Raw genomic sequence first — 55,707 nt, forward strand, 5'->3', positions numbered from 1 at the left:
ATCGTGGGCGAACCCGCACGCCACGACGAACGTGTACTCGATGAGCCGCAGGATCGGCACCACGAGCCAGTCGAACCTGCCGTCGTGCGGATGCGTGCTGCCCGGCCCGGCCAGCAGCAGCGTCACGGCGGGCGCGAACACCGCGAGCCCGTCGGACCCGGCCACGCCGATCACCAGCAGCACCCCGGTCACGAACGCGCCCGCGACCACCGGCGGTAGCGGCGGCAGCTGGCCCGCCACGAGCAGGCCCATGGCGCGCGAGAGGGGGCCGTCGTCGCGGTAGGCCACGACGGTGCTGTTGGGCACGGGTGCCATGTGGACCGATGTCATCTTGCCGACCTCGCGATCCGCCCGGCGAGCTGGTAGAGCGCCGCCACCCCGCCCCAGCAGAGCAGGGACAGGAATGTCACCCTGGCGTCCCAGATCGCCGCGGTGACGGCGATGAGGGCCGTGCGCTCGCCGATGGGCAGCACGATGATCTTCTTGAGCCAGCGCGCGACCGTGTCACGCTCGATGCGCTGGGCGAGCCCGATGACGCCGGGGGCGCGGCCGGCGTCCTCCGACTCCATGAGCGAGCGCGCCGGGCGGCCCCAGGGTGCTCCGACGCGGGCGGCGTCGGCGACGGCCCCGGTGTACGCGTACTGGAGGGTGTGCCGTACGACCTGGAGGATCATCGCGGCCACCGCCAGGTACCAGATGCCGGAGCCGCCGAAGCCCACGGCGAGGCCGACGTAGACGGCATATTCCTTGAACCGGTCGGATAGCCCGTCCGCCCAGGCGCCCAGCGGGGAGAACGTACGGGTGTAGCGGGCGAGCTGGCCGTCGAGGCAGTCGAGCGCGAAGGACAGGTAGAGCAGCATGGCCCCGGCCAGCCGCCCGCCCTGGCCGCCCGCGGAGAACCAGACGGCCGCCAGCAGCGCGAGGCTCAGGGAGATGCCGGTGACGGCGTTGGGGGTGAGCCTGAGCAGGGCGACCGGCCTGACCAGGTGGCGCGTCCAGGTGGAGACGAGGAAGGTGGCGAAGAAGCCGTCGTCCTCCTTGACGGAGGTTTCCAGCCGGACCCTGCCCTCGTCCACCTCGGCCAGCCCGGCCACGGCGGTGTCGGCGGCGTCCTGGCCGCTCACCCGGTCGGCGCGCAGCGGCCCGAGACCGGCCGCCCGCACGGCCACCCCCGACCTGACCAGCCCGACCAGCAGCAGGTCCACCGCCTCGACCGGGGTGACGGGGCCCAGCTTGCCGGCGTCGACCAGCTCGGCCAGCTCCTCCGCGACGTCCGCGAGTGCGCGCAGGTCGCCCTCGCCCGCCTGCAGCACGCCCCGGAAGGCGGCGTTCGCCGCGGGCACGAGGTGAAACGAGCTGCCCGCGGTGATGATCTTGCCGCCTTCGACGCGTACGGGGGGCCGCAGCGGACCCGCGATCGTGTCGTGCGAGACCAGCGCGGCGGTGTCGCGGGCGGGGTGCTCCAGCAGCAGCGCGAGCGCCTCGGTGTGGGCCACGAGGTCGGCGGGCAGCACGACCACGGCGCCGGGGGCGGCCCTGACGATCTTGGCGACGTTCCGGAGGTCCGCGCCGAGGCCGTCGCCCGCGCTCACCACCTGAACGTCGAGCACGGACAGCGCGCCGAGCTGGCCGCTGATCCGGTCGAGCAGCGTGCCCTCGGCGCAGACGAGCGCGCAGGCGGGAGTCGTCGCGAGCAGCACGACCGACGTGGTCGTGCTCGCGCGGGTCAGCGGGTCGGGCAAAGCGCAGGTCTCCTACCGGTCGGGCGGGAGTGCGTGGACTTGGGGGTGCGTAGCCACAGCGTAGCGACAGGCCGGCGCGATATCACGGAACAGGACCGTTACGCTGCCGGTATGGATTCACGGCTGCGGTCGATCGGGGTGCTGCTCGCGGGCGGCGTGGGGCAGCGGGCCGGGCTCGGCAGGCCCAAACAACTCGCCGAGGTGGCGGGCCGGACGATCATCGAGCACTCGCTGGCGGTGTTCGAGGCCGCGCCGGAGATCGACGAGATCGTGGTGCTGATGACCCCGGGCTACGCCGACCAGATCAGGGAGATCGTGGAGCGCGGCGGCTACCGCAAGGTCAGCAAGATCGTGGACGGCGGCGCGAGCCGTACGGAGAGCACCTGGCGGGCGTTGCGGGCGCTGGGTGACGAGGAGTGCGACGTGCTGCTGCACGACGCCGTGCGACCGCTGCTGGAGCCGCGGATCATCACCGAGTGTGTACGCGCGCTGGAGACTCACCAGGCCGTCAACGTGGCGATCCCGAGCTCCGACACGGTCCTGGTGGCGGAGCCGGTGCCGGACGGCGAGGTGATCGGCGAGGTGCTGGACCGGTCGCGGCTGCGGCGCAGCCAGACGCCGCAGTGCTTCCGGCTGTCGGTCATCAGGGAGGCCTACGAGCGGGCGTTCGCCGACCCCGAGTTCGGCCGCCGGCCGGCCACCGATGACTGCGGCGTGGTGCTGCGCTACCTGCCGGACGTGCCGATCCACCTGGTGCCGGGCAGCGAGCACAACATCAAGGTCACCCACCCGGCCGACCTGCACATCGCCGAGCTGCTCTTCGAGCTGCCCAAGGCGGTGCCGGCCGGCGACCGGAGGGCGCTCGCCGGCCAGAGTGTGGTGGTGCTGGGCGACACGGAGACCGCGGAGCTGGCCGCCGCCCAGGGCGCCCGGGTGCACGCCTTCTCCAGGGCCGACGGCGTGCGCGTGGAGGACTTCGACTCGGTGGCCAAGGCGCTGGACGGCGTGGGCGGCGTCGACCACGTGGTCAGCGCGCCGGTCGCCGCCCATCTGGACGGGCTCGCCGACGAGGCGGCCGGCGTCGACCACCTGGGCGCGCTCAACGTGGCCCGCGCCGCCCGCCCGCACCTGCGCGGCAGCCTGCTGCTGCAGGTCCCGCGGGGCTCCGGCGCGCTGCACGCCTCCACCGCGGCCGCGCTGACCGGGCTGACCCGGGCACTGGCCCGCGAATGGGCCGCCGACGGCATCCGGGTCAACTGCGTCAATACCGCCGCGTCTCCGCTCCTCGTCGCGCAGACCTCACTGGACATCCTCATCTCCGACCTATCAGGGCAGGTCATAGACGTTCGCGTGGACGGCGCTTGACCTGATCGTTGTTACCGTGCGTTCACATGAGGAGACTCATCGTGATCGCGGCGCTGTTCTGCTGCTACCCCGTGCTGCTGGTGTCGGCGCTCTGGCCGGCGCCGGCGGTGTTCGGGGCGGTCGCCGTGCTCTCCTACGCCGTCGAGTACGCCGCCCCGCACCTCGCCAGGCCCCTGCCCGAGTTGCTGGGCAAGGTGCACCTCGGGATCACGGTGCGCTTCGCGGCCAGGGAGACCATGGCACTGCTGCTGGTGGCCCGGACCGCGGGACCGGAGTCGTGGTGGTTCGTGGGGCTGGCGGCCGGCATGTTCGCGATCCACGTGGCGCGGGCCGGGCACACGGGGCTGGCCATGCGGCTCCGGCAGATGCTCAGCAAGATGCCGGTGACCACCCGCAACATCGACGTCTCAGCGCTGCGCATCCCGCGGATGCCGCCTCGCCACCTGCGTGACGCCCGCAGCGTGCCCTTCCTCTACCTGGACGCGCTGCCGGTGGTCGGCGCCGCCGCCGGCGTGGTCCCGGCCGCGCTCGGCGCCGGGCTGGCGTTCCTGCTGGGCAGCGCGGGGGCGCTCGCGCTCATCCCGTACGTGCGCCGCGCCACCCCCCTCACCGACGCGGCCAGGGTCCTGGAGGTCGTGGGCAGGCAGGTCGAGGACTATCGCCCCGAGGTCATCCTGTACTTCTCCGGCGCCACCGCCGCCGCCTACCAGGCCAGGATGTGGCTCCCCGTCCTGGAGCGCATCGACCGGCGGGCCGTCGTCGTGCTGCGCGAGCGCGGCATGGCCACGCACCTGGAGTCCACCACGCTGCCGATGTTGTGCATCCCGTCCTCGGCCGACCTGATGAGCTTCCGCGCCCTGTCGAGCGCGAAACTCTGCCTGTACGTGGCCAACGTCGGCAGGAACGTCCACATGCTGCGCATCCCGGGCCTGCGCAGCGTGTTCCTCAACCACGGGGACAGCGACAAGGAGGCGTCGTTCAACCCGTTCTCGCGCGTGTACGACGAGGTGTGGGTGGCCGGTCCCGCGGGCCGGGACCGCTACCGGCGGGCCAGGGTGGGCGTCAGGGACGAGTGCGTTCACGAGGTCGGCAGGCCGCAGCTCGAAGGCATCTCGACGGCGGGGCCCGGGCTGCCGTACCGGACCGTGCTCTACGCGCCGACCTGGGAAGGCTGGAACGACGACCTGTTCCACACCTCGCTGCTCACCATGGGCCCGCGCATCGTACGGGCGCTGCTCGACCACCGGCCGGCGGTACGCGTGATCTACAAGCCGCACCCGCTCACCGGGCACCGCGACAAGCGGGCCACCCGCGCGCACCGGAAGATCGTGGCCATGATCGAGGCGCGCGAGCTGGCCAAGTCGAAGGCCAGGCACCCGTCGAGCGCGCCGGGGGAGACGTCCGAGATCAGGCACCTGGTCGTCACCGACCAGGAGTCGCACCTCTACGACTGCTTCAACGAGTGCGACCTGCTGATCAGCGACATCTCCAGCGTCGTGAGCGACTTCCTGGCCAGCGACAAGCCGTACGCGGTCACCAACGTGGCCGGGCTGCCCGAACGGGCCTTCCTGGAGCGCTATCCCAGCGCCGAGGCGGGCGTGCTGCTCGGGCCGGACCTGGCCGGGCTCGCGAACCTCCTCGACGGGGAGGACACGCTGGCCCGGGCCAGGGCCAAGCTCAAGAGCCATCTGCTCGGGCCGGAGTATCCGGACGCGCTCACCCGGTTCAACGCGGCGATCGAGCGGGTCTTCGCGAGCACATGACGATCACACCGATGGGGTCCTCGCGGCTCGTCAACGCGGTGTCCTGGCCAGCTTCCTTGGGCTGGTGAGGAAGCCCCAGCCCCAGGAGCAGTGCATGGTCGCGTAGACGACCGGCAGTCGCAGCTTGGCCGCCGGCGGGAGCCCGCTGCCCGTCACCAGCGAGCCCACCACGACGGCCGCGACGTAGCCGCCGGGGACGATCAGCGTGAGCGGCAGGAACGGCGCGACGACCAGCCCGAGCAGCATGGCCAGCACGGCGGCAGGCGGCGCCAGGTAGCGCAGGTTGATCGTGCCCTCGTGGGTGCGCGAGACCACCCGCCGCCAGCGGCCGTAGTGGAAGTATTGCCTGGCCAGCGCCTTGACGTTGGGCCGGGGCCGGTAGGAGACGCGCATCCGGGGCTGGAACCAGACCAGGCCGCCGCTCTGGCGGATCCGGTGGTTCATCTCCCAGTCCTGGGCCCGCTGGAAGTGCTCGTCGTAGCCGCCCACCCGGTTGAGCGCCGAGCGGCGGAAGACGCCGAGATAGACCGTGTCGGCGGGACCCGCGGTGCCTCCCACGTGGAAGGCGGCCGCCCCCACACCGATCTTGGAGGTCATGGCGCAGGCGACGGCCTGCTCGAAGGGCGTGATGCCCTCGGCCGCCATGACGCCGCCCACGTTGTCGGCGCCGGTCTCCGCCAGCGTCTCGACCGCGACGCGCAGGTAGTCGGGGGGCAGCATGGCGTGCCCGTCGACCCTGGCGACGATGTCGTTACGGGAGGCGGCGATGGCGGCGTTGAGGGCGTTGGGAGTGCGACCGGTCGGGTTGGGCACCACGGTCACCCGGCGATCGGCAGCCGCGATGGCGTCGGCGACCTCCTGGGTGCGGTCATGGGAGGGACCCACGGCGAGGACGACCTCGATCTCGCCGGGGTAGCTCTGGGCGAGGACCTGATCGACGGCCTCGCGTAGGTGCCGCTCCTCGTTGAGGACCGGCATGATGACGGAGATGGGGGGCCAGCCGCGCGTCTCCGCCGGCGCGTGCGGCGAGTCGGGGAACTGCTTCATGGCGGGGCTCACGCTACTGTACGACCACGGCAGGAGGGCAATCGAAAGGCCGATCCTCCACGGTGACACTAGGGGGACTGCATGCGAGACCCGGGCGAGGAGGACGCCGGTGTGCTCGTGGGCGGCGATGCCTACGGCGGTGTCAAGCTCCCCAGCCGCCCTCGCAGACCGCTCAGGAGCGCCAGGGCCCGCCGTCGCAACGTGATCATCGCCGGCCTGATGTCCACCGGCGTTCTGATCACCACCGGCGTGGTGTGGGCGACCCCGCGCCAGATCGGCACCGTGGACGCCGGCGTGACCGCCCCCTCCCGCGGCGCCGAGAACATCCTGCTGGTCGGCATCGACAAGCGCGACGACCTGACGCGCCGCCAGCAGAACCAGCTCAAGCTGGGCCGCGAGGCGGGTCAGCGCACCGACACCATGATGGTGATCCACCTGTCGGAGGACCACCGCCGGGTGACCGTGGTGAGCCTGCCGCGCGACACCTGGACGACGATCCCCGGCAAGGGCGACCACAAGATCAATTCGGCATACCAGTTCGGCGGGCCCAAGCTCACCAAGCAGACCGTCGAGGCCGCCACGGGGCTGCAGATCAACCGCTACATCGAGGTCAACATCCTCGGCTTCATCGACGTCGTCGACTCGCTGGGCGGGGTGACCATCTGCACGCCCGTACCGATCAACGATCCCAAGACCGGGCTCGACCTGCGCGCGGGCACCCACCAGCTGCGCGGAGTGCAGGCGCTCGGCTACGCCCGCACGCGGGCCACCGCGCGTTCCGACCTCGACCGCATCGACCGGCAGCAGCAGGTCATCTCGGCGCTGCTCAACCGGGCGCTGAGCGCCGACACGCTGGCCAACCCGGGCAAGCTCGCCTCGTTCGTCAACTCGACGCTGAGCACGGTCAAGGTCGATCCCGACGACGGGCTGATCGGGCTGGCCACCCAGCTCAGGGACGTCTCGCTGGGCGACGTGAAGTTCGCCGAGGTGCCGCTGTCGGACGTCGACTTCAAGGCGCCCACCGGCGAGTCGGCGGTGCTGTGGGACCAGCAGGCGGCCCGCGACCTGTTCACCCGGATCAACGCCGACCAGGACCCGGCCGCCGAGCCCACCCCGAGCGTCACCCCCTCGAAGAAGCCGACCGCACCCCCGCTCACGCCGGAGCGGATCACGATCGAGGTCACGAACGGCACCGTCATCACCGGTCTCGGCGCCCGCACGAAGGAAGCCCTGGTCGCGTACGGCTTCAAGGTCCCCGACAAGGCCGGCAACGCCGCCGAACCGGACTACGAGAAGACCGTCGTCCGCTACGGCGAGGGCGACGAGGCGGCGGCGAAGCTGGTGGCCTCCGCCATTCCGGGCGCCGAGCTCCGCAAGGCCGACGTCAAGGACATCGAGGTCATCGTCGGCCGCGATCAGCCGAAGATCCGGAAACGGCAGGCGACCGCCACCCCGTCCGCCAAGCCGAGTGTTACAGCGACCACCAAAACGGCAATGGAGAATATATGTAAGAAATAGATATAACGTTGGGCCAGCTCGGACAGGTGAGGCCATGGTGGTCAGGCACTGGCGAGAGGATCTTTGCACGGTCATCCAGGTCACGGGCGACCTCGATGTGGCCGGCGCCCCCCGCCTGCGAGCCGAGCTGGAGCAGGCGACCACCGTCTCAGGCCCGCTCAACCTGATCCTGGACTTCACCGAGGTCCCGTTCTGCGACTCCGTCGGGCTCGGCGTGCTGGTAGGCCTGCACAACCAGGTCAAGCGCCGGAAAGGCCGCATGATCGTCGTTCTCGCGCCCGGCATGATCCGCCATCTGCTCACGATCACCAACCTCGACCGCCACTTCGAGACCAGCGAATCCCTCGCGGAGGCACGTGCGGCCATGGGCAGCGCGGCCTGACGAACCAGGCACCGTTTGAGATCATGGTCTTTGTCATCACGGGCACACCCTCGCCACGGCCCCATGGTCCATGCTGTCGCGAGAGCCCCCACAGATGCGGAGGCTTTCACGTTGTTCGACCTGTTCCCCGAGCCCGCGCGCTCCCAGCTCGTCGCCGCGTTCGACGAGGGCAGGAGCCGGCCTGAGTGGTGCTTCGCGGAGGGCCAGGCCCGGCTGTCGTTCTGGGCTCCCTTCGCCGGCGCGGAGCCGGTGATCATCTGGCCGTTCGACCCGGGACCGGACCCCGCCACCGCCGCCGGGCTGCTGCGCCGCAGCCTGCACGCGATGGGGCTGAAGAAGATGATTCACGACATCTCCCTCCGGCCCGGACTCCACCCGGTCGTCGACCGTGCCGTCGAACACGAGGCCCTGACCCTGGCCGGGTTCGCCATGGAGGTGGAGCGGCTGTCGCTCGAATGGGTGGCGGGCAGCGACCTCCCGGCGGACCCCGGCCGGCTGACCTACCGCCCCGCGCTCCGCATGGAGCCCGGCGAGGTGCTCGACCTCCTCGTACGCATCTCGCAGGGCTCGCTCGACCACGACACGCGGGTCGAGGTCGCCACGGCGGGCGCGGCGCACGAGGCCCGATGGATGTACGACGACCTGGTCAACCGCAAGGCCAAGCCGAGCTGGTTCGTCATCGGCTACCTGGGCGACTCCCCCGTCGGCCTGGTGGCGCCCGACGACCACTCCATCGCCTACATCGGCGTCGTGCCCGAGCACCGCGGCCACGGCTACGTCGACGACCTGCTGGCCAGGGGCACCCGTACGCTGGCGGAGGCCGGCCTGCAACGCATCGTCGCGGCCACCGACGTGGCCAACGTGCCCACGGCGAACGCGTTCCTGCGTGCGGGATACTCGGAGGTCGGCCGGGTGTTCCGCTACTACTGGAGGTCATCGTGAGGCTCGGGGTCATGTACGACCGGGATCTGCCGCCGGAGGGGCTCATCCCGTTCGCCAGGGCGCTCGACGAGACCACGGTGCACGACCTGTGGGTGGTGGAGGACCTGGGCTGGACGGGCGGCGTCTCCTCGGCCGCCACCGCGCTGGCCGTGACCTCCCGGCTGCGCGTGGGCATAGGCATCACCCCGGCGCCGCTGCGCAACCCGATGCTGCTGGCGATGGAGCTGGCCAACCTGGCCCGCCTGCACCCCGGGCGGCTGGCGGCCGGGATCGGGCACGGCGTGCCCGGCTGGATGCGCCAGGTGGGCGCCGCCGTGCCGTCGCCGCTGGCGCTGCTGGAGGAGACGATCACGTCCGTACGCGCTTTGCTGCGCGGCGAGACGGTCACCCTGCACGGCCGGGCGGTCCACCTGGACGGGGTGTCGCTGGTCCACCCGCCCGCCGAGCCGCCGCCGGTGCTGAGCGGGGTGAAGGGACCGCGCTCGCTGGCGCTGTCGGGCCGGGTCGCGCAGGGCACGATCGTGCCCGAGGGCACCGGGCCCGCGCAGTTGCCCGGCATCCGGGACCGGATCGGGGCCTCGGACGATCACGAGCTGGCCGTCTTCACCTACCTCCACACGGGCCCGGACGCCGCCACGGCCGCCCGCTCGGTGGCGGCCGGCCAGGCCGAGTTCCTCGGGGTGCCGGTGGAAGAGGTGACGATGGCGGTGGGGACGCCTGAGGAGGCGGCGGGGCAGGTCAGGAGGTTGTGGACGGGCGGGGCGGACACGGTGGTGGTACGCCCGATCGACACGGACCCACTCCCCCACATCAAGGCCCTCCTGTCGGCCCTGTAAGCGCCCTCCAGTTCCTCGGCCCTGTAGCTCACCCCAGCCCTCGGCCCTGGCCCGCACCACCAGATCCTCGGCCCTGCAACTCACCCCCCCAGCCGCCTTCCTAGACCGCCGGGTCCTCGGCCCTGTAACCCTCGCTGCGCCTGCCTTTCCTGGCCCCCGGCGTGATCTCTGGCGGGTGTCGGAGGGTGGCCGGATGGCCGATGGGGGTCGGTCGGATGGCCGATGGCCGGGGCCGGGCGCTCGGCCACGATCGCTGACATGAGGCAAATCGCGATATTCGCGGCATGCGCATCGGTGGTGGCCCTGGCGACGGGCGGATGCGGGGTGGACCTGGACGCGGACGAGGTCCACACCGCCCGGTCGTTCTCCTTCACCGGGACCGAGCTGAAGATCAGATCCTCGCTGGGCGGCCTCCGCGTCCTGCCGGGCACCGGCGGAGCCGTCGTGGTCGAGCGGTGGGTCCGCGGCAAGGCCGCCGGCGAGGGCAACGCCACCTGGTCGTTGCGGGACGGCACCCTCCGGCTCGGCGCGAACTGCACCATGATCCTCGGCGACTGCGGCGCCCGCTACCACGTCAAGGTCCCGCCCGGCGTACGGCTGTCGATCGACACGGTGGACGGCGTCATCCTGAAAGACCTCACCCAGGACGTGGACGTGTCCACCAGGGAACACATCCAGGTGTCGGGCGCCTCGGGCAAGCTGCGCCTGCTGAGCGAGGGCCCGATCACCGGGGAGCGGCTGAGGTCGGCGAACGTCAGGTGCAGGACCTCGGACGGCGCCATAAAGGTGACCTTCGACAGCCCGCCCACCAACCTCGACCTGCAGTCACGCGACGGCCGGGTGACCGCGACGGTGCCGAGGGACTCCTACGCGGTGACGACCGCGAGCAAGGAGGGCGAGGACCGTTCCGAGCTCAAGGACACCAAGAGCCCCCGTACCATCGTCGCCCGCAGCACCACGGGAGACGTCCAAATCCTGGCCCGCGGCGATCGCGCGGGCTCCTGATGGCAGGTGACCGACCCGGGGAGACTTGTCCTCGCGCCGGTCACCTGCCCACCTGCCTTCGCCTCCCGCTCACTCCCAGATGGCGGCGTACTTGCCGCCCTCGGCGTTCACCTGAACGGGATGCAGCCCCTGGTCCTTGAGCTGGTTGAACCGCACCTGGTAGCCGGAGCTGCTCATGTCGATGTAGTTGGCGTACCGGCGCCCGTCCTTGCGCCACACGGCCGTGTACGTGCCGTCGGGCGCCACGGCCACCTTGACCGGCCGAAACCCCTTGGCCTTCCTGGCCCGGAACTCGGCCTCGTACTTCTGCCGGGAGTAGCCGTAGGTGTAGTACCAGGCTCCACCGGTGTTGGCGGTCCACACGCCCACGTAGCGGACGTCACCCGGAGTGCCGTACGCGTCCACGGAGGTCAGCGCGAGCCCCTGGGCGACGGCCTGCTTGTTGACGGCGCCGAACCGTTCCGGCGTGAGGTTCGACTTGGTGAGGAAGCTGCCGCCCTTCTTCTCCCAGATCGCGGTGAAAACGGCGGAGTCGCCCGACCCGGTGGCCGAGACCGAGACCGGCTGCGCCCCGTCCTTCAACCCGGCATCGAACCGCTTCTGGAACCCGCCGGGCGACATGCCCTGCCAGATGCCCCATTCGGTCGACGATCCGTCCTTGAGCCACACGGCCGCGTACCGCTCACCGTCGGAAACGTTTACCGTGATCGGCCGATATCCCTGGGCCTTGAGCCTCTTCACCTGAGCCTCGCTCTGGGCGGGGCTGACGTTGTGGTAGGCGTACCAGGCCGGGGCCGCCTGGGCACTCGCGGTGGGCACCGTCGCCACGGCCGGAGCCGCGACACCGGCCAGTAAAGATGCGACGACTGCGACTTTCCTCGTGGTCCGCATGACCCTCCCATACAGGTTTCTTTACGTGTTCATGGGGATGGGGACCGACCCTAACAGCAGTTCCTGACGGCCCGCTGGCAACCTGTCATGACAGGACAAGCCATCACGCCTCGCCGGTGGGGGCCTGGCAGGATTCCGGCTGGGCGGCGGCCCCCCGGGCGGTACGGTCTCAAGTGACCGGCAGGTGGACATTCCGCGCCCCAGCATCCACGATGGGGCTGTCGAGTGATCTCATGGAGGTGCCATGAAGACCCCCCAGCTTCCCGGGCCCGTCCGGCGGGTGGCCGCGTGCGCCGCCACCGTTCTCGCCACCCTGGCCCTGGCCACCCCGCCCGCCCAGGCCGCCGATCCGGCGCCCGACGCGACGGTCGTCCGGACGCCGCAGGGCGCAGGCTGCCACTTCGCCGACGTCTGACCGATGGCGGCCCTGACCCGGCCGCCATCCTGACCAACCTCGACGCCGCAGGAGCTACGACGCCTGTCAGCCGAGCTTCTCGAAGGGCGTCGGCGCCTGCCCGGTCCAGCGGTAGAGCTGCGCGTGGCTGGTCTGCTTGGTCACCCCGTTCTCCTCGACCGTGCCTGCCCTGGAGACGTAGTAACGCCCACCGCCCAGCGAGATCAGCCCGTACTCACCGGTGAACTCCCAGCCCCTGACGCCCGAGCCCGCGTCCTGAAGCCCACCCGGCGCCAGTGTGAGCAACTCGCCGCGCTCGGGCCGGGGCTGCCCCACGATGTCGCCCTTCTTCGGCCGCGTGGCACCGTTCACCATGAAGAACGAATAATTGGGGAACTGCGGCTTGGTGCCCTTGTAGACGGCCATCATCCAGTTGCCGGTGTATTCGTCGTACTGCAGGTTCTGCACCCCGTAGGTCGTGTTGCCGGTGTAGAGGAAATACTTGCCGTCCACCCGCTGGGGACCGCTCTTGTGCGGGGCGCTCTCGGTGAGCGGCTTCTCGTACGTCTTCCACGTGTCGATGTCGTACTGGAGCAGCACCTGGTGGTCGTTGTCCGACCGGGTGGTGTTGGCGTAGACGCCGTAGGCCACGGTCAGCCGCTGCTTGCCGTGCTTGTTCCCGAACTCCGGCCCGAACGAGACCCCGTCGATGCCACTGCACCCGTACCGGTGATCGGGAGTGTTGCCCACGTTGCCGTCGAACGTGCCGTCCCCGTTCATGTCGGCCACGTAATCCGACACGACCTCCTTCAGGTAGACCGTGCTGACCACGTCGCTGGTCTGGGCGTCCATGTTCATGCTGGTGATGCGGTCGACATCGAAGATCGCGATGTAGAACGACTCCTGCGCCTTGTACTCCAGGGAGCCGTACACGCGGCCGTCCCTGGTGTTGAAGTCCAGGTCACCGAGGTGCCCCGTGAAGCCCGTCACCGAGCCCACCGGGTTGCCCTTGAGGTCGGTCTTGACCAGAAGGTTGGTGAAGGAGAAGTACATGTACCCCTTGCGCTGGTCGATGGCGATGCCCTGCACGTGACCGGAGGCCCAGGCGCCGCCGTAGATCTCGTTCGGCAACTCCCGTGGCCGGCGGTCGTCCGCGACGGCCGGCGGGGTGATCAGGCCCAGCGAGGCGGTGGCGGCCAGGGCGAAGGTCAGGACTTTGCGCATGTTCCGGTACCCGTCTTCCGTTAATGATCATGCCGAAACCCGACGTTATACCGACCAAATGCCGCTGTCCGACAAACAGGCGAACTACCAGTGAAGATCACCGGAAGCCCGCCGCCGACCCTCGCCTCACGGTCGCCCACAGCCTCGGGCCGGGATCGATTGATATGTCGCCGTAACTGCCCTCTCACATTTCCCGATATCGGACGGGGAGGCATGAGGAGCTTGACGACATCCATCGACACCGATCTTGACGGCTCGCCCGAGCCCGAGATTCCGCCCGAGCGCCCCCGCGCGCGCCCCGGAACGACCCGGCGGACCCGCATTCTGGCCCTGCTTCTCGCCTGCGCGGCCGGCGCCGCCTTCGTCTATCTCGACCTCAACTACAAGCCCGCCGCGAGCCCGGAATGGAAACCCGGCCCATTCGAGCCACCAGTTCAGTACGCATTCGTTCCCGAAGATTCGGCCTGCCATGATTCCATGCCCACCAAACCCGAGGGCGCCGAACCGGAACTGGTGACGTGCACCGACTGGCACCTGCACGTGAACTACCGGAGAGGCGAGGGCAAGCGGGAGCTGAACATCCCGTACGGCGTGGGCTGCGGCGGATTCGACACCGACGAAGACGACTGCACCAGCGACATCCCCCTCTTCGACGCGGCGAGCCAGGTCCGAACGACTGCCGGCGAGCTTCGGGGCGTGCCGCTGGCCATCACCCCGGACGGCCATTCCATCGCTTACTTCAGCAACACGTGGAAGCGGTACCTCGGATGGGACCTGCGTACCGGAAAACGTACGGCCATCTCCCCGCCCCTCGACGCAAAGGCGTTCAACGACCTGCTGAGTGTGGAGGTCTCCCCCGACGGCGCCTTCTACGCGCTCGCGTTCTCCGGAAACCGGCCGCGGCTGCTGATCACCGAGTCGGCCACCGGCCGGACCACCACGCTGCCCGGCTTCTGCCAGGTGTTCGGCGTGAGCAGAGCCGCTGAGGTGATCGCGGCTCGACGAGTCTGCCGAGAAAACGGCACCGTCACCATCCTGGATCGCCGGGGTTCGGTCACCGCCGAATGGCCGGGCGGCGATTTCGTGGGCGACCTCTCCCCGGACGGCCGAATGCTTCCCGAGGTGCTCACCACCTTCGGCGAGGACGGCAAGGAATTTCTCGTCCTCCGCGCTGCCGAGACCGGCGAAATCGTACGCAAGCTCGAACTTCGGCTCCTGTCGGAGCCCAGCGACGCGATCGGGCACGGCTGGCTCGACACCGACGAGTACATCGTCAACGCCGAGGCTCCAGAGCCTGGTGGAGGCTCATTCGGCTATTACCGGGTCAATGTTCGGACCGGCGATTCCCAGCGCCTCCGCCAACTCCCGCTGGAGCTCGGCCAGGCGGTTTCACTCGGCGACGTACGCAAGGGACGATGACCCCGGGTCGCCGCGGGCTCTCCCGCATGCCACCGACCGGAGCTGCGAAAACAACTTGATCACCTCGATGGGCGGCGATTACGCTCGCGGGCGTCTCGCGCCATTCCCTGGCGCACAGAACCAGAGCTTGGAGGCGGCTGTGGCCATGCCGAAAAAGGGCACGAGGCTCATCACCGTTGACGGCACCGCCTATCGCTGGCGTGTCAGCCACCGGCCGTCCTACAGCCAGGGCAACAGCTGGAGCCCGCTCACGTTCGCCGTCGAACGAGCCGAAGAACCCGGATGCGTTCTCGTGGTGTCACTCCCCTGCGCCCGGCCGGACAACTGGGCAGGCGAGCGAACGATCGCGGTCCGTCCCGTCCTCGTCAGCGGATGCGTCCGGCGGGCCGTCGAACAGGGATGGAAATCGCGGCGACCAGGCCCGGCCTTCGCCCTCACCATCACCGAGGACGACCTGACCGAGCTCCTCGGCGAACCGCCTCGATATCTGGTCCCTTTCCTCTGGGGAATGATCCCGGAAGGCGGCGGCATCCAGGACCTCCCACGCTGCACCCAGATTCGGGGCGGCAGCGACTGATCGATATGTGTTCCACTGGCTGAATGGCAAGCGCGATAACGGGGATCATCGCCGTCCTGGGAACCTTGCTCGGGGTCACCGTCACGTACGTGTTCCAGGCTCGTACGGCAAAACAGGCCCACCAGACCGCACGAGAAGAACGACTCTGGCAGGAGCGGTTGACCACCTACAGCACCTTCGCCGGCGCGTTGACCGACTTCCGGAACAGCCAGAACGACCGATGGCAACACGAGCGACAAGACCCACGCAGCCAGGCATTGACAGCGGCACAGGACGAGTCCCGCCGCAACCGAGCCGAAGCCACCTCGGCCCTTTTCCGGCTGCGCCTCTTGGCGAACGGCACACTCAGCGAACTCGCCTCCGCCGCACTCAAACTCACCGAGGAAATTCCGCAGGCCGCCGACGAATATGACAGGAGAGACCGGGAACGCAAAGCCCGCCACGCCCTGGCGAACTTCACAGAGGCAGCAGCCGCCCAGATAACGGGAGACCGATAGCCGGCAGGGGCGACATTTGTCCAAGACCGGCAGCCGCCGGCCCAGGCATCATCGCCCGCATGAACAAGTACGACATCCAATACGCCCAGGGGATGCACGTGGTCCACGACGGCCCGCGGCAGGCGCCCCCGCTGTTGCTCATCCACGGTTCGGGGGCCTCGGGCGCCTGCTGGAATCCGCTGGTCCCGGCCCTCGCCGGCCACCACCACGTCATCCGGGTCGACCTCCCGGGCTGCGGCAAGTCACCGCCCGCGCCGTCGTACGACGTGCCCGACCAGGCGGGCCGGGTGGCGGCGCTGCTCGACGACCTCGGCCTTCCTGCCATTGCCGTGGTCGCGCACTCCAGCGGCGGCTACGTCGCCACCGCGCTGGCCGAACAGCGCCCCGACCTGGTGGGATCGCTCGCGCTGATCAGCAGTGGCCCGCGTCCCGATGCGCTGCTCAGGCAGCCGTTCATCCTCCGGGTGCTGCTGGCCCCGCCCCTCGGGCCGCTCGTGTGGTCGAGGCGTACGGACGCGATGATCCGCAACGGCATCAGCGCGACGGCCGCGAGCCCGGTGGAGGTCCCGGACGACTTGGTCGCCGACCTGCGGGACATGACGTACCACACGACCAGGACGGTGTTGCGCCGGAACACCGCCTACATCACCGAGCGGAGCGTGCCCGAGCGGCTCGCCGCTCTCGACGTCCCGGTGCTGGTGATCTTCGGCGCCGCCGACCGCCGCTGGGATCCGGCGTCCGCGCACCAGTACGACGTGGTGCCGAACGCACGGATCGAACTCCTGCCCGGCGTCGGCCACCTGCCCATGCTGGAGGCCCCCGAGACGACCGGCAGACTACTCCTGGCCTTCACGACACCAGCCCTCTGACAGGCCGCCCCGGGAACCTAGACTGGTTCACGTGCTGTCGCCCGGGCCACCACTCGACTGGACGCGGGTGGACGTCGCGGTCCCGCCCCCGTCAGCTCGGCTGCCGGGCATCACCATGGCCGGATTCCGCCAGCGTGTCCCCGCACACGTGAACATCACCATGGTCGCCCACCCCTCCATCACCCTGCTCATAGACCTGAGCGAGGGAGAGGGCGCCGTCTACGCGACCCAGGGCCGGCAGGAGCGCGGCAGTGTCGTCGTCGGACTCCTCCCCGGCGACCTTCGGGCAGCCGGCCGCGGGGTCGGCGAGTGCCTCCAGATCCGGCTGGAGCCGACCGTGGCGGCCGCGGTGCTCGGCGCGTCAACCGAGCTCAGCGGAACGCTGGCGCCCCTCGACGCGATCTGGGGCCGCGACGCCGAACGAGCCGAGACCAGCCTGCGCGCCGCCACGTCCTGGGACGAACGGTTCACGATCGCCGCGGAAATCCTCGGCCGGCGACTGGGCACCCGCCCACGGGTCGATCCCGAGGTCGCCCACACCTGGCGCCGAACGCTCACCAGCCGGGGGCGGGTACGCATCAACGGCCTGGCGGACGAGATCGGCTGGAGCCGCAAGCGCCTGTGGGCCCGTTTCCGCTCCCAGCTCGGCATCACGCCCAAACGCGCCGCCCGGCTGGTGCGGTTCGACCACGCCGCCCACCTCCTCGCCGCCGGCCACCCCGCCGCCCACGTCGCCACCGAAAGCGGCTACGTCGACCAGTCCCACCTCAGCCGCGAAATCAAGTCCTTCGCCGGCCTCACCCCCACGGCCATGGCCACCGCACCCTGGCTCGCGATCGACGACATAGCCTGGCCGCCCCCACCACCCTGCGGTTGAACAGCCCGCCGGCCACGCTTGAGAAACCCGGTTCTTCGGCCGAGATCCATCACGCCAGCAGGGCGCGCCAGCGGTTGGCCGACTCGATGATGTCCAGGCTGACCCGCTCCAGGAACGCCGCCGTCTTGGCCAGCCGCTGCCCCACGGGGCTGTCGAGCCCGTACGTCTCCGCTATCGCCATCGTGGCCTGCGCCGTCTCAAGAGTCTGCCGCTCGCTGATCACGATGGAGTGGTACCAGGCGTCGTCGTCGATCACGTAGATGTCGCGACGCCGCCGAGGATCGCGCTCGCGCCGGACGAACCCGTGCCGGACCAGGTAGTTCACGGCCACGGAGACGGAGGCCGGACTGACCTGCAACCGGCGGGTCAGCTCGGCCGCGGTGCGCCGGCCGTCCTCCGACAGCATCAGGTCCTGGTGCACGCGCGCGGTCATCCTCGGCATTCCCGCGCCGACCACCATCTCGATGAGCTCCTCCTCCATCGTGCCGCCCGGCGATCCGGCCGCGCGCGGTGGTGCGGACGTGCCGTCCTGCGAAACCGCCGCGCGCGGTGGCGCCGGCGTGCCGCGCCGCGCCCGCTGGATCGTCGCCTGGTGCGCCTGCTGGGGCCGGTAGCCGGCGGGGCCGCCGTTGCGTGCGATCTCCCGGGTGATCGTCGAGGTCGGCCGGTCGAGCCGCCTGGCGATCTGACCGTAGGAGAGCCCGTCGGCGAGTCCGGCCGCGATGCGCTCGCGGTCCTGCTGGGTCAATCGTCCTCCTGGCATGCCGGCAGTATTGCCTTCGCCGCCAGTCATTGCAACACATTGTTGCTTTCGAGCGCAGCGTCATTGCACCAATTTATCCGCATTTATCTGCACAAACGCCTTTCACTCAATTGACGCAACCCTGAACGCAACATAGCTTTCGAAGCGCACCGAACACGTACTATCGCGAAACGAGGACCGACCATGAGCGAATCCCTCCACACCACCAGGACCACCGAAGCCGGGCAGGACCGTCCGGAGCTGGAGAAGGCCATCCAGGCGTTCGTCGATGCCGGTTTCGCCGGGATGCAGATGCGCGTGAACGATGAGCGGGGCGAGTGGGTCGGCAGCGCCGGGGTGCGCAAGCTGGGGGCGAGCGCGAACCCGCCGACGAACGGGCGGTTCCGGGTGGGCAGCAGCACCAAGACCTTCGTCGCGACCGTGATGCTGCAACTGGTGGCCGAGGGCAAGGTCGAGCTGGACAGCCCAGCGGCCGGCCGCCTGCCCCAGTTCGGGCTGGACCCGCGGATCACGGTGCGGATGTTGTTGCAGCACACCAGCGGGTTGTTCAACTACACCGGCGAACACCACCCCGAGGTCGAGACCGGGCTCCCCGCGGTGGGCAAGGAGTGGGTGGACAACCGGTTCCGCACCTACCAGCCCGAGGAGCTGGTGCGGTTCGCATTGTCCAAGCCGGCCCGGTTCGAGCCGGGGACGGAGTGGAGCTACTCCAACACCAACTACACGGTGGCCGCGCTGCTGATCGAGCAGGTCACCGGCCGCCCCTACGCCGAAGAGCTGCGGCAACGGATCCTGGAGCCGCTCGGACTGCGGGGCACCGTGGCGCCAGGCGCCCAGCTCGACATCCCCGGGCCGCACGCCCACGGCTACTCCCGCTACCAGGACGCCGGCCAGTGGAAGGTGGTCGACGTCACCCGCCAGAACCCCTCCCTCCTGTACGCCGCCGGCGACATGATCTCGACCACCGATGACCTCCACACCTTCTTCTCCGCCCTGAACAGCGGCAAGCTCCTGCCGGCCTGGCTGCTGACCGAGATGCGCACGCCACACCCCAGAAGCGGCGCCCTCGTCTACGGCCTCGGACTCTCCGTACAGGATCTGGGCCCAAGCGGCGGCACCGTCCTGCACCACAACGGCAGCGCCCCCGGAGGCTACGGGGCACTGATGTACAGCACACCCGACGGCCGAAACACCCTGACCGCCTCGCTGACCGGCGGGGACGCCGCAATCGACCCCATCGACCTGATCAAGGAGTTCGCCGGGTTGCAGGACAAGCTCATCAAGGAGGTGTTCTGCAACGGCCAGGCCGGGCCGAGCAGCCACAACCGCTCCACGATCCCATCGGGGACGAAGCCGGCCGAAGGGGATGCCTGATCAGCCGTGGCGTGACCCTGCGGGCAGACTGGTCGCCTCCAGGGCTTGCCGCCACCGGAGCCGTGTAATCAGTTCGCCGGCGTGAGCCCCTCCGCGATCTTCTTCAACTCGGTATTGACGGCCTCGGCACCGGAGAACTCCTTGGCGTACGTAGGGCTGAACATGATCGCGGCCCGCTGCTCGGCCCCCATGGTGAGGAAGAGCGTCGGAGTGCCCTTCCCACCGTCCTCGCCGACGTCCTGAACGACCAGGTAGCCGGTCCGGTCGCCAAGGATCACCTCTTCGCCTTCGCCCTCGTCACGGTATCGCTGGATCTGGCTGTCGATGTCCTGGACGGCCGCTTCCTCGTACATGTAGATCTGGACACAGTAGAAGCCGTTCTTGTCGCCGTCGAAGTTGTACGCGGTCGAGTAGCTGTCGCCGAAGTCCACCGACCAGTTCGACCATTTCAGCCGCTCGGGCAGATACCCCACCTTGACGTGCCCGAACTCCCTTCCGTCGCCCAGGTCTCCGAGCTCCGGCGGAGCGGAAGCGACCGGCGGGGTGTCGTCGATGGCGGGCGGCTCCGGGGTCGCGGAGATCGAGGGCGCCTGCCCGGTCGTGGCCACCGAGTTGAGGGTCAGATACCCGACGGGCGCGGCGGTGATCACGGCGACCGATGTGGCCAGTGTCAGGACCCGGGCCCTGTTCCTCGTTGCCCGCGAGGAGCGCATCACCCGCTCCGCCAGGTCGGGCGCGGCGTGCAGCCTCGCGGTCTCGTCCGCCATGACCTGGCGGATCGTCTCCTCAAGCGTGGGCATTCCCGATCATTCCCTCCACTGATTCCCGGCCGAGCCCCGAACGGAGCTTGGCCATGGCCTTGGACGCCTGACTCTTGACGGTCCCGATCGAGCATCCGAGCACCTCAGCGGTCTGCGTCTCGCTGAGGTCCTCCCAGTACCGCAGGACGATCACGGCACGCTGCCGGGGCGGCAGGGCGCGCAGCGCCTCCATGAGCACGTGGCGCAGGTCGACGTCGGTCGCGCGGGCCGACCTCTCCGGCGGGCTGTGCATCGGGATGATGCTGAGGATCGCCCGGCGGCGGGCGCGGCTGATGGCGGCGTTGATGATGACGCGGCGTACGTAGGGCTCGGGGCTGTCGCGGTGTACGCGGTCCCAGTTCCTATAGGTACGCTCCAGCGCCGTCTGCAGCAGATCCTCGGCCTCCGTTTCGTCACCGCAGGCGAGATAGGCCATCCTCAGCAGGCTCGTGGCACGCGCCGCCACGAAGGCGCCGAAGTCGAGCTCCACGTCGCTCACGGCTGTCTGTCCGATTCCATGCCTCCTAATACGCCTCAGCCTTTCCAACCGTTGCCCACCCGCGAAAAACACTTCACGGGCAACCATTCAGGTGGTCCCAGGCGTATTGCAGGTCGTCACTTCGAATCCGCAGGAGGAACCATATGAAGGCCGTGACCGCGACGACCCGGTCGCTGATCGCCATAAGCGCCGGCCTGGCCTTGGGCGTTACCGGTCTCCTGGGCACGCCGCCGGCGACCGCCGCGGCTCCACCCGAGGGCGCCTACTGGCATTCCAGGACACTGATGACGAACACCCACCCTTGGCGCTTCGGCTCCAAGTCGCACCCCTACTCGCTGGTCCAGCGGCGAATCTCGGAACACTGGAACTCATCCGACGGCCGGGAGTGGGTCGGGTTCCGAGAGCTCGGGACGCTGCCGAAGAGCGCGGCGGACAAGAAAGCCTGGCAGCGTGACGGCTCCCCCACCAAGTGGAGCGAATCGATCGACGGCAAGACCGTGAAGCTGTCCACCGAACCCGCCAAGGGCAGCATGACTCCCGTACGGGATGAGAACTCGTTCCGTCTCGCGGGGCAGCGGCTGACCTACGACGAGGTGCAACGCCTGCCCGCCGACCCGAACAACCTGAAGGACTGGCTCACGCGGGCGGGACAGGCCAGCCGCGTACCGGACGGCTCCCTCGACCGCTGGGTCACGAACACCCTGCCGCAGATCCTGCACTCCATCCCCGCCCCGAAGGAGGTCCGCACCGCCGCCTACCAGGCGTTGCTGACGATGCCGGGCGTCCGCGCCGACGGCAACACCAAGGACACCCTGGGGAGATCCGGAGCCGCCATCCTGATCGACTTGACGAGCAAGGAGCAGAGCAAGGACTCGACCAAGCTCAGGCTGATCATCGACACCGGCAAGATGGTGCTGTTGTCGCAAGACCAAACGGTCATGTGGAACGGCAAGACGCTCGAGGGCAAAACCCACAACCAAACGCTGCTGGAAGTCGGCTGGACCAACTCCCAGCCGACCGTACCAGCTCTACCTTGACAGATCACCGTCTGAATTCAACACCGGGCGATCGGGACTTTCGTTCACCGGACGCCTTGCGGGGAAACGTTCAGACCATGCGTACTGGGCACTCACGGTGAAAGAAGGTCTCCGTCACGAGTGAATTTCCTGCACGCGCAGCACATATCCAAAGGCTCAGCAGTGTGGCCGGCCTGAGGTGGGACAGGCTCTCAAGGATCGAGGCGACACCGGACACGCGCTACGAGTCGGGGCAGCTCCTGAGGGCTGAGGGCATCACACCTGAGCAGACGCGCACGTGACCCAAGTCTGGGCGGCACCGCCGAGGTGTGGGTCAGTCGTCCCAGCCGGGTGGGGGCCGAGCTCGCACAACGCGCGGCTGGACAGGCTGACGGTCAGCCGGGAGGCCACGCTCTGAGCCTGGTCAGGATTGGTGACGACGTGGTCCGTGTCATTTTCGTGGCCAGGCCACGTGCCTCGGTCGATCCAGATCGTCGTGGGAGAGAATCCCGGCGTGGCAGAGATGGGCGCATGACGAAACGCCAGCATCTGATCCGTAGTCGGGTACCGCTGGATGGGGAAACGTGGTGGGACAGCTCGTCGCCCGAGCAGGGGTAGCCGGCCTCAACGATGCTTGGATCTGGTTGGTGCCCTCGTAGATTTGGGTGCTATCAGGCCGTGCATTTCAGATACCGCGAAGATCAGCGTAAGCGGGCTGCTGAGCAGGCAATCTGCCTATGGTCGTCTCTCGTTACTTCCTGGCGGCTTTCGGGGCTTTCGGAACAGCGACGGAACAGGAGACCTCACCCGCCAGGAGGCCAGGATTGGCCAACTCGCAGGTACATCGGGCTCAATTGGCTGAGCTCCTGGAAGAACTCGCGTTCGTCCGTTCGCTGCGCCAGTTGGAACAGGTGCCGAGCCCTCTCCTGCAGCCGGTGGCGCTTGCTGTGGTGGCAATCGCCGCAGTGCCACTGTTCGTCCCGGTGCGGGTGGCAGGTTGGATCGGCTTCACCTTGATCAGGCCCGCTGGATAGCGACCGCTTCGCCCGGCTTGACCTGTACTATCCTGGCCGCTCCGCAAAGGCTCAAACATTGAGGATTTCGCCATGCCAGTCCTGTGGGCCGCATTAGCGATTGTCGGTGCCATCTGCCTGCTTAATCTCTTGCTCACCATCGCAGTGATCCGGCGCCTTCGAGAGCACACCGAGCTGATCAACCGAGGAAACGCGCAGGCCTCCGGGCAGGGCGAGATCACCCTGCCCGCCGGAGCCCGGGTCGGCGACTTCCGCGTCGTGACGGGCGACAACCGGGAGGTGACCCGTGATGATCTTCGGGAAGGCCTGCTCGTGGCCTTCTTCTCGCCGCGTTGCCCGTCCTGCGAGGAGCAGAAACCCGCCTTCGTACGGTACGCGTCCGGCTTGTCAGGCGGGCGCGACGATGTGATAGCAGTGCTGCTGGGCTCGCCCGAGGAGTTGGAGGGCCTGCGCGAGGAGCTGAGCGGGGTCGCGCAGATTGTCATCGAGGCGGACGTCGAGGGCGACATGTCCACGGCATTCGGCCTCAGCGGATACCCGGCCTTCTGCCTTATGGGCCAGGACGGTGTTCTCGCGGTGACGGGTTACCGGGTCGACATCCTTCCTGGGTACGTAGCCCTGTGACCACCGGCATACGGGTGGCCGGCGCCGCCTGGCGGCTGGCCTGGCGGGTCGCGGCGCGTACGACCATCGCTCAGTTCGTGCTGACGGTGCTGGGCGCAGGCGCGCCCGTCGCCGTGGCTTGGCTGACGAAGGTTGTCTTCGATCAGCTGAGCGCCCCCGGGGGCCCCGCGGACCTGATGTGGCCGATCATCGGTCTGGTCACCGCAGGCGTGATGACGGCGGTGCTGGCGCAGGTGCTGCACTACCTGCGGGCCGAGCAGGGACGGATCGTCGCACTCGCCGCCCTCGACCAGCTCTACACCGCGGTCAACAGGTTGGTCGGTCTGGGGCGGTTCGAGGACCCGCAGTTCGCGGATCGGCTGCGCTTCGCCCGTCACGCCGGCGGGTCCGGACCGGTCGAGATCATGACCGTGAGCTTGAACCTGCTCCAGCAGGTCCTGGTGACCGCGGGGTTCGTCGTCTCACTGGTCACCGTCAGTCCTGCTCTGGCGCTCGCCGTCCTGGTCGGTACGCTCCCCGCCGTCGGCGCCGAGTTCGCGCTCGCGCGCCGGCGGGCCGAGGCGATGAATACCGTCGGACCGACCGAGCGGCGCGAGTTGTTCTACGGCCAACTGCTCTCCGATGTCGACGCGGCTACCGAGATCAGACTGTTCGGCGTCGGTTCCTTTCTCAGGGAACGGATGCTCCGCGAACGCCGTACCGCGAACCAGGTGCAGCGGGCGATGGACCGGCGGGCCCTGAGCACGGAGGCGGGGCTCACCATGCTCTCAACCGCGGTTGCGGGCGGCTGCCTGGTCTGGGTGGTCAACGCCGCGGCCAACGGAACGGTAACCGTAGGCGACGTGGCCATGCTGGTCGCCGCGGTCGCCGCAGTGCAGACGGCTTTGCTCGGCATGGTGCGCGATGCAGCGGGAGCGCACACCCAGCTGCTGATGTTCAGTCACTACCTCGCCGTCGTAGAAGCGGAGCCGGATCTGCCGGTGCCGGCCCGCACCCGTCCGGTGGCACCGTTGCGGCACGGCATCGAGCTGCGTGACGTCTGGTTTCGGTACCGTGAGGATCTTCCGTGGGTACTGCGCGGCGTCAGCATAACGATCCCAAGCGGCCAGGCGGTCGCCCTTGTCGGTTACAACGGTGCCGGTAAGAGCACGATCATCAAGCTTCTGTGCCGCTACTACGACCCGGATCGTGGCGCGATCCTCTGGGACGGTGTCGACCTGCGGGACCTCGACCCGGTTCAGTTGCGCGCCCGGATCGCGGGAGTCTTCCAAGACTTCGTCTCCTATGAGTTGTCGGCCGCCGAGAATATCGGCATCGGTGATGTCGAGGCCTTGGCGGATCGGTCACGCATCGAGACCGCTGCGCGGAACGCGGGTGTGCACGACATCGTGCGCACACTTCCGCATGGGTATGAGACGCTGCTCAGCCGCACCTATTTCGCCGGCGACGACCTGAACGGAACCACACCGGGCACCATGCTCTCCGGCGGTCAGTGGCAACGTGTCGCCATCGCGCGCAGCTTCCTGCGCGGCGGTCGTGACCTGCTCATCCTCGATGAGCCGAGCGCACGACTCGACGCCGAGGCCGAACACGAGATCCACCAGGGCTTCCAACGGCTACGCAAGGGTGGCACAAGCCTGCTGGTGTCGCACCGGCTCGGCACGATCCGGGACGCGGACCTGATCCTGGTGCTCGACGCCGGCACCGTGGTGCAGGCTGGGCCACACGACGAGCTGGTGGAGGCACCAGGGCCCTACGCCGAGTTGTTCTCCCTCCAAGCCTCCGGTTATCGCGATTGACCGGAAACCTGAATTGATCTCTAATGTAGATCAAGACGGGTCAAGGCCAGACGATGCCTACCGGCTCTCCAAAGCGGCCCGTCATTCATGAGGGAGTAGAGCATGCTGCGACTCTTCAACACGCTCGGCGACCGGATGTTGTCCGCCTTCGTCCCGAAAGTCACTGCTCAAGCCGCCTGCACGACCTGGAAGGAATTCTGCTACTGCAGCGGTGTCTATTCCATATCCCGGTGGTGCGACCGCGGCTGCGACAGCAACCAGACGACCTGCGGGCCCTGCAATGTGCGGGGGGAACGCGGCAGCTGCTAGCTGACACGTAGGCGGGAGCGGGCCGCTGGCCGGAGTCGGTGGCCGCTTCCACGTGGCAGGAATGGCCATGATTCGGTTCATCGTCTTTCAACTTGCCGGTGGCCATGGTCCGTATGTCACTCGGCGTGCTCGGCGGCGTGGTGGGAGTTCCCGTCGCGGTCCGCGTATTCGCCGGTCGCTGTCGCCATGGCACCACGGGCCACGGAGGTGGTGGCGGTGACGGCCGGATTGCTACCGGCTGCCATCGTGCTCCGAAATACTCGCCGATTAGTGAGGCGTTCTCCGTGCAGGCCGTGATTGCAGTACTCCTGATAAGTTCCGGCGTGGCGGCCTTCGTCGCGGTGCTGCGGCGCAGGTTCGTGGTGGCCACTGTTACGGGCTTCAGCATGGCGCCCACCCTGCATCCCGGCGATCGTCTGCTGGTACGCCGGACATCCCTGTCCCGCCTGAGAGTGGGCGACATCGTTGTGGTCGTACCGGACGCGCGAATGGCGGGCCCGCGACCGCGTACCGGCTACGTGATCAAGCGGTTGGCTGCGGTACCAGGGGATCTCGTACCGGAGCACGTACCGTCGCCGTCGAACGCACACATCCCTCCGGGTTGGATGGCGATCCTCGGCGACAACCCCGACGCCAGCCGCGACTCGCGGGACTACGGCCTGGTCACTCAGAAGCGGCTCGTCGGTGTTGTCGTGCGCGCCATCGGCACCTGAGACCAAACACCCCTGAGACCGCGGCCTCCCAGATCTCCTATCGCGGTATACCGGCTGCTCCACGACAAACCCCGCCTCCCTCACCCGGGAAACGAGGTTTGAGCAAGTCAAGGCCTACTTGAGGAGTTGACGGGCCATGACCATGCGCTGGATCTGGTTGGTGCCCTCGTAGATTTGGGTGATCTCCGACGCCCGATCTGCCCATCTGGGCCGACTCTCCGATCAGGCTCCTGACCTGGTTCAATGCCTGGGGGTAGCTCGCATCACTTTCCACTGCTTTCCTGGTTCCCACGGAACAGCGACGGAACAGCCCGGGTCGGGGCGCAAGTACACGCCCCAACACTCGAACGCTGCCGGTGTCCTCGACGGGACAGATGCACTTATTTTGTCGTTCCCCAGCTTTATAGTGGAGCCTGGTCGAATATTGGGGTCGGCTACTTGCCGAAGCGCTGATCGGAGTGTGCGTGAGATGCTAGACCCGGCGACGATGGCGATCATCACTGGCGCGGCAGGAAACCTGGTTGCCTACATGCTCAATGGCCAGGTAGACGCCGCGCGTTCCCGAATTAAGCGCATCTTCCGAGGAGGAACCGAAGAGGAGCAATCTACTTCACTCCGCGCCGCAGAAGACGACTCGCTCGCCCTTGCTCGACGAGCAGCTTCAGAGGCCGACGTAAAGGCTCGATGGGGTGTACACCTCGCAGCGTATCTGGCCGAGCATCCCGAGATCCGGGCCGATCTCGAGGCCGTCGCACAGTCCACGCCCACAGCGAAGGAGACGATGAACGTCGGCGAGCAGCACAATCACGGTTCGGGCACCTTTATTGGCCGGGATAACTACGGTGGCATAACGACGCCCGGGGAATCCTGACGATGGTCACACATCCAGAGGGCGAACCATCTCGCGTCGAACAACATAACCACGGCTCTGGGGCCTTCGTCGGCCGCGACAACTACGGCACTATCAACGCCATCGACAAGACGACGCAAGCGATACTTGAGAAGCTCTCTCAGGAGGCGCCAGCACTTGCACGGCTCCTACGGAAAGCTCTGCGGGATGGCGTGGTGTCGCCCGACGTCGTCCATGCCCTCGAATACGCTGCCCGGAATATAAACGAGGATGTTGCAAATGCCCTCCTGTTCGCCGGTCGAAGTATAAACGAGGATGTTGCGCATTCCCTCCGTGCCGCAGGCGACAATATAAACGAGGATGTCGCCAGGACGCTTCTGAAGGCTGGGAACAAAATTAGCGAGGCACGCGAGTTCACCATCAGAATGGAGCGGGCACTAGAAGGATTTGAGAGAATCTCTGGGACTCTCAGCAGCTTAACTCGATCGCACGGCCGAAATAGTCTAATAGATCAATTGAACGAGACAGTCGATAGCATCAGGATTCACGCCGATCGCGTTGAGGGCGTAGTTACGCCACCACCAGCACAGATAGTCGTCAACTGGAAGCCAACCTTCTATGCATTCGTAATCGGATTTCTGGCCGGCATAGCCTTGCTTGCCTATTTGATACAGCGCTAACCGTATCAAATAGAGCTGAACATTTTTTGCCGCGTGGGAGCCAGTCCTGTTGAGCCCAGAGCTCGTTGATCGCGCTTGCGTGCTTACTGATTACCAGGGCAAATACTTGCCGCGTCTTCAGCTCATGGCGTGATGGCCCACAGATACCGTGTTGTGCCATGCGCAAGGAAGTAGTCACATACGCGCCGGACACCACGAGGTGTGACCATCCGCCCTTTCAGGCGGAACAATCACCTTGCTCGACTGATAGAGACCGTGGTCAGCCGCGTGTGTACGGTGGCGCGAATGTCGACGTCTCACGTCAGCCATGGTCATCGTGTGCAGAGGCCCGACGAAGGGGAGAGCCAGCGTCGACATCCACGCCTCGCTGGCGAGAGTCGGAGTGAGCGACCGTCACACAAGCAACCCATCCACTTCCTACGAGTGAAGAAGAGGACCATGAGCCAAGGTCAACGGTACAGCTCAACCGCATGACGCCGCACAAGACGATCAAGCTGCATGAGGTGACACTGCTGTAGTTCCGCGCTCTACCGCAGACCAGCAACCCCTCATATACGACAGGAAGCCGACCCTGAGCCCACGCCAGGCCCGAGCACCGGAAGTGGGGCGGCAGCCTCAAGACGGTTTGATGGATTGCAAGCCGACCATCCGACTGACATGACACTATTTGGTATTGAAAACTGATGAGAATAGGCAGTAAAGCAGTAGGCCAAATACATTATACAAGTGAAGCATAAATCTGACAAGAAATCGGCCACTTCGGTGGAAAGTTTTCCGCAGATTACGAGAGCTCCAGCATTTTCAACATGATGGATCGACAAATGCCAATATATCTATTAGACGAATGGCGCGCCATAATGCGTCATGAGGTCGCTCAACCATCGCCCGATTATGTCGTCATAGCCTTTCCAGACGATCGAATTCGAGACGAGTATCTACTCAAGGTATCGGATTGGCCAGAAATGGAGATCCGTCGAGTATTGGCAAATATGATAGGAGAATCGCGTGGTGCGAACCTTATTGACAAGCTTCGCATTCAAACCCTGAAAGCAATGGGGCCAGGCACTCTGCACCCGGATGGCTCATCCGAACCTCGCGAGTTCAGCGATTATGAGCGGAGGCTTATCCTCGCATTGGCGGGCAAGGGCAGTGAACCCGTTTGGCCCGGCCTTACTTGGGTTCTAGATCTGTTGCCACATTTTCCACGCGATGCAATCAATGCGCTCTCGGCATTCCTTCTTGCCCACGCCCAAACCCTCCCAGACCTGAGGATCGATGGGCTTAGTGATGCAATGACGCTTATTCGATATCGCTACATTATCGAGAGCTCGGTTGCCAGGAATGAGAAGGTTGCACTACTTCACAGTCTCGATCCTAGAGATATCGAACTCCTTGCTTCTGCCTTGTACTCCGAGATGGGCTATGAAGTACATATAACCGATCAGCAAAAGGACGGCGGATTCGACGCAGTCGCCAAAAACGAACAAGAGATAGTATACATTGAGTGCAAAAATTGGGTTGCCAAAGTAGATGTTGCAACAGTGCGGAGTTTTGCAGGAGTTGTGTTTAGTGGCGAGGCAACCCGTGGTGTGCTTATTTCAGTTTCCGGATTTACCGACAAGGGGCCAATGACTGCAATCGAATGGGTTGACGACCCAATGCGCCGAAGTCGCATCAAACTGTGGTCTGGTGAGGATTTCGTTCAGATGCTGAACGAACACTTGGGAGTAATGTGGCATTCGAGAGTCGATCGAATTATCGCGAACCAAAGAAGATTTTCCAGCTAAAGGAACAGAACGTGTTAGCTACGATAGGACTGAAAGTTGCGGTGTTTTGGATGCAGGTCCGTAGACCCACGATGAACGAATTGTGCCTATTACTTCTCCACGTCCTAGAACGGGGAAGACTGGATAGCGTCACTTCAGTCATGGTCGTCTGGTGGCAAGGGCTGGCGAAGAGAGCGGCAGTCCTACCACTCAACCATTGCGGCGAGGATTAGAGCCAGCGATTGTCACCGACTCAACTGAAAACTTCATGCGAGTAAAGCGAAGGATTTTAGCTTGGAGCCGGCGCTGCTGCTCCACTTTGTGATGCCGTACAAGACGATCAGGCTCTGAGGTGGTGCTGCACTCCCCTGCTGTACAGCAGACGACAGTAACCCACCTATCCGGTGGCAAGCCGACCCGGAGCGCAGGGCCGCCAGGCTCGAGCACCGGAAGCGGCGCGGCAGTAGCCCTTCCGCTTGTCAGGAGTCCGCGATCAGACCGACCAGGTACCTAACCATACCCCGGGCGCCCCTGCCGACGCGTGCGCGGCGGAAGAGTCTCAAGCACACTGGCAGCGAAATTACCTGCGGCGCTGCATCTGCTCGATGTATCCTGAAAGGGATTGTGCCCATAAGAGTATTTATAGCAATGAGGTTCAGTGGAGAGCATTGATTCTTTCGGAGAATTCTGGCTACCAGGCGACCCCGAGAGTAGACTTTCGGGTCGACTGCAGTTTGACGCAAAAAATGGAATAGAGCTAAAGCTAATCGGAAGATTTGAACGCATCCCGGATACCGCAAGCGCAGAGATTCGCCTCTTTGGCTTGATAGACAAGGCTGAGGTTACTCTAAATCGAGGTTACAGCAGAGGCACCTCTTTCAGCTCTCCAGGCGTACTACAGCAGAACATTTACTTCAATGAGCTGTTCCTTGGTTGGCACCTGGAGGATAGCACTCTTGCCTTTCAGTCAGTATCGCTTAAGCTAACCCAGCTTGCGTACTGGGTAGGCCGTAGCGGCATTACCTCTGATAGGCACGATAGCACCTCTACAACGCCGTCCCGATATGAGATTTCTTACACTCAACCTGAAAGCATCTTTTCTGATTATTCACGCGGTCGCGTGAGCCTGGAGCACGAATGGGCATATGATGTAGATCATCTTAGACGTGCACTCGTAACCCAAGACACGGCCTTTCGCATCGACTACTCCAGCCTCACGGAGTTTGACGAGATCCAAAAAGACATCGCCCGTCTATCAGATCTAGTAATGTTATGCATCGATAGGCACGTCGCCGTCGAAGGCATGTCACTTAGGCGGCCCGACGCCATTGCGCAATCAATCTCCGGTACGCCACTAGGCTATGAGCAGATCATCGAATACCGTGCGCCTCGCTTGAAACCAGCTACTAGCGACCACCGAAAACGCATTTATGATTTTGACATGCTCCTGACATTCTCGGAGCTCGGTGGTATCGACGCGGTCGCAAGATGGCTCGATGCATCACTCAAATTTCAGCGCTCCCTTTCCTCGCTCATGAGCGTACGCAATACAGACAGGATCTACGTGGAAAACAGATTCCTGAACGTTACGTACGCTGCTGAAGCTTTCCATCGGTTGACAGAGGGTGGATCGTACATCGCCCCCGACGAGTATGACGCAGTGCTTCAAGCCTATGCTGCAATCACACCCACTGAGCACCGCGACTGGTTTATCGACAAACTTAGTTATGGGAATGAGCCTCCTCTCAGCAAAAGAATGAGAAAGCTGGCCGCGCGCTCACGTCCTGCGACGCGCAATCTCATCGGTGATGCAGGCCGCTGGGCGCAGACCATTTCCCAGACCCGCAATGAGCTTACCCATCTAGCAGGGGATTCCCGCACTTTCAATAATGGAGACCTGTACTATCTTTCGGAGTCCGTCTACTCGGTTATGAGAGTATGTATGCTGCTAGAAAGCGGCGTTCCGGAGAGCGCACTCGCGGCCAAGTCCGACTGCAACGCCCTGAATTGGCATAAAGAGAGAATCCGCCAGGCGATTGACAATATCAGGGCCCAGTTCAAGTAACAGCCGAGAAGATAGACAAAATCGGCGCCGCCCCTACGATGGTTCAGCACGACGTGGCACACTGTACTACAACGGGTGCCAGCTACGAGCGGGCTCGGTGGTAATGGAGAAGCCCGGGGGCTATGAATCAAACGCCATCGCACAAACGTTTCACCCCAGTGACCCGCGAAAAAGTATCGTGGCTGGAGCGCCACCGTCGCATGCCCGGCCCTTCACTTCACCGATGCTGCCGAACGCCGATCATCCGGCTCACCCTGGGCAGGTCAATGGTTCGAGGTCTGCGCACCGTGGTGGATTAGCGCGCGGGCGGTGCTGGCCGCGACCGGCCGGAGAGCCGCAGCGCGGCCAGCGACCGCCGTCGCGCGGCAGGCCGCCGCAGGCGGGCTGCCTTGAAACCGTAGAGAAAGTTCTCATCCACGACCGCGCAGCCTCGAAACGATCTTGATGTGATCCAGGTGGAAGCCTGCATGATTGGTGTCCGTTGCCTTCCCCCATCCAGGGACACGGCGGTGGCATGATCGCAAGTGGGCCACTGCCCAGTGACGCACTGATCGAGATCGGCGAGATGATGGGGTACCCAGGGTTCGGCGTGTTGTTGGCACGGTTAGCCGATCATCGTGGGCTGAGCCTCGGTGACCTGTCTCGTTTGGTGAAGGTCCCTGAAGTCGTAGTCCAGGAGGTGGGCGACGGCGCGGAGCCAAGCCCGTCGCTACTTCTGCGGCTTGCGCCAGCGCTTGGCTGGCGCGATGTGGACCTGTTCGTGCTTGCCGGGATGCCTGCACCCGACGACCTCGCTCCCTTGGATGCCGATGCTGGGAGTTGGGCTGCATCACTGATCAACCAGGCCACGTGGCTGCCGCCGGAACGCATTGACGAGTTGCGACAGCGCGCCCAATCACTCCCCCAGCATCCCCGTATACGCCCATTTCCACCGCCGCGGCCATACGAGCAGTACGAACCCAGCTTCGGCGCGGCAATCCTCCGGATGCTCGCGAATCGGAATCTGAAATGGGTGAACACAGCCAAGTGCCTACTGTGCCTCACCGGTCTGGGGCTGGCCGGCTCCACGATCGGGCAGATCGGTCGCGGCGTTAAACCGCTAAGCCCCGACCTACTGGCCAGACTCGCGACCGTGCTCGGCATTCCAGCCGACGACCTGGCCGCCGTTACCGGCATCAGCCTTCCTGACAACCCGCCGCCGACACACCCAGCGGCGACCGAGTTGGCGGGATTGATCTGGGACGTCCGACGGCTGACTTCTGACCAGGTGCGGTGCCTGCGCGATGACGCCGAGTCTCTGCGGAGCGAGTAACTGAATCTGCCCCCGCTGCACGACGGACTGACGGCGATGGCTGCGGGTCTCATCGTGCATTCATACAGCTGGGTCGCTCGCGCACGTGGCTACCGTACGCGCCCTTCGAGTAGGGCCTGCCACATGGCTTGTCCTTGTCGCATGCTCACACGGTGGGTCTCCGCGCCCTTCTCAGTCGCTGGGTCTGTGCGCCACAAGAACGCTTGGCCGCCCGTGGCGCACAGTTCGTAGACGACGTCATCGCAGTGGCACGTCCAGAGGAGTGCCCGACGCCGTGGCTCGTTTCGTGCCTTGAGCCAGACCAACCGCTTGCAGCCCGGGTGCGGCTCGGGCAGGTGAGGAGACAGGCAGTCGCTCATGCTGCTTGGTCGGCGGGGGTGAGAGAGATGAGCGCCCAGACGGTGCGGCCGGCGTTATCGCCGTGTACGCCCCAGCGGGCACTCAGCGTCTCCACGAGACAGAGACCGCGGCCACTCTGGTCCTCGTCTTCAGCCCGGCACAAGTGTGGGGTGGAGGAGCCGCCTTCGTCATGGACGGCGAGGATCAGCAGGGTGCTGCCTGCGTGGAGGGTGACGCCGAATCGGCCGCCGGGGAGTCCGCTGCGGGTGTGGCGGATGGCGTTGGTGGCGAGTTCGGACACGATCAGTTGGGCGGTGTCGGTTTCGAGGTGGTCGCCCAGGTAGCTGGTGACGAACTGGCGGGCCTCGCTGATCTGAGCTCTGGTGCCGGGGAAGTTGCGACACCACCGGTGGATCTCCTTGGGGCTGTTCAGCGCTGGGGACATCGCCGTTTCCTCGCGTTCGTGCAGGTCAACACACTGCCAACCGCTAACAGTACTTAAAGTACTAGTGCTATACTTCAAGTACAAGCGACTTGATGTACTTGCGCCGCACAATAAGTACTGGTCGAGTAAAGAACCGAGACCCCAGAGACCGGCGGCGACCCAGGAGGGTGCACATGTTCGGACTAATGGTGCGATTCACCTGCAAGGACGAGGACAGCGCTGCAGCGTTCGACACCCTCGTCGGTGAGACAATCGAGGCGATCCGCCGGCACGAGCCGGGAACGATCGTGTACGCCTCACACCGGGTGGACGGTCAGCCGCTCCAGCGGATCTTCTACGAGCTGTACCGGGACCGGGACGCCTTCGACGCCCACGAGCAGACCAAGCACACCAGGCGTTTCCTGGCGGCCCGGGAAGAGCTGCTGGCCTCGGTCGAGGTCGACTGGCTGGAACTGCAGAGCGGGAAGGGCACGACGTCGTGAGCATGGAGTATCAGCGGGCGCTCGGACGGCGTATCGCCCAGGAGCGCAAGCGGCGCGGCCTCTCGCAGGCCGAACTGGCCCGACTGGTGGATCGATCGGTGGCCTGGATCTCACAAGTCGAGCGGGGCGTGCGCAAGGTCGATCGCATGTCCGTGCTGGAGAAGGTCGCCGAAACGCTGGACGTGCCGCTGTCGGAGCTGGCCGCCGAAGCGCCCGTGGTCGCCGCCACCAATGAGGAGACGCCCGGCACGGCCGGACTGCGGCTGGTGCTGTCCGGCGCCCATTCCCTGCAGGCCATGTTGCACACCACGCCCGTGCCCGCGATCGATCAGCTCAAGCCGCGGGTCGATCACGCATGGGAGCTGACGCACCAGAGCCGCTACGTCGAGCTGACCGAACTGCTGCGCGGGCTGGTGCCCATCTTGGAGAGTGCCGCCCGGTCCGCTCCGGCGGGGCAGCAGGCCGAGGTGTTCGAGTTGCTGTCGGTGGCCTATCAGACGTGTTCGGCGTCGCTGGCCAAGCTGGGTGAGCCTGAGGCGGCGTGGATCGCTGCTGATCGGGCCATCAGCGCGGCCGAGCGGGCGGGCAGCCCGTTGCTGATGGCGGCCGGTGCGTTCCGGCTGGGGTTCGTGTTCCTCGGGGCGCGTCACTTCGATCAGGTGGAGGAGACGGCGCGCACCACCGCTGAGGCGCTGTGGTTCCTCACTGATCAGGGCAACGTGGAGGCGATGTCGCTGTGGGGTGGGCTGACCTTGCAGCGGGCCGTGGCCGCGTCGCGGCTGAATCAGGCCGATGTCGCCTACGAGCACCTGTCGCGAGCCCGCGAGATGGCGGCGCGGGTGGGCGAGGGGCGCAACGACTACAACACCGAGTTCGGGCCGGCCAACGTCGCCCTGCATGAGGTGGCGGTAGCGGTGGAGGTGGGCGATGCCGGTCACGCGCTACGGGTCGGCGCTGCGGTGGACACCACGTCGCTGTCGGCAGAGCGGCGCGCACGGCTGGCCGTGGATCTCGCGCGGGCACATGCGCAGCGTCGCCAGGTCGACGAAGCGGTGGCCGCGTTGCTGGAGGCCGAGGCCGTCACTCCGGAGCAGATCCGTAACCATCGGGTGGTCCGGCAACTCGTGTCTGACCTGCTGTCGATGCAGGATCCGGCGTCGTCTGAGCTGCGGGAACTGGCCGAACGAGTGGGGGCGTAGAAAAAGTACGTGTGCACGTACTCTAAGTACTAGCGATTACTCTCAGTATCAGGTAGCGTTCGTGTTGTAGCTGGAACTCTCCGTAACCGGAGGGTGGCAGCCCAGCACGAACGCTCTTCGCGTTTCAGGGGTGGATCAAGGAGGTCCGCTCACGGAAGGCGGAGAGAGGCCACACATGAACGTGGCCTGAGCGGGAGACCCGCCCAGGCCGGATGCGATGAGCACCCTAGTTGGCGCTTCGATGCTATCGCCTCCGAGCTGACGGCACGGCCTCCCTCGTCCTGAAACGCCTGATCAACAGGCCGACGAGAGGTCAACTCACCATGCGTACCGTCCCCATTCCCGTGGACGTCAGCAAGCTCACCATCACCTGCGTGAAGGCCCCGCGCCCTCGCGTGCTCAACAAGGACACCGGCGAGATCAAGACCGACAAGAACGGCAACACCGTCTACGAGGTCACCGTCTCCGTCGAAGACGAGTTCGGCCGGATCGAACTCGTCAAGATCGGCATCACCGGAGAGCCGCCCATCAAGGCCGGCGACGCCGTCCACGCGGTCGGCCTGCTCGGCTACGTCTGGGAGATCGCCGGACGCTGGGGCATCTCCTACCGCGCCACCGCCCTGCTCCCGCAGCAGGAGACCGCCAGTGTCTGACCAACTCTGGTGGATGCTCGGAGTCCTGGCCGCCGTCGCGGCCGGACTCTGGGCCTGGCACCGCTGGCACTACCGCTCCTTCTGGCTCCTCATCGGCTTCCCAATCACGGCCATCAGCATCCGAGCGTCCTGGCGCAAGATCGCCCTCGGCTGCAACCTCACCAAGAAGCGACAGCGCTTCTGGTTCACCACCGTGCCCGGCCTGATTGCCTCAACCGGCGTCGTCCGTGTCCGGCGCAAGTGGCAGCGCATCGCCGTGGACACCAAACCATTCATGTGGCTGCCGCTGCCGACCCGGTACGGCTGGCGGGTCACCCTGCACACCCTGGAAGGGCAGATCCCGGCCGACTACGCCGACGTCGCCGAACGGCTGGCGCACTCCTGGGGCGTGCACGCCGTGCGCGTCTCTTCCAACAAGCCTGGCCGGGTACGACTTGCCGCCACCATCCGTGACCCCCTGGTCAAGGTCGACGAACTCCCGCCCTCGACCGAACTGCTCAAGGTCACCGTGGGACGGCTGGAGACCGGCGGGCCGTGGGTCATCGACTTCCGTACCGTGCCGCACTACATCAACGCGGGAGCCACCCAGTCCGGCAAGTCCAACCTCGCCAACGCACTCATCGTCGGCCTGGCCCCGCAACCGGTCGCCCTGGTCGGCTTCGACCTCAAGGGCGGCGTCGAGTTCACCCCGTACGCGCCCCGGCTGTCCGCCCTGGCCACCACACGAGCCGAGTGCGGCGGACTGCTGGATGACCTGGTGGCGCTCATGACCGACCGGATGGGCATGTGCCGGATGACCTCGGCCCGCAACATCTGGCAGCTCCCGCCCACCATGCGCCCGATCCCGATCGTGGTCCTGGTGGACGAGCTGGCCGAGCTGTACCTGATGGCCGATAAGAGCGAGAAGGACGAGATCGCCAAGACCTCCACGGCACTCCTGCGGGTGGCCCAGCTCGGGCGAGCGTTCGGCATCTACCTGTTCTGCTCCGGTCAGCGCATCGGCTCCGACCTCGGCCCCGGCGTCACCGCCCTGCGTGCTCAGTGCTCGGGACGGATCTGCCACCGGGTCAACGACCCCGAGACCGCCACCATGACCCTGGGTGACCTCGACCCTGCCGCGCTCGACTCCGCCCGCGCCATCGCCGCCGAGACACCGGGCGTGGCCATCGTCGCCAGCCAGGACGGCCAGTGGTATCGGGCCCGCTCCTTCTACGTCAGCGAAGCCACGGCCGAATATGCCGCCCGCACCTACGCCGACCAAGCACCGACCTGGGCCGACGTCATGACCGCTCAGCCCGTGGATGCGCCCGACCAGCAGACGGCCTGAACCGACACCGAAAGGGGGTCGAGATGCGCCACATCGCCGCCTGGCTGCTCAACACCGGCCCTGTCCTTGTCCTGGCTCTCATCGCAGGAGCAGGCTCCTTCACCCACATCCGCGACACCGCCAACCAACACGGCCAGACCGGCTGGATGTCATGGGCCATCGCCATCTGCATCGACCTGACCTGCGTCATGGCCGCCCGCGAACGCCAACGCGACAAGAAGACCGGCCGAACCCAACGAGGGATGGTCTCCTGGCCCGTCCTGGTCCTGACCGGAGGCATCATCCTGTCCCTGGCCGCCAACCTCGCCCAAGCCACACCGACCGTCTGGGGCTGGATCACCGCAGCCACCCCGGCCGGCGCCTTCCTCGTCGCGGTCTCCATGCTCGAACGCCGCGCCGCCACCCGTACCAGCTCGCTGCAAAACGTCCCGGAGACGTCCTCACCAACCGCACAGACGTCCCATACCGTCTCCGCAGAGTCCCACAACGTCCCGCGCGCTGACCGTCCTGCGCTGGCCCCGGCTGACGAGGTCGATCGCCAGCACGACGCTCCCGCACCTGATCCGGCCCTCGTGGACTACGCCCGCCGCGTCGCCGACGAGCACCACGCCAAGCAGGGCGGGCCGATCACCGCAGACCTCATCCGCGCCCGTCTGGGCGTGTCCGACCAACTCGCTGCCGACCTGCTCCACCTTCTACAGCCCGCACAGGCCCAGTGAAAGGAACGCCCTCGATGTCCACCATCCACCCGCGGCCCGCGTTCGTCGCTGGACTACGCGCCCTGGCCGACCTGCTCGAAGCCCATCCCGACATCCCGACACCTCGGAGCACGATCGTTCACCACTTCGTGCCCGACGCCCAAGACGCCGAGATGCGTGCCGAGATCGACCGCTTGGCCGCCGTGCTCGGCAGCCGCATCGACAGCGAGAACACCCACTACACGACTTCGCTGTTCTTCGGCCCGATCCAGTACCGCGCCGTGGCGATCCTGGCCGAATCCCGTGCCCGGCACGCCGCCCACGACAGCTACCGCGGCTGCGTCACGCCCGACAGCCCGCAGAAGGACCGATGACCATGGACGCCACACCTGTCGTCCGCTACCGCTGCTGCACCTGCAACGGCACCGGCCTCACCGACGACCAGACCTGCGCCGACTGCGACGGCAGCGGCATCGACAACCACGGCGCATAACGCGCAGCGCCCCCGCCTGGCCACACATCCGCCAAGATCCGCGCCAGGCCGGGGGCCATCCACACCAGAGTCACTGGATAGGACGGAACCCATCTTGCCCCACCTTGCCCACAGCCACGCCGTGGCTGGAATGATTCACCGGCTCAACCAACCCGATTACCACCGCTGGGCCAGCCAGATCAAGCGCACCGGCGGCTGCCGCCAGCCCATCCACCTGCGCGGCAAGGTCGAACACTACGACCAGGCCACCGGCCACCTCCTGCACCGCTACTCCACCACCACCGAACCCAACGGCGTGCTGCGCGTGCCGTGCAAGACCCGCCGGGCCACCCGCTGCCCGGCCTGCGCCGAGGTCTACCGCGCCGACACCTACCAACTCGTCCGCGCCGGCCTCATCGGCGGCAAGGGCGTGCCCGAGACCGTCAGCTCACATCCCTGCCTGTTCGTCACCCTCACTGCGCCCTCCTTCGGCACGGTGCATGTCCGGCGGGAGAAGACCGGCAAGGTCCTGCCCTGCCACGCCCGCCGCGACGCCCAGACCTGCCCACACGGACAGGTCATGTCCTGCACTGAGCGGCACAGCGCCGACGACCCGCGCCTCGGCGAACCACTGTGCCCGGACTGCTACGACTACGACGGCTCGGTCCTGTTCAACGCCATCAGCCCCGAGCTGTGGCGCCGCTTCACCCTCGCCCTGCGCCGCCGCTTCGCCAGGCTCAACGGCCTGACCGTCAAGGCCCTGCGCGAACACGTCAGCATCGCCTTCGCCAAGGTCGCCGAATACCAGCGCCGCGGCGTCGTCCACTTCCACGCCGTGATCCGCCTCGACGGCCCTGACGGACCCGACTCACCACCACCGGCCTGGGCCACCGCCGACGCCCTGGAACAAGCCGTCCAGCACGCAGCAGCCGCCGTCACCGCAGAGGTCAAACCGCTCAACCGCACCTTCCAATGGGGAACCCAGCTCGACGTCCGCCGCATCACCATGAACGGCGACCTCACCGAACAAGCCGTCGCCGCCTACATCGCCAAGTACGCCACCAAAGCCGCCGAATGCGTCGGCACCCTGGACCGCCGCATACAACCACTCGACAACCTCGACGCCCTACCCATCCGCGACCACGCCCGCCACCTCATCGCCGCCTGCATGCGCCTCGGCGAACACCCCGGCCTGGCCGACCTCCGGCTTACGCACTGGGCCCACATGCTCGGCTTCCGCGGCCACTTCTCCACCAAAAGCCGTCACTACTCCACCACCCTCGGCGCCCTCCGAGCAGCCCGAGAAGAACACATGCGCACCGAACAGGTCACCACCGGACGGCTCCCGCTCTTCGACGAGGACACCGTCCTCGTGGTCGCGCACTGGCAGTACGCCGGACAAGGACTGTCCCTCGGTGACGCGATCCTTGCCGCAGCGATCGAGGGAGGTTATCGATGAACGCCCTAGACAGGCTCTGGACGGTCGAAGACGTGTCCGCCTTCCTCGGTGTGCCGATCGCGACGCTCTACCAGTGGCGACACCACCGGACGGGCCCGAGAGGCCGCAAGATCGGCCGGCACCTCCGCTACGTGCCTGAGGACGTCATGTCCTGGGTCCAGGACCAGGAGTAGCCCATGGCCTTCGTCAAGGACCTCTGGACCAAGACGGTCCGCACCCCGGACGGCAAGCCGCAGAGGGTCAAGACCGCACGCCATGGCAAGGGCAAGCGCTGGCTCGCCGTCTGGGTGGACCCCGACGGCAACGAGCGCTCGACCGCGTACGACCGCAAGGCCGACGCCGAACGCAAGATCGCCACCATGGGCGCGGACATCGCGCGCGGCGACTACATCGACCCGAACGCCGGCAAGGTGCTCTTCGCCGACCTCGCGGAACGGTGGCTCGCCTCGCGCATCGTGGACCCCTCGACCAAGATCAGGTACGAGTACATCCACCGCCTTCACGTCGCGCCGACCTACGCCAAGCGCCAGGTGAAGAGCATCAAGCCATCCCAGATCCAGGCGTGGATCAGTGACCTGAGCAGCCGTTTCGAGACCTCGACCGTACAGACGGCCTTCCTGGTTCTTCAGGGCATCCTGGACCTCGCCGTCGCTGACGAGGCAATCAAGCGCAGTCCCGCCAAGTCACCGATCGTCCAGGTGCCGAAGCGCACCACCGAGGAGATCACGGCGTGGTCGGACGAACGGGTCCACGCCCTGATCGACGCTCACCCCGCCCTCTTCCGTCTGCTCCCTATGCTCGGGGCCGCGTGCGGGCTGCGGCAGGGTGAGCTGTTCGGCCTGGCCCTCGAAGACATCGACTTCGAGGAGCACCTTGTTCGCGTACGACGGCAGATCAAGAAGCTGGGAGCCGACCACGTCTTCGCTCTACCGAAGAACGACCGCGAGCGGGTCGTACCGCTGCCTGAGTGGGCGGCCGAGGCCATCAGGAGGCACCTCTCGGCCTATCCCCCGCTGGCTTGCTCCCTGCCCTGGGAGAAGGTGGACGGCAAGCTTCGCACGCACAACCTGTTGTTCCGCTGGACGGACGACTGCTTCGTCAAGGCCAGGAGCTACAGCGAAACCGTCTGGAAGCCCGCTCTGGTGGCCGCGGGCGTGATCCCGGCACCGGACAAGGACCCACGCAAGAGAAGCCGCTATGCCACCTCCCGCAGGGAGGGGCTGCACCAGCTCCGGCACTACTACGCGAGCGTCATGCTGGCCGGTGGTGTCTCGGTCAAGGAACTCGCCGAATACCTCGGCCACGCCGATCCCGGCTTCACCCTCCGTGTGTACGCCCACATGATGCCCGGCTCCTACGACCGGGCACGCCGGGCGATCGACGACCGCCTGTTCCGTCCGCACAGCGTGTCCTACGGAACAGGCACGGAACAGTGATCGTTCAGCTCCCGATCACGATACATCGAACCCCGCCGCTGGCGATCAGCAGGCGGGGTTTCCGCATGTCAGGGCTACTTCAGGAGCTGCCTGGCCATGACCATGCGCTGGATCTGGTTGGTGCCCTCGTAGATTTGGGTGATTTTGGCGTCGCGCATCATGCGTTCCACTGGGAAGTCCTTCGTGTACCCGTAGCCGCCCAGCAGTTGCACCGCGTCCACCGTGATCTCCATCGCCGCGTCCGATGCCGCGCACTTCGCCGCGCTCGACAGGAACGTCAGGTCGCGCTGTGGCTCGCCCGCCATCGCGCGGTCCGACTTCGCCGCCGCGTGGTACGTCAGTTGCCGCGCCGCCTCAAGCTTCATGGCCATGTCGGCGAGCATGAACTGTACGCCCTGGAAGTCGGCGACCGGGCGGCCGAACTGCTTGCGTTCCTTGATGTAGCCGATCGCGTAGTCCAGGGCGCCCTGGGCGATGCCGAGGGCCTGGGCGGCGATGGTGATCCTGGTGTGGTCCAGGGTGGCCAGGGCGGTCTTGAAACCGGTCCCCGGGGCGCCGATCATGCGGTCGGCCGGGATCCGTACGTTGTCCAGGATGACCTGGCGGGTGGGCGAGCCCTTGATGCCGAGCTTCTTCTCCTTGGGGCCGAAGGAGACGCCCGAGTCGGACTTCTCCACGACGAAGGCCGAGATGCCCCTGGCGCCGGCGGACGGGTCCGTGACCGCCATCACCGTGTAGAACTCCGACACCCCCGCGTTGGTGATCCACATCTTGGTGCCGTTGAGGACATAGGAGTCGCCGTCGGCCACCGCCCGCGTCTTCATCGCCGCGGCGTCCGAGCCCGCCTCGGGCTCCGACAGCGCGTACGAGAACATCGCCTCCCCCTTCGCCACCGGCGCCAGGTAGCGGGACTTCAACCCCTCCGAGGCCGAGAGCAGCAGCGGGACCGTGCCCAGCTTGTTGACGGCCGGGATCAGGGAGGTGGACGCGCAGGCGCGGGCGACCTCCTCGATGACGATCACCGTGGCCAGCGCGTCCGCTCCGGCGCCCCCGTACTGCTCAGGAACGTGCACCGCGTGCAGGTCGGCTGCCACGAGAGCCTTGTAGACGTCCCAGGAGAACTCTTCGGTCTCGTCGATCTCCGCGGCGTGCGGGGCGATCTTCTCGTCGGCCAGGGCCCGGACCGTCTCCCTGAGCATGTCGTGTTCTTCGGCGGGCGCGTAGAGAGGGAAGCTCATGCGTCAAATACTAGGACGTCCGAGCATCTTGTTACCAGCCGGTACGGTTTCGGAATAGGCGCAGGTGGCACGAAGGAGGTAGCGGAGGCCGGTAGCATGCCACCGCCATCGAAAGGAGCTCACTCGTGCCATATCGCCTCACGGTGATCGGGACCGGATATCTGGGCATCACCCATGCCGCCTGCATGGCTGATCTCGGGTTCGACGTCCTGGGCCTCGACATCGACGCCGACAAGATTCGCAGACTGAACAGCGGTGAGCTTCCGATTCACGAGCCCGGCCTCCAACCCGTGCTCCGCCGCGGCCTGGATTCCGGCCGCCTGCGCTTCACCACCTCGTACGAGGAGGTCGCCGCCTTCGGTGACGTGCACTTCGTCTGCGTCGGCACGCCGCAGAAGCGCGGAGAGTACGCCGCGGACGTCAGCTACATGGACGGCGCCATCGAGTCCCTGGCACCGCTGCTCGACCGGGATTGCCTGGTCGTCGGCAAGTCCACCGTGCCCGTCGGCACCGCCGAGCGGCTGGCGGACAAGCTCGCCCGGCTCGCGCCCGTCGGCGCCGGGGCGGAGCTGGCGTGGAATCCGGAGTTCCTCCGCGAGGGGTACGCCGTCGAGGACACCCTGCACCCGGACCGGATCGTGCTCGGCGTGCGCAGCGAGCACGCGGAGAAGGTGCTGCGCGAGGTGTACGAGCCGCTGGGCGAAGTTCCTTATGTGGTGACCGACTTCGCCACGTCCGAGCTGGTCAAGACGGCCGCCAACGCCTTCCTGGCCACCAAGATCTCCTTCATCAACGCCATGGCCGAGGTCTGCGAGGCTGCGCACGCCGACGTCAAGCAGCTCTCCGAGGCCCTGGCGTACGACGACCGCATCGGCGGGCGGTTCCTGAACGCGGGACTCGGCTTCGGGGGCGGCTGCCTGCCCAAGGACATTCGGGCGTTCATGGCGCGGGCCGGCGAGCTGGGGGCCGACCAGGCGCTGACGTTCCTGCGCGAGGTGGACGACATCAACATGCGGCGCCGGGCCCGCATGGTGGACCTGGCCAGGGAGCTGGCCGGCGGGTCCTTCCACGGCTGCACGGTGGGCGTGCTCGGCGCGGCCTTCAAGCCGAACTCCGACGACATCCGCGACTCCCCCGCCCTCGACGTCGCCGTGACGATCGGCCACCAAGGCGGACGGGTCACCGTGTACGACCCGATCGCGCTCGACAACGCTCGTAAGGCGCATCCCGAGCTCAACTACGGCACTTCGGCCGTCGAGGCGGTTCGGGGGGCGCATGTGGTGCTGATGCTCACGGAGTGGCAGGAGTTCGTGGAGCTCGACCCCGAGGCGCTGGGGGGCGTGGTCGCCACCCGGCGCATCGTGGACGGGCGCAACGCGCTGAACGCCGAGCTGTGGCGGGCGGCGGGATGGCACTACCGCGCCCTGGGCCGCCCTTAGAGGACGGGATCCGGGATCCGACCTCGCGGCGCCACAACATTTACCCCGGACCGTCCCCGGTGCCCGGCCGCCCCACCCGCGTCGCGGGCCGGTCCGTCGGCGAAAGTCGGCTCACTGCAGGTGGCGGACGGCCGGTCCGTCGGCGACGGGCGGCTCACTGCAGGTGGCGGACCCACTGGGTGGTGAGCGGGCGGTAGCCTCTGCGGGCCCAGAACGGGGTCGAGAGCGGGTTCGGCAGGGCGTGGTGGAGGATCATTGACGCCACGCCCTGGGCCGCCGCATGAGCCTGCGCCACCTCGGTGAGCGCCACGCCCACGCCCTGGCCCCGGGCCGACGGCTCGACGTACATGACGCCCAAGTACGCCGTCGGCGCCGTACGTACGGACCTGCCGATCCAGGTCGAGCGCTCCGGCGGCTGGACGATGACGCAGCCCGCCACCTCGCCCGCCACCTCGGCCACCCAGCACCACTCCAGCGGCAGCACCTCCATCGCCACCGACTCCCTGATCCGCGCCGGGGTCGAGGGGCGCACGGCCACCCAGCCGAACTGCGCGTCGTAGGCCACCAGCCGCACGTACATCCGGACCAGCGCCTCCGCGTCGCCCTGCGTGGCCGGGCGGATCCAGGGGTAGATCACGGGGCCCTCCCAGCGGAGCGGGCGCACGGCGGCCGCGGCGACGGGGGCGAAGCCGCGTACGGCCAGGGCCCTGACGGGCACGGTGTCCCGGCTCGGCCAGGTCACGGACAGCGCCTCTCCCGGTCCGTCGACGCGCAGGTCGTGCAGCCAGCGATCGAGCAGCCGGCCGAGCGCGGCCTCCGGGTCCGGGCCGGCGACCCGGGCCTGGAGGCGGTGCACGACCAGCGGCGACCAGGAGGCCCGCACGCTGGCGGGGTTGATCCGGTCGACGGAGGCCAGCCCGACGGCGTCGCGAACCGCGAACCGCTTCTCGCCGACCGACTCCGGCAACTCGTCCTGACCTGCGACCAGCGGGTCAGCGGCCCGTACGCGGGAGGCATGGCCCCTGATCACATCGTCCATCCCGGCACAGTAGCGGCAGGAGCGGGACGGCGGGAACCGGTTTCAGAGCTCGGCGGCCTCGGCGCGCAGCTTCTCGCCCTTGGCGTACGCCTGCTCCTTCAGCCGCGCCTGGAACTCCTCCATGCGCTGCCGCAGCCCGGCGTCGGAGGCCCCGAGGATGCGTACGGCCAGCAGCCCCGCGTTACGTGCCCCGCCCACCGCCACCGTGGCCACCGGCACCCCGGCGGGCATCTGGACGATCGACAGCAGCGAGTCCATCCCGTCGAGGTGCTTCAGCGGCACCGGCACCCCGATGACCGGCAGCGGAGTGACGGAGGCGAGCATGCCGGGCAGATGCGCCGCCCCGCCGGCACCGGCGATGATCACCGAGAGGCCGCGGGAGGCGGCCTGGCGGCCGTATTCGATCATCTCGACCGGCATGCGGTGCGCGGACACGACGTCGGCCTCGAACGGCACCCCGAACTCCGCCACCGCCTCCGCCGCGGCCTTCATCACCGGCCAGTCGGAGTCGCTGCCCATGACGATCCCGATCTTCACACTGCCTCCTTCGCCGGCAGCGCGAAGATCGCGACCCCGCGCCAGCTCGTCGGTCCGTTCAGCGGAATCGCGCTTCGAAGGGTCCCGTTCAGCGCGGTGGTGCTCCGGAGGGTCACGTGTACTCCCCCGTGGTGAGGTAGACAGCGGCGTGGCGGGCGCGGGCGCGCACCTCGTCGAGGTTGGAGCCGAGGGCCGTCACGTGGCCGATCTTGCGGCCGGGGCGCACCTGCTTGCCGTAGAAGTGCAGCTTGATGCCCGGGTCGTGGGCGAGCACGTGCTCGTAGCGCTTGAACAGGTCGGGGTCGTCGCCGCCGAGCAGGTTGGCCATGACCACGACCTGGGCGGTCATCTTGGGCGTGCCCAGCGGCAGGTCCAGCACCGCCCTCAGATGCTGCTCGAACTGCGACGTCGTCGAGCCCTCGATCGTCCAGTGGCCGCTGTTGTGCGGCCGCATGGCCAGCTCGTTGACCACCAGCCCGCCCGCCGTCTCGAACAGCTCCACCGCCAGCAGCCCGGTCACCCCCAGCTCCTCGGCGATCTTCAGGCCGATGCGCTGGGCCTGGGCGGCGACCTCGGGGTCCAGCCGGGGAGCGGGCGCGAGCACCTCGACGCAGATGCCGTCCTGCTGCACGGTCTCCACCACCGGGTAGCTGACGCCCTGGCCGTGCGGCGAGCGGGCCACCAGCACCGCCAGCTCGCGCTCGAACGGCACGAACGCCTCGGCCAGCATCTCCAGCCCGGCGGCGAACGGCCCCGCGGTGGCCTGCGCGGCCTCCTCCGCCGAGCGGCACACCCACACGCCGCGGCCGTCGTATCCGCCGCGCACGGCCTTGAGCACCACCGGCCAGCCGTGCTCGGCGGCGAAGCGCTCGACGTCGGCGGGCGAGGACACCCGCGCCCAGGCCGGGCAGGGCACGCCGATCCCGCTCAGCCGCTCCCGCATGGCCGCCTTGTCCTGCGCGTGCACCAGCGCGTCGGCGCCCGGCCGCACGACGTGACCGGCGGCGGCCAGCGCCCTGATGTGCTCGGTGGGCACATGCTCGTGGTCGAACGTGATCACGTCGCACCCCTGGGCGAACTCGCGCAGATCGGCAAGATCGCGGTAGTCTCCGAGGCGCGTGTCGACGATCACCCGCGCGGCGCTCTCGTCAGGAGCGTTGGCCAGCACCCGCAGCTCGACGCCGAGCGCGATGGCCGGTGGCTGGGACATCCTGGCGAGCTGGCCCGCGCCGACGATGCCGACGACCGGGCCGATGGGGCTGTAGGAACTCACGCCAGGTGAGCTTACCGGGACGCTACGACTGAACCGACGCCGGTCGTCCCGCCACAGCGCCGCCACGGTCCGGCCAGGGTGCGGGGGCAGGGTGCGGGCCGGGCGGCCGTTCCGGGTCGCCTCATGAGGCACGACCGCCCGGTGTCCCTGTGCCCCGTGACCTGCCACGCAGCGTAATGGCCCCTGATCGCTTCTGCCCGGCATAGAACGATATTTCTGCCCTTGTTCTTTGCGCGGTATGGTCATGGGTCTGACGCTCGGGCTACATCGTGCCCGGTACGCTGATGACGGTCAGCCTGACTACCGAAGGGACCGAGCGGAGACGTGGATCTCGTCAAGCGCCTCTACCACCGGTTCGCGTCACTGGTCCACGAGCTGGCCAAGTTCGGCAGCATCGGCGCGGTCGCCTTCGTCCTTGACACCGCGGTCTACAACCTCTTCCTGCTCGGGCTGGACTGGGGTCCGCTCACTTCCAAGGTGATCGCGACCACGATCTCGTCGACCTTCGCCTACGTGGGCAACCGCTACTGGACCTTCCGGCACCGCGAGCAGAGCGGCCTGGGACGCGAATACTTCCTGTTCTTCCTGCTCAACGGCATCGCACTGCTGTTCGGCCTGCTGGTGATCGGCTTCGCCAAATACACGCTCCACCTGCACGACGGCCTGAGCCTCAACATCGCCAACATCCTCGGCGTCGGGCTCGGCACGCTGTTCCGCTACTGGTCGTACAAGAAGTGGGTGTTCCTGGAGGCCACCGAGCCCATCCCGGTGGAGCTGCCCGACTCCGGGATCAGGCAGGACCGCTGACCACCCGGCCCCGGCCGTTCCCGTCCTCGGCGGGGCGCAGGAAGATGGCGAACGTGGCGGGGCGGCGCCGTACGAGCTCCAGCCTGCCGCCGTCCGCGGCGGCCAGCGCGCGGGCGAGCGTCAGCCCGAGACCGGTGCCCCCGGCCCCGCTGACGTTGCGCTCGAATATCTTGGGCGCGATCTCGTCGGCGATCCCCGGCCCCTCGTCCGCGACCTCGACCACCACGTAGTTGTCGCTGCTGGTGGTGGTGACGGCGACGGTGCCGCCGCCGTGGCGCAGGGAGTTCTCCAGCAGGGAGGCGACCACCTGGCCGAACCCGCCGGTGGTGGCCATCGCCTTCAGCCCGCGGGAGCCTTCGAGGTGCAGGGTGCGCCCGGTGTCGCGGAAGACCGGCTCCCACTCGGTGATCTGCTGGACGAGCACCTCGTCGACCGCGACCGGCTCGGCCTGGGCGTGACGCTGGCGGCGGGCCGCGGCCAGCAACTCGTCGATCACGGCGGTGAGCCGCTCGGCCTGGACGATCGCCGCCTCGCCCTCCTCGCGTACGACCTCCGGCTGGTCGGAGGCGGCGACGATCTCCTCCAGGCGCATGGTGAGACCCGTCAGCGGCGTACGGAGCTGATGAGAGGCGTCGGTGGCGAACTCGCGCTCGCGCGTGAGCAGGTCGGAGATGCGGGCGGCGCTCCGGTCGAGCACCTGGGCGACCCGGTCGAGCTCGGGAATGCCGTAGCGGTGCTTGCTCGGCCGCGCGTCTCCGGAGCCCAGCCGTTCGGCGATCTTGGCCAGGTCCTGCAAGGGCAGCGTCAGACGGCGTGACTGTACGACGGACAAGCTCACGGCCACCGCCAGGGCGGCGCCGGCCAGGGCGACGATGAGCAGGAGCCGGGCCCGGACATCCTGCTCAACTTGCTCCCGGTCACGACTTATCCGGACGTAGACGCCGGTGTTGGTCTGGGCATCCTCGGTCATCAGCTGACCGGACGGCGGGGGGTGGCCGACGGCGGTCATCCTGAGAGGGGTGTCGCGTTCCCAGATCTCTATGAACCGGCTCGGATATTTCTGCTGCAGTTGCTGAGGGTCGAGTGGGGTCTCCTGTACGCGGGCATACTCGACCTCACCGACGAGCCGTTTGGCTTCCGCCCCGAGCTCCTGAGCCGCCTCATCCATGATCAGTCGGCTGACGACGACGCCCAGGGGGACCCCCAGCAGCAGGACCGCGATGACCGCGACGACCAGGGTGGAGGAGAGCAGTCGGCGACGCATCTCCTACTCGCGCTCGAACCTGAAGCCGACCCCCCGGACCGTGGTGATGTATCGGGGCTTGGCGGCGTCGTCGCCGAGCTTTCGGCGGAGCCAGGAGATGTGCATGTCGAGTGTCTTGGTCGAGCCCCACCAGTTCGTGTCCCACACCTCGCGCATGATCTGCTCGCGGGTGACGACCTTGCCGGCGTCTCGTACCAGAACTCGTAGCAGGTCGAACTCCTTGGTGGTCAGGTGCAGCTCCTTCTCCCCCATCCAGGCGCGCCGGGAGTCGGCGTCGATGCGGACCCCCTGGACGACCGGCGTCTCGGAGGTGCCGCGACGCAGCAGCGCGCGGACCCTGGCGAGCAGCTCGGCCAGCCTGAACGGCTTGGTGACGTAGTCGTCGGCGCCCGCGTCGAGGCCGACGACGGTGTCGACCTCGTCGACACGGGCCGTGAGTATGAGAACCGGAGTTCCGTGGCCTTCGGCCCGGATCCGGCGGGCGACCTCCAGCCCGTCCATCTCTGGCAGGCCAAGGTCGAGAACGATGAGATCAATGCCGCCCGACAGCGCCCTTTCCAGGGCTTGTGGGCCGTCGGGACTCACCTCAACCTGGTAGCCCTCGCGGCGCAGCGCACGCGCGAGTGGCTCGGAGATCGAGGTGTCATCCTCGGCAAGAAGTACGCAGGTCATGAAGCGATCGTAGGACCTTAGGCGATCGTTTCCCGGGCACAGCGCGCGGTTTGACTCGTCGTTGACCTATCCATTGACCTGGGCAAACGCGGCTAAACATCGGTTAGTCCGGATTAAATCACCGCGCTGGCCCGTACGCACGGCCTCCGACGGAGCCTGGGCCGCACCGGAAGATGTACCCCGTTGGCACCCGCCTTGTCGCGTTGGCCCTCGTGGTGGCCGTATCCGCGTGGCCGGCTCGGCTCGACGGACATGCCAGATACATCCGATCATCTCACGGCAGACCAGATGCCGCGCCGGCCGACGGCCGGTGGGAGGTCAGTCGGAGGACGGAGGCTCGGCGTAGCGGGCCAGGTAGAGCTGCTCGCCGAGGCTGCGGATCAGGCCGAGCTCGGTCTCCAGGTAGTCGATGTGCTGTTCCTCGTCCTCAAGGATCTCCTCGAAGATGCGGGCCGAGGTGATGTCGCCCTTCTCCCGCATGAGCGCGATGCCCGGCCGCAATCGCTGCAGGACCGACATCTCGACCTCAAGGTCCGCTTTGAGCTGCTCCTCGACGGTCTGGCCGATGTGCAGCGTGCCCAGACGCTGGTAGTTGGGCAGGCCCTCCAGGAAGAGGATGCGATCGGTCAGGCGCTCGGCGTGGCGCATCTCGTCGATCGACTCCGCGCGCGTGTGCTCCGCGAGTTTCGTGTATCCCCAGTGCTCCTGCATCTTGGCATGGAGGAAGTACTGGTTGATCGCGGTGAGTTCCGCGGTCAGTTGCTCGTTGAGCAGCTCGATGATCTGCTTGTCGCCCTGCATGAACGGGCCCCTATCCGGCTAAGCGGTCGTCAATTCATCTGACCGTTTCAGGATTGCACAGATCTTTCGTACACAACGGGCGCAATCACCACCAGCACCGGTGGTATCACGAATCTGCTTCGCGCTTCTCGCTCCCAAGGCGATGCAGTCGTGGACCTCGTTCTCGGTCACAGCACGACAGACGCATACGTACATACGGGGACAAGCCTCTCGGGGGCGGTGAGCGGACAGGGGCGGCCGTTAGGTAAGGCACACCTAAGGTAGCCCACTTTGGTAAGGCTTGCCTATGTTAGGTACGACACAGTTGCCTACCCGCGGAACCGATCTCAGGATCCGCGCGCGATCCACTCCTCCAGATGCGGCGCCTCCGCGCCGATCGTGGTCGAGTCGCCGTGCCCGGTGTGCACGACGGTCTCCGGGGGCAGCGACAGCAGGCGGCCCCTGATCGAGTCGATGATCGTGTCGAACGAGCTGTAGGAGCGGCCGGTCGCCCCTGGACCGCCCTTGAACAGGGTGTCGCCGCTGAACAGCGCGCCCAGGTCGGGGGCCAGCACGCAGACCGCGCCGGGGGCGTGGCCGGGCGTGTGCAGCACCTCCAGCGTGATCCCGCCGACCGCGACCTTCTCGCCGTCGGTCAGCGCCCGGTAGGTCAGCTCGTCGCCGTACTGCTGCTCCCACAGCACCTGGTCGGCGGGGTGCAGCCGGATGGGCGCGCCGGTCCGCTCGGCGAGCGAGCGGGCGGCGTTGATGTGGTCGTTGTGCGCGTGCGTGCACAGGATGGCCCTGACCGTACGCCCGCCCACCCGCTCGGCGATGGCCGCGGCGTCATGGGCGGCATCGATGACGACCACCTCACGGGCGTCACCGACCAGCCAGATGTTGTTGTCGACCTCCCAGGTGCCCCCGTCCAGCGAGAACGTCCCTGAAGTGATGACCCGATCAATCACAGCACGACCACCGACCTCAGAACCTCGCCGCGGTGCATCTTCGCGAACGCGTCCTCGACCTGCCCGAGCCCGATCGTCTCGGACACGAACTTGTCCAGCGGCAACCGGTTCTGCAGGAACAGGTCGATCAGCATGGGGAAGTCGCGCGAGGGCAGGCAGTCGCCGTACCAGGAGGACTTGAGCGAGCCGCCGCGCCCGAACACGTCCAGCAGCGGGAGCTCCAGCTTCATCTCCGGCGTCGGCACCCCCACGAGGACGACCGTCCCGGCGAGGTCGCGGGCGTAGAAGGCCTGCTCGTACGTCTCCGGCCGGCCCACCGCCTCGATGACCACGTCCGAGCCGAACCCGCCGGTCAGGTCGCGAATCGCCTCCACCGGGTCGCTCTCCCGGGAGTTGACCGTGTGGGTGGCGCCGAACTCGCGGGCCCAGCCGAGCTTGCGGTCGTCCACGTCGACCGCGATGATCTTCGAGGCGCCGGCCAGGGACGAGCCGAGGATCGCCGCGTCGCCGACCCCGCCGCAGCCGATGACGGCCACGGTGTCACCGCGCGTCACGCCGCCGGTGTTGACGGCCGCGCCGAGGCCGGCCATGACGCCGCAGCCGAGCAGTCCCGCCACCTCGGCGGGCGCCTCCGCCGAGACCTTGGTGCACTGACCGGCCGCCACCAGGGTCTTCTCCAGGAACGCGCCGATCCCCAGGGCGGGGCTGAGCACCGTACCGTCCGCGAGCGTCATCTTCTGGGTGGCGTTGTGGGTGGCGAAGCAGTACCAGGGGCGGCCGCGCAGGCAGGCCCGGCACTGGCCGCACACCGCGCGCCAGTTGAGGATCACGAAGTCGCCCGGCTCCAGGCCGGTGACGCCCGGCCCGACCGCCTCGACGACGCCCGCCGCCTCATGCCCGAGCAGGAACGGGAACTCGTCGTTGATCCCGCCCTCCCGATAGTGCAGGTCGGTGTGACAGACCCCGCAGGCCTGCACGTTGACGACCGCCTCGCCCGGCCCCGGATCGGGGACGACGACCGTCTCCAGGGAGACTTCCTGACCCTTGGCTCGGGCGATGACGCCCTGCACTTCGTACGGCATGCCAGCCATCTTGTGTCAGGAGGATGATCTCCGCAAGACATAGGGCTGCACCACGCCGAGCCCCCGGGCCGGGCGGCGCCGGATCTTGTGCAGCGCGAACCCCTCCAGCCCCTCGGCCAGCGCGGAGTCCACCAGGACGGTGCCCGGCCGGGCGATGGCGGTGAGCCGGGCGGCCAGGTTGACGGTGGTGCCGAAGACGTCGCCCATCATGGGCACCACCGGCCCGTACGCCAGCCCGATGCGCAACTCGTCCCGCTCCACCAGGTCCAGCGCGATGGCCGCCGCCTGGGCCGCGGTCGGCGCGGTGAACAGCACCTCGTCACCCAGCGTCTTGACCAGCCGCGCGCCGTGGGAGGCCACCACGTCGGAGGCGTGCGACTCGAACCCCTCCACCAGCTCCGCCAGCGCCCTCTCGTCGAGCTCGCGGCTCCGCCTGGTGAACGAGACCAGGTCCGCGAACCCCACCGCCATCGGCACCCGGCTCGGCGCGAGCTCGTCGCCGACGTCGGCCAGGGCCAGCAACCGGGTGCCGGCGGCGGCCAGCTGGGCCCGCCAGACGTGGATCAGCAGCCGCTCGAAGTCGGGCAACAGGCCGCGGGCGGTGTCGAGCACCCGGTTCAGGTCGCCGTGCGACGGCTCCTGCGGCAGCACGGTGCCGATCACGATCTCGGCCTGCCACTGCGCCAGCCTGGCCGTGGTCTGGCCGAGCGCGCGGGCCATCCGGATGAGCGTCTGCTCGTCGAGCAGGCCGCTGCCGAGCATGCCGCGCACCCGGCGCAGCGCGTCCACGTCGGCATCGGTGAACGCCACCGCGTCGCCGGCCCGCTGCGCGAAGCCGAGCGCGCGCCAGATGCGCTCGGCCAGCTCCTGCGGCACGTCGGCCTTGGCCGCCACCTGCTCCTTGGTGAAGCGCGGTGGCAGGCCGACGAGCTGCCGCTCGATGTCGGCGGCGGTGGGCCGGGGCGGGCGAGGTTCGTTCACCCGAAGGAGGTTACGTCAGCGGCCGTCCACCTCGCCGTCGGAGGCGTCCTCGACCAGCCGGAACAGGTCGGTGCGGACATCCTGGATCCTGGGTATGTCACGCAGCACGATCTCGCCCCTGTCGCCGGCGGACTCGACGGTCAGCGTGCCGCAGCCGAGCAGCCGCTCGGGGAACGTCTGGTCGGAGCTGACCGTGTTGACCTTGGTGATCGGGATCTCGTCGGTCGACTTGTTGAGCACGCCGGTGCTGATCGTGAAGCGGTGGGTGGTCAGCACGTAGCCGGTGTTCTTCCACTGCAGGTAGGGGACGAACGACCAGATCGTCAGCAGGATGAGGCCGATGACGCCGACGGCGATCCTGGCATAGGTGGCGTACTGCCAGTCGCTCGGGATGAAGTACACAGCCACGCCGGCGGCGGCGACGATGAGGACCAGCGCGATGAGGGGGACGATGAGCCGCTTCCAGTGGGGGTGGAAGGATCGGACTCGCCGCTCACCCTGCGTCAGATGATGGTCGGGAAGGGTCATGGGGCAAATCGTGCCACCATCCCCGTCCCGCTGCCACGCCGCCGACCGAAAGCGCGCGTGCGCCCCATTTTCCGCGCTGTACGCCCTACTTCTCCCCCGTTCGTGCCCTACTTCTCCGCGCGTACGTGCACGACGTCGCCCGCGCTGAGCGTGTGGCGCTCGCCCGCCTCCTCCACCTGGAGGTGCCCGGCCGCGTCGACGTCCGTGGCCAGGCCGGTCAGCGACCTCCCGCCGGGCAGCTCCACCCTGACCCGCTGCCCGACCGTGGCGCTCGACGCGAGGTAGGCCGCGCGCAACCCGGCCGCCTCCGCGTCGCCCGCCACCGCCGTCAGGTCGCGGTAGTGGCTCTCGACCTCCCTCAGCACCGCCCGCAGCAGCGGATCCCGGTCCACGCACGCCGCCTTCTCGATGCCCAGCGACGTGGCCGTCTCGACGGGGAGCTCCTCCTGCCGGAGCGAGACGTTGAGCCCCATGCCGATGACGACGGCGTCGTCCACCCGCTCGGCCAGCACGCCGGCCAGCTTGCGCTCGCCGATCAGCAGGTCGTTGGGCCACTTCAGGCGGACCTCCACCTCGGCCAGGCGGCGCACGGCCGAGGCGGCGGCGACGCCGTACATCAGGGAGAGCCAGCCCTGCGTGGCGGGCGGCAGGCTCGGCCTGAGCAGCACCGAGAACGTCAGCCCCGACCGGGGCGGCGCCGACCAGGCGCGGCCCAGCCTGCCGCGGCCGGCCAGCTGGGCCTCCGCGACCAGGACGGTGCCCTCCGCGGCGCCCGCGCGGGCGGCCTCGGCCAGGTCGGCGTTGGTGGAGCCGGCGCTGTCGACGACGGTCAGCTTCGTCCACAGGGACCCGGGACGGACCAGGGCACGGTTGAGTGCCGCCTCCGAGAGCGGAGGACGGTGCAGGTCGGAGTAGCGCGAGTCGGCCATCCCCCTATCTTCGCTGATGGGCCGCCGTGGGCACGGCCGGGAAAGGGGAAGATAGGGACATGAGCACGTCTTTCCGCCCACGCCTCCGGGCCCCGTGGCGGCCCTTCGACGTCGGGTCGCGCAAGCCGGACACCCGCCTGGAGTTGTGGCCGCTCGACGCGCCACCCCCGGGGGATGTTTCACGACTTAACGGTAAAACTTGGGCAAAACTTTGCGACTCGGGCTGCTACGCCCCCGGCACTGCGCGGTGCGCGTGAAGACGCGGCCGGGACCCATCACCCGTACCAGGATCAGGGAGATCAACGGCTCCGTCGCCCGGGACCGCCGCGACGACCTGGCCACCGAGGAGCCGCTGGAGATCCGGCTCACCGCGCCCGACGGCGAGCGCAGGACCGTGGCGATCACCATGCGCACGCCGGGGCACGACTTCGAGCTGGCCGCCGGGTTCCTGCACGGTGAGGGCCTGGTCCGCCCCGGTGGCATCGCCGCCATCGCCTACTGCACCGACGAGGACCTCCCGCCGGAGGCCCGCTACAACACTGTGACCGTGCACATACGTGGCCCGATCCCCGACCTGCCCGCCCTGGACCGGCACTTCCTCACCTCCAGCGCGTGCGGCGTCTGCGGCTCCGCCAGCCTGGACGCGCTGCACGACCGCTGCTCGCCCATCCCGGACGGCACGCTGCGGATCTCCCCCGACCTCCTGTA

Annotated in this window: 60 protein-coding genes and 1 pseudogene (2 of these 61 only partly in view); 37 read left to right on the forward strand and 24 right to left on the reverse strand. The window is 67.5% G+C overall.

Annotated features, from left to right (window positions below; all coding sequences use genetic code 11):
* Both BLS95_RS58925 and BLS95_RS58930 read right to left on the reverse strand, forming a co-directional pair.
* On the reverse strand, positions 1-330 hold the 5' portion of the coding sequence (locus BLS95_RS58925; protein WP_090930160.1) for a DUF5941 domain-containing protein. It extends 294 nt beyond the left edge of the window; only the first 330 of its 624 coding nucleotides appear in the window; it begins with the start codon at positions 328-330; the stop codon falls past the left edge of the window.
* Positions 327-1,742 (reverse strand): CDP-alcohol phosphatidyltransferase family protein, encoded by a 1,416-nt coding sequence (locus BLS95_RS58930; protein ID WP_090930161.1) that lies wholly within the window; start codon positions 1,740-1,742, stop codon positions 327-329. Before BLS95_RS58930 ends, BLS95_RS58925 begins: the two co-directional genes overlap by 4 nt.
* Positions 1,743-1,853: 111 nt before the next feature.
* Here BLS95_RS58930 and BLS95_RS07605 point away from each other — a divergent pair, with 111 nt between their 5' ends.
* Complete coding sequence (locus BLS95_RS07605) at positions 1,854-3,107, forward strand: bifunctional cytidylyltransferase/SDR family oxidoreductase (protein WP_090930162.1); 1,254 nt, start codon at positions 1,854-1,856, stop codon at positions 3,105-3,107.
* Positions 3,108-3,133: 26 nt separating this feature from the next.
* Positions 3,134-4,870: a CDP-glycerol glycerophosphotransferase family protein gene (locus tag BLS95_RS07610; protein WP_245764907.1), complete on the forward strand. Its 1,737-nt coding sequence runs from the start codon at positions 3,134-3,136 to the stop codon at positions 4,868-4,870.
* 30 nt (positions 4,871-4,900) lie between these two features.
* On the opposite strand, the gene BLS95_RS07615 is transcribed toward BLS95_RS07610, so the two are convergent.
* Positions 4,901-5,917 (reverse strand): glycosyltransferase family 2 protein, encoded by a 1,017-nt coding sequence (locus BLS95_RS07615; RefSeq protein WP_090930164.1) that lies wholly within the window; start codon positions 5,915-5,917, stop codon positions 4,901-4,903.
* An 81-nt stretch (positions 5,918-5,998) separates the two neighbouring features.
* On the opposite strand from BLS95_RS07615, the gene BLS95_RS07620 reads away from it, so the two are divergent.
* The 5 genes from BLS95_RS07620 (at position 5,999) to BLS95_RS07640 (ending at position 10,600) form a co-directional block, all read left to right on the forward strand.
* Positions 5,999-7,435 carry an LCP family protein gene (locus BLS95_RS07620; RefSeq protein WP_090930165.1) on the forward strand — a complete coding sequence of 479 codons (1,437 nt, stop codon included), beginning with the start codon at positions 5,999-6,001 and terminating at the stop codon, positions 7,433-7,435.
* A gap of 34 nt (positions 7,436-7,469) precedes the next feature.
* Positions 7,470-7,817 (forward strand): STAS domain-containing protein, encoded by a 348-nt coding sequence (locus BLS95_RS07625; RefSeq protein WP_090930166.1) that lies wholly within the window; start codon positions 7,470-7,472, stop codon positions 7,815-7,817.
* A gap of 111 nt (positions 7,818-7,928) precedes the next feature.
* A complete protein-coding gene (locus BLS95_RS07630; protein ID WP_176993064.1) occupies positions 7,929-8,759 on the forward strand; it encodes a GNAT family N-acetyltransferase in 831 nt (276 codons plus the stop codon).
* On the forward strand, positions 8,756-9,595 hold the full coding sequence (locus tag BLS95_RS07635) for an LLM class flavin-dependent oxidoreductase (protein WP_281249958.1): 840 nt from the start codon (positions 8,756-8,758) through the stop codon (positions 9,593-9,595). The genes BLS95_RS07630 and BLS95_RS07635 overlap by 4 nt, the downstream gene beginning before the upstream one ends.
* Positions 9,596-9,853: 258 nt before the next feature.
* Positions 9,854-10,600, forward strand: coding sequence for a DUF4097 family beta strand repeat-containing protein (locus BLS95_RS07640; RefSeq protein ID WP_143043617.1), 747 nt, complete (start codon positions 9,854-9,856; stop codon positions 10,598-10,600).
* A gap of 69 nt (positions 10,601-10,669) precedes the next feature.
* Here BLS95_RS07640 and BLS95_RS07645 read toward each other — a convergent pair whose 3' ends face one another.
* Complete coding sequence (locus tag BLS95_RS07645) at positions 10,670-11,491, reverse strand: hypothetical protein (protein WP_090930169.1); 822 nt, start codon at positions 11,489-11,491, stop codon at positions 10,670-10,672.
* Between the two features lie 244 nt (positions 11,492-11,735).
* Between BLS95_RS07645 and BLS95_RS55470 the strand changes: the two genes are divergently transcribed.
* The gene (locus tag BLS95_RS55470; protein WP_176993065.1) at positions 11,736-11,906 is read left to right on the forward strand and encodes a hypothetical protein; all 171 of its coding nucleotides are present in this window, start codon (positions 11,736-11,738) and stop codon (positions 11,904-11,906) included.
* A 66-nt stretch (positions 11,907-11,972) separates the two neighbouring features.
* Here BLS95_RS55470 and BLS95_RS07650 read toward each other — a convergent pair whose 3' ends face one another.
* A complete protein-coding gene (locus BLS95_RS07650; protein ID WP_218135645.1) occupies positions 11,973-13,109 on the reverse strand; it encodes a hypothetical protein in 1,137 nt (378 codons plus the stop codon).
* A 222-nt stretch (positions 13,110-13,331) separates the two neighbouring features.
* On the opposite strand from BLS95_RS07650, the gene BLS95_RS07655 reads away from it, so the two are divergent.
* From BLS95_RS07655 to BLS95_RS07675, 5 genes are all read left to right on the forward strand, one after another.
* Positions 13,332-14,528 (forward strand): WD40 repeat domain-containing protein, encoded by a 1,197-nt coding sequence (locus BLS95_RS07655; RefSeq protein ID WP_143043618.1) that lies wholly within the window; start codon positions 13,332-13,334, stop codon positions 14,526-14,528.
* Between the two features lie 67 nt (positions 14,529-14,595).
* Entirely contained in the window at positions 14,596-15,105 is a 510-nt protein-coding gene (locus BLS95_RS55475) for a hypothetical protein (RefSeq protein ID WP_176993066.1), read from the forward strand.
* 23 nt (positions 15,106-15,128) lie between these two features.
* Positions 15,129-15,602 carry a hypothetical protein gene (locus BLS95_RS07665; RefSeq protein WP_090930171.1) on the forward strand — a complete coding sequence of 158 codons (474 nt, stop codon included), beginning with the start codon at positions 15,129-15,131 and terminating at the stop codon, positions 15,600-15,602.
* Positions 15,603-15,661: 59 nt separating this feature from the next.
* The gene (locus BLS95_RS07670; RefSeq protein ID WP_090930172.1) at positions 15,662-16,471 is read left to right on the forward strand and encodes an alpha/beta fold hydrolase; all 810 of its coding nucleotides are present in this window, start codon (positions 15,662-15,664) and stop codon (positions 16,469-16,471) included.
* 31 nt (positions 16,472-16,502) lie between these two features.
* Positions 16,503-17,348: an AraC family transcriptional regulator gene (locus BLS95_RS07675; protein WP_245764908.1), complete on the forward strand. Its 846-nt coding sequence runs from the start codon at positions 16,503-16,505 to the stop codon at positions 17,346-17,348.
* 49 nt (positions 17,349-17,397) lie between these two features.
* Here the strand turns inward: BLS95_RS07675 and BLS95_RS07680 are convergent, their stop codons facing one another.
* Positions 17,398-18,096 (reverse strand): GbsR/MarR family transcriptional regulator, encoded by a 699-nt coding sequence (locus BLS95_RS07680; RefSeq protein WP_218135646.1) that lies wholly within the window; start codon positions 18,094-18,096, stop codon positions 17,398-17,400.
* 198 nt (positions 18,097-18,294) lie between these two features.
* On the opposite strand from BLS95_RS07680, the gene BLS95_RS07685 reads away from it, so the two are divergent.
* Entirely contained in the window at positions 18,295-19,485 is a 1,191-nt protein-coding gene (locus BLS95_RS07685; protein WP_090930175.1) for a serine hydrolase domain-containing protein, read from the forward strand.
* Positions 19,486-19,553: 68 nt separating this feature from the next.
* On the opposite strand, the gene BLS95_RS07690 is transcribed toward BLS95_RS07685, so the two are convergent.
* A complete protein-coding gene (locus tag BLS95_RS07690) occupies positions 19,554-20,285 on the reverse strand; it encodes a hypothetical protein (protein WP_090930176.1) in 732 nt (243 codons plus the stop codon).
* Positions 20,272-20,784: a SigE family RNA polymerase sigma factor gene (locus BLS95_RS07695; RefSeq protein WP_245764909.1), complete on the reverse strand. Its 513-nt coding sequence runs from the start codon at positions 20,782-20,784 to the stop codon at positions 20,272-20,274. The genes BLS95_RS07690 and BLS95_RS07695 overlap by 14 nt, the downstream gene beginning before the upstream one ends.
* 143 nt (positions 20,785-20,927) lie before the next feature.
* Here BLS95_RS07695 and BLS95_RS07700 point away from each other — a divergent pair, with 143 nt between their 5' ends.
* The 5 genes from BLS95_RS07700 (at position 20,928) to BLS95_RS53955 (ending at position 25,566) form a co-directional block, all read left to right on the forward strand.
* A complete protein-coding gene (locus BLS95_RS07700; protein ID WP_090930178.1) occupies positions 20,928-21,821 on the forward strand; it encodes a hypothetical protein in 894 nt (297 codons plus the stop codon).
* Between the two features lie 803 nt (positions 21,822-22,624).
* Positions 22,625-22,834: a hypothetical protein gene (locus tag BLS95_RS07705; protein ID WP_143043619.1), complete on the forward strand. Its 210-nt coding sequence runs from the start codon at positions 22,625-22,627 to the stop codon at positions 22,832-22,834.
* Positions 22,835-22,906: 72 nt separating this feature from the next.
* A complete protein-coding gene (locus BLS95_RS07710; RefSeq protein WP_090930180.1) occupies positions 22,907-23,458 on the forward strand; it encodes a TlpA family protein disulfide reductase in 552 nt (183 codons plus the stop codon).
* A complete protein-coding gene (locus tag BLS95_RS07715) occupies positions 23,455-25,257 on the forward strand; it encodes an ABC transporter ATP-binding protein (RefSeq protein WP_245764910.1) in 1,803 nt (600 codons plus the stop codon). Before BLS95_RS07710 ends, BLS95_RS07715 begins: the two co-directional genes overlap by 4 nt.
* 102 nt (positions 25,258-25,359) lie before the next feature.
* Positions 25,360-25,566, forward strand: a complete 207-nt coding sequence (locus BLS95_RS53955; protein ID WP_143043620.1) for a hypothetical protein — start codon at positions 25,360-25,362, stop codon at positions 25,564-25,566.
* Between the two features lie 116 nt (positions 25,567-25,682).
* Here BLS95_RS53955 and BLS95_RS58935 read toward each other — a convergent pair whose 3' ends face one another.
* On the reverse strand, positions 25,683-25,811 hold the full coding sequence (locus tag BLS95_RS58935) for a hypothetical protein (RefSeq protein ID WP_281249959.1): 129 nt from the start codon (positions 25,809-25,811) through the stop codon (positions 25,683-25,685).
* Positions 25,812-25,850: 39 nt separating this feature from the next.
* On the opposite strand from BLS95_RS58935, the gene BLS95_RS07720 reads away from it, so the two are divergent.
* The gene (locus tag BLS95_RS07720; protein WP_176993067.1) at positions 25,851-26,279 is read left to right on the forward strand and encodes a S26 family signal peptidase; all 429 of its coding nucleotides are present in this window, start codon (positions 25,851-25,853) and stop codon (positions 26,277-26,279) included.
* A 114-nt stretch (positions 26,280-26,393) separates the two neighbouring features.
* On the opposite strand, the pseudogene BLS95_RS59775 reads toward BLS95_RS07720, so the two are convergent.
* Positions 26,394-26,474, reverse strand: a pseudogene (locus tag BLS95_RS59775) (acyl-CoA dehydrogenase family protein); the annotation flags it as partial.
* A 292-nt stretch (positions 26,475-26,766) separates the two neighbouring features.
* Here BLS95_RS59775 and BLS95_RS53965 point away from each other — a divergent pair.
* The 5 genes from BLS95_RS53965 (at position 26,767) to BLS95_RS07730 (ending at position 32,952) form a co-directional block, all read left to right on the forward strand.
* Entirely contained in the window at positions 26,767-27,150 is a 384-nt protein-coding gene (locus BLS95_RS53965) for a hypothetical protein (RefSeq protein WP_143043622.1), read from the forward strand.
* A 2-nt stretch (positions 27,151-27,152) separates the two neighbouring features.
* On the forward strand, positions 27,153-27,809 hold the full coding sequence (locus tag BLS95_RS53970; RefSeq protein ID WP_143043623.1) for a hypothetical protein: 657 nt from the start codon (positions 27,153-27,155) through the stop codon (positions 27,807-27,809).
* 806 nt (positions 27,810-28,615) lie between these two features.
* Positions 28,616-29,596, forward strand: coding sequence for a restriction endonuclease (locus BLS95_RS07725; protein WP_090930182.1), 981 nt, complete (start codon positions 28,616-28,618; stop codon positions 29,594-29,596).
* 637 nt (positions 29,597-30,233) lie between these two features.
* Positions 30,234-31,640 carry an ApeA N-terminal domain 1-containing protein gene (locus BLS95_RS53975; RefSeq protein WP_143043624.1) on the forward strand — a complete coding sequence of 469 codons (1,407 nt, stop codon included), beginning with the start codon at positions 30,234-30,236 and terminating at the stop codon, positions 31,638-31,640.
* Positions 31,641-32,154: 514 nt separating this feature from the next.
* Positions 32,155-32,952, forward strand: coding sequence for a hypothetical protein (locus BLS95_RS07730; protein ID WP_218135647.1), 798 nt, complete (start codon positions 32,155-32,157; stop codon positions 32,950-32,952).
* A gap of 355 nt (positions 32,953-33,307) precedes the next feature.
* Here BLS95_RS07730 and BLS95_RS07735 read toward each other — a convergent pair whose 3' ends face one another.
* Positions 33,308-33,736: an ATP-binding protein gene (locus BLS95_RS07735; RefSeq protein ID WP_090930183.1), complete on the reverse strand. Its 429-nt coding sequence runs from the start codon at positions 33,734-33,736 to the stop codon at positions 33,308-33,310.
* A 173-nt stretch (positions 33,737-33,909) separates the two neighbouring features.
* Between BLS95_RS07735 and BLS95_RS07740 the strand changes: the two genes are divergently transcribed.
* From BLS95_RS07740 to BLS95_RS07780, 9 genes are all read left to right on the forward strand, one after another.
* Positions 33,910-34,218, forward strand: a complete 309-nt coding sequence (locus BLS95_RS07740; protein ID WP_090930184.1) for a putative quinol monooxygenase — start codon at positions 33,910-33,912, stop codon at positions 34,216-34,218.
* A 2-nt stretch (positions 34,219-34,220) separates the two neighbouring features.
* On the forward strand, positions 34,221-35,417 hold the full coding sequence (locus BLS95_RS07745) for a helix-turn-helix domain-containing protein (RefSeq protein WP_245764911.1): 1,197 nt from the start codon (positions 34,221-34,223) through the stop codon (positions 35,415-35,417).
* Between the two features lie 323 nt (positions 35,418-35,740).
* Positions 35,741-36,070 (forward strand): SCO3933 family regulatory protein, encoded by a 330-nt coding sequence (locus BLS95_RS07750; RefSeq protein WP_176993068.1) that lies wholly within the window; start codon positions 35,741-35,743, stop codon positions 36,068-36,070.
* On the forward strand, positions 36,063-37,397 hold the full coding sequence (locus BLS95_RS07755) for an FtsK/SpoIIIE domain-containing protein (protein WP_245764912.1): 1,335 nt from the start codon (positions 36,063-36,065) through the stop codon (positions 37,395-37,397). Before BLS95_RS07750 ends, BLS95_RS07755 begins: the two co-directional genes overlap by 8 nt.
* A gap of 23 nt (positions 37,398-37,420) precedes the next feature.
* Positions 37,421-38,116, forward strand: coding sequence for a DUF2637 domain-containing protein (locus BLS95_RS07760; protein WP_090930188.1), 696 nt, complete (start codon positions 37,421-37,423; stop codon positions 38,114-38,116).
* A 14-nt stretch (positions 38,117-38,130) separates the two neighbouring features.
* The gene (locus BLS95_RS07765; protein ID WP_090930189.1) at positions 38,131-38,469 is read left to right on the forward strand and encodes a hypothetical protein; all 339 of its coding nucleotides are present in this window, start codon (positions 38,131-38,133) and stop codon (positions 38,467-38,469) included.
* A gap of 249 nt (positions 38,470-38,718) precedes the next feature.
* Positions 38,719-40,026, forward strand: a complete 1,308-nt coding sequence (locus BLS95_RS07770; protein ID WP_090930190.1) for a replication initiator — start codon at positions 38,719-38,721, stop codon at positions 40,024-40,026.
* Entirely contained in the window at positions 40,023-40,199 is a 177-nt protein-coding gene (locus tag BLS95_RS07775; RefSeq protein ID WP_090930191.1) for a helix-turn-helix transcriptional regulator, read from the forward strand. The genes BLS95_RS07770 and BLS95_RS07775 overlap by 4 nt, the downstream gene beginning before the upstream one ends.
* A gap of 3 nt (positions 40,200-40,202) precedes the next feature.
* Complete coding sequence (locus tag BLS95_RS07780) at positions 40,203-41,462, forward strand: tyrosine-type recombinase/integrase (RefSeq protein ID WP_090930192.1); 1,260 nt, start codon at positions 40,203-40,205, stop codon at positions 41,460-41,462.
* Positions 41,463-41,536: 74 nt separating this feature from the next.
* On the opposite strand, the gene BLS95_RS07785 is transcribed toward BLS95_RS07780, so the two are convergent.
* Positions 41,537-42,700, reverse strand: a complete 1,164-nt coding sequence (locus tag BLS95_RS07785; protein WP_090930193.1) for an acyl-CoA dehydrogenase family protein — start codon at positions 42,698-42,700, stop codon at positions 41,537-41,539.
* 125 nt (positions 42,701-42,825) lie between these two features.
* Between BLS95_RS07785 and BLS95_RS07790 the strand changes: the two genes are divergently transcribed.
* Entirely contained in the window at positions 42,826-44,139 is a 1,314-nt protein-coding gene (locus BLS95_RS07790; RefSeq protein ID WP_090930194.1) for a UDP-glucose dehydrogenase family protein, read from the forward strand.
* 154 nt (positions 44,140-44,293) lie between these two features.
* On the opposite strand, the gene BLS95_RS07795 is transcribed toward BLS95_RS07790, so the two are convergent.
* From BLS95_RS07795 to BLS95_RS07805, 3 genes are all read right to left on the reverse strand, one after another.
* Entirely contained in the window at positions 44,294-45,178 is an 885-nt protein-coding gene (locus BLS95_RS07795) for a GNAT family N-acetyltransferase (RefSeq protein WP_143043625.1), read from the reverse strand.
* A gap of 42 nt (positions 45,179-45,220) precedes the next feature.
* The gene (gene purE / locus BLS95_RS07800) at positions 45,221-45,715 is read right to left on the reverse strand and encodes a 5-(carboxyamino)imidazole ribonucleotide mutase (protein WP_281249960.1); all 495 of its coding nucleotides are present in this window, start codon (positions 45,713-45,715) and stop codon (positions 45,221-45,223) included.
* A gap of 112 nt (positions 45,716-45,827) precedes the next feature.
* Positions 45,828-46,988 carry a 5-(carboxyamino)imidazole ribonucleotide synthase gene (locus tag BLS95_RS07805; RefSeq protein ID WP_090930196.1) on the reverse strand — a complete coding sequence of 387 codons (1,161 nt, stop codon included), beginning with the start codon at positions 46,986-46,988 and terminating at the stop codon, positions 45,828-45,830.
* Between the two features lie 324 nt (positions 46,989-47,312).
* Between BLS95_RS07805 and BLS95_RS07810 the strand changes: the two genes are divergently transcribed.
* Positions 47,313-47,795, forward strand: a complete 483-nt coding sequence (locus tag BLS95_RS07810; RefSeq protein WP_090930197.1) for a GtrA family protein — start codon at positions 47,313-47,315, stop codon at positions 47,793-47,795.
* On the opposite strand, the gene BLS95_RS07815 is transcribed toward BLS95_RS07810, so the two are convergent.
* From BLS95_RS07815 to BLS95_RS07855, 9 genes are all read right to left on the reverse strand, one after another.
* Positions 47,779-49,059, reverse strand: coding sequence for an ATP-binding protein (locus tag BLS95_RS07815; protein WP_090930198.1), 1,281 nt, complete (start codon positions 49,057-49,059; stop codon positions 47,779-47,781). The genes BLS95_RS07810 and BLS95_RS07815 overlap by 17 nt on opposite strands.
* Positions 49,060-49,062: 3 nt before the next feature.
* Positions 49,063-49,731: a response regulator transcription factor gene (locus BLS95_RS07820; RefSeq protein WP_043620820.1), complete on the reverse strand. Its 669-nt coding sequence runs from the start codon at positions 49,729-49,731 to the stop codon at positions 49,063-49,065.
* A gap of 318 nt (positions 49,732-50,049) precedes the next feature.
* On the reverse strand, positions 50,050-50,532 hold the full coding sequence (gene bfr / locus BLS95_RS07825; protein WP_090930199.1) for a bacterioferritin: 483 nt from the start codon (positions 50,530-50,532) through the stop codon (positions 50,050-50,052).
* 18 nt (positions 50,533-50,550) lie between these two features.
* Entirely contained in the window at positions 50,551-50,727 is a 177-nt protein-coding gene (locus BLS95_RS07830) for a (2Fe-2S)-binding protein (RefSeq protein WP_090930200.1), read from the reverse strand.
* Between the two features lie 131 nt (positions 50,728-50,858).
* Positions 50,859-51,479 (reverse strand): MBL fold metallo-hydrolase, encoded by a 621-nt coding sequence (locus BLS95_RS07835; protein WP_090930201.1) that lies wholly within the window; start codon positions 51,477-51,479, stop codon positions 50,859-50,861.
* Complete coding sequence (locus BLS95_RS07840) at positions 51,476-52,561, reverse strand: S-(hydroxymethyl)mycothiol dehydrogenase (protein WP_090930202.1); 1,086 nt, start codon at positions 52,559-52,561, stop codon at positions 51,476-51,478. The genes BLS95_RS07835 and BLS95_RS07840 overlap by 4 nt, the downstream gene beginning before the upstream one ends.
* A gap of 15 nt (positions 52,562-52,576) precedes the next feature.
* Complete coding sequence (locus tag BLS95_RS07845) at positions 52,577-53,542, reverse strand: adenylate/guanylate cyclase domain-containing protein (RefSeq protein ID WP_090930203.1); 966 nt, start codon at positions 53,540-53,542, stop codon at positions 52,577-52,579.
* A gap of 15 nt (positions 53,543-53,557) precedes the next feature.
* The gene (locus tag BLS95_RS07850) at positions 53,558-54,070 is read right to left on the reverse strand and encodes a PH domain-containing protein (protein WP_090930204.1); all 513 of its coding nucleotides are present in this window, start codon (positions 54,068-54,070) and stop codon (positions 53,558-53,560) included.
* A 107-nt stretch (positions 54,071-54,177) separates the two neighbouring features.
* Complete coding sequence (locus BLS95_RS07855; RefSeq protein ID WP_090930205.1) at positions 54,178-54,999, reverse strand: biotin--[acetyl-CoA-carboxylase] ligase; 822 nt, start codon at positions 54,997-54,999, stop codon at positions 54,178-54,180.
* A gap of 253 nt (positions 55,000-55,252) precedes the next feature.
* Here BLS95_RS07855 and fdhD point away from each other — a divergent pair, with 253 nt between their 5' ends.
* Positions 55,253-55,707, forward strand: the 5' portion of a protein-coding gene (gene fdhD / locus BLS95_RS07860) for a formate dehydrogenase accessory sulfurtransferase FdhD (protein WP_090930496.1). 388 nt of this gene lie beyond the right edge of the window; 455 of the gene's 843 nt are visible here — the first part of the coding sequence; the start codon lies at positions 55,253-55,255; its stop codon lies off the right edge, out of view.

This window comes from Nonomuraea jiangxiensis (assembly GCF_900099965.1).
Taxonomy (GTDB): Bacteria; Actinomycetota; Actinomycetes; order Streptosporangiales; family Streptosporangiaceae; genus Nonomuraea; species Nonomuraea jiangxiensis.

Excerpts from the sequence above, each read along its gene's own strand:
- BLS95_RS07605 (WP_090930162.1), top strand. The coding sequence starts at position 1,854 with ATGGATTCACGGCTGCGGTCGATCGGGGTGCTGCTCGCGGGCGGCGTG.
- BLS95_RS07610 (WP_245764907.1), top strand. The coding sequence starts at position 3,134 with ATGAGGAGACTCATCGTGATCGCGGCGCTGTTCTGCTGCTACCCCGTG.
- BLS95_RS07615 (WP_090930164.1), bottom strand. The coding sequence starts at position 5,917 with ATGAAGCAGTTCCCCGACTCGCCGCACGCGCCGGCGGAGACGCGCGGC.
- BLS95_RS07620 (WP_090930165.1), top strand. The coding sequence starts at position 5,999 with ATGCGAGACCCGGGCGAGGAGGACGCCGGTGTGCTCGTGGGCGGCGAT.
- BLS95_RS07625 (WP_090930166.1), top strand. The coding sequence starts at position 7,470 with ATGGTGGTCAGGCACTGGCGAGAGGATCTTTGCACGGTCATCCAGGTC.
- BLS95_RS07640 (WP_143043617.1), top strand. The coding sequence starts at position 9,854 with ATGAGGCAAATCGCGATATTCGCGGCATGCGCATCGGTGGTGGCCCTG.
- BLS95_RS07645 (WP_090930169.1), bottom strand. The coding sequence starts at position 11,491 with ATGCGGACCACGAGGAAAGTCGCAGTCGTCGCATCTTTACTGGCCGGT.
- BLS95_RS55470 (WP_176993065.1), top strand. The coding sequence starts at position 11,736 with ATGAAGACCCCCCAGCTTCCCGGGCCCGTCCGGCGGGTGGCCGCGTGC.
- BLS95_RS07650 (WP_218135645.1), bottom strand. The coding sequence starts at position 13,109 with ATGCGCAAAGTCCTGACCTTCGCCCTGGCCGCCACCGCCTCGCTGGGC.
- BLS95_RS55475 (WP_176993066.1), top strand. The coding sequence starts at position 14,596 with ATGGGCGGCGATTACGCTCGCGGGCGTCTCGCGCCATTCCCTGGCGCA.
- BLS95_RS07665 (WP_090930171.1), top strand. The coding sequence starts at position 15,129 with ATGGCAAGCGCGATAACGGGGATCATCGCCGTCCTGGGAACCTTGCTC.
- BLS95_RS07670 (WP_090930172.1), top strand. The coding sequence starts at position 15,662 with ATGAACAAGTACGACATCCAATACGCCCAGGGGATGCACGTGGTCCAC.
- BLS95_RS07685 (WP_090930175.1), top strand. The coding sequence starts at position 18,295 with ATGAGCGAATCCCTCCACACCACCAGGACCACCGAAGCCGGGCAGGAC.
- BLS95_RS07690 (WP_090930176.1), bottom strand. The coding sequence starts at position 20,285 with ATGCCCACGCTTGAGGAGACGATCCGCCAGGTCATGGCGGACGAGACC.
- BLS95_RS07700 (WP_090930178.1), top strand. The coding sequence starts at position 20,928 with ATGAAGGCCGTGACCGCGACGACCCGGTCGCTGATCGCCATAAGCGCC.
- BLS95_RS07710 (WP_090930180.1), top strand. The coding sequence starts at position 22,907 with ATGCCAGTCCTGTGGGCCGCATTAGCGATTGTCGGTGCCATCTGCCTG.
- BLS95_RS53955 (WP_143043620.1), top strand. The coding sequence starts at position 25,360 with ATGCTGCGACTCTTCAACACGCTCGGCGACCGGATGTTGTCCGCCTTC.
- BLS95_RS58935 (WP_281249959.1), bottom strand. The coding sequence starts at position 25,811 with ATGGCAGCCGGTAGCAATCCGGCCGTCACCGCCACCACCTCCGTGGCC.
- BLS95_RS53965 (WP_143043622.1), top strand. The coding sequence starts at position 26,767 with ATGGCGATCATCACTGGCGCGGCAGGAAACCTGGTTGCCTACATGCTC.
- BLS95_RS53970 (WP_143043623.1), top strand. The coding sequence starts at position 27,153 with ATGGTCACACATCCAGAGGGCGAACCATCTCGCGTCGAACAACATAAC.
- BLS95_RS07725 (WP_090930182.1), top strand. The coding sequence starts at position 28,616 with ATGATGGATCGACAAATGCCAATATATCTATTAGACGAATGGCGCGCC.
- BLS95_RS07730 (WP_218135647.1), top strand. The coding sequence starts at position 32,155 with ATGATCGCAAGTGGGCCACTGCCCAGTGACGCACTGATCGAGATCGGC.
- BLS95_RS07735 (WP_090930183.1), bottom strand. The coding sequence starts at position 33,736 with ATGTCCCCAGCGCTGAACAGCCCCAAGGAGATCCACCGGTGGTGTCGC.
- BLS95_RS07740 (WP_090930184.1), top strand. The coding sequence starts at position 33,910 with ATGTTCGGACTAATGGTGCGATTCACCTGCAAGGACGAGGACAGCGCT.
- BLS95_RS07745 (WP_245764911.1), top strand. The coding sequence starts at position 34,221 with ATGGAGTATCAGCGGGCGCTCGGACGGCGTATCGCCCAGGAGCGCAAG.
- BLS95_RS07750 (WP_176993068.1), top strand. The coding sequence starts at position 35,741 with ATGCGTACCGTCCCCATTCCCGTGGACGTCAGCAAGCTCACCATCACC.
- BLS95_RS07760 (WP_090930188.1), top strand. The coding sequence starts at position 37,421 with ATGCGCCACATCGCCGCCTGGCTGCTCAACACCGGCCCTGTCCTTGTC.
- BLS95_RS07765 (WP_090930189.1), top strand. The coding sequence starts at position 38,131 with ATGTCCACCATCCACCCGCGGCCCGCGTTCGTCGCTGGACTACGCGCC.
- BLS95_RS07770 (WP_090930190.1), top strand. The coding sequence starts at position 38,719 with ATGATTCACCGGCTCAACCAACCCGATTACCACCGCTGGGCCAGCCAG.
- BLS95_RS07775 (WP_090930191.1), top strand. The coding sequence starts at position 40,023 with ATGAACGCCCTAGACAGGCTCTGGACGGTCGAAGACGTGTCCGCCTTC.
- BLS95_RS07780 (WP_090930192.1), top strand. The coding sequence starts at position 40,203 with ATGGCCTTCGTCAAGGACCTCTGGACCAAGACGGTCCGCACCCCGGAC.
- BLS95_RS07785 (WP_090930193.1), bottom strand. The coding sequence starts at position 42,700 with ATGAGCTTCCCTCTCTACGCGCCCGCCGAAGAACACGACATGCTCAGG.
- BLS95_RS07795 (WP_143043625.1), bottom strand. The coding sequence starts at position 45,178 with ATGGACGATGTGATCAGGGGCCATGCCTCCCGCGTACGGGCCGCTGAC.
- BLS95_RS07815 (WP_090930198.1), bottom strand. The coding sequence starts at position 49,059 with ATGCGTCGCCGACTGCTCTCCTCCACCCTGGTCGTCGCGGTCATCGCG.
- BLS95_RS07820 (WP_043620820.1), bottom strand. The coding sequence starts at position 49,731 with ATGACCTGCGTACTTCTTGCCGAGGATGACACCTCGATCTCCGAGCCA.
- bfr (WP_090930199.1), bottom strand. The coding sequence starts at position 50,532 with ATGCAGGGCGACAAGCAGATCATCGAGCTGCTCAACGAGCAACTGACC.
- BLS95_RS07830 (WP_090930200.1), bottom strand. The coding sequence starts at position 50,727 with ATGTACGTATGCGTCTGTCGTGCTGTGACCGAGAACGAGGTCCACGAC.
- BLS95_RS07840 (WP_090930202.1), bottom strand. The coding sequence starts at position 52,561 with ATGCCGTACGAAGTGCAGGGCGTCATCGCCCGAGCCAAGGGTCAGGAA.
- BLS95_RS07850 (WP_090930204.1), bottom strand. The coding sequence starts at position 54,070 with ATGACCCTTCCCGACCATCATCTGACGCAGGGTGAGCGGCGAGTCCGA.
- BLS95_RS07855 (WP_090930205.1), bottom strand. The coding sequence starts at position 54,999 with ATGGCCGACTCGCGCTACTCCGACCTGCACCGTCCTCCGCTCTCGGAG.